The 57671-nt window shown below is 70.6% G+C and carries 47 protein-coding genes and 1 pseudogene (1 of these 48 running past the window's edge); 34 read left to right on the forward strand and 14 right to left on the reverse strand.

The window, feature by feature from the left end; genetic code table 11:
• The 4 genes from ispD to ACGFY5_RS01625 form a co-directional block, all read left to right on the forward strand.
• Positions 1–643: the 3' portion of a 2-C-methyl-D-erythritol 4-phosphate cytidylyltransferase gene (gene ispD / locus ACGFY5_RS01610; protein WP_392716155.1), read on the forward strand. The gene continues 92 nt to the left of window position 1, outside the view; 643 of the gene's 735 nt are visible here — the last part of the coding sequence; the start codon falls outside the window, past its left edge; its stop codon occupies positions 641–643.
• Between the two features lie 104 nt (positions 644–747).
• Positions 748–1239 (forward strand): 2-C-methyl-D-erythritol 2,4-cyclodiphosphate synthase, encoded by a 492-nt coding sequence (ispF, locus tag ACGFY5_RS01615; RefSeq protein WP_392718607.1) that lies wholly within the window; start codon positions 748–750, stop codon positions 1237–1239.
• 81 nt (positions 1240–1320) lie between these two features.
• Complete coding sequence (locus ACGFY5_RS01620) at positions 1321–2601, forward strand: AAA family ATPase (RefSeq protein WP_392716157.1); 1281 nt, start codon at positions 1321–1323, stop codon at positions 2599–2601.
• Positions 2602–2766: 165 nt separating this feature from the next.
• A complete protein-coding gene (locus ACGFY5_RS01625; protein WP_392716159.1) occupies positions 2767–2982 on the forward strand; it encodes a hypothetical protein in 216 nt (71 codons plus the stop codon).
• A gap of 63 nt (positions 2983–3045) precedes the next feature.
• Here ACGFY5_RS01625 and ACGFY5_RS01630 read toward each other — a convergent pair whose 3' ends face one another.
• The 4 genes from ACGFY5_RS01630 to ACGFY5_RS01645 are packed head-to-tail and all read right to left on the reverse strand — an operon-like array spanning position 3046 to position 8845.
• Positions 3046–4317 carry an ABC transporter substrate-binding protein gene (locus ACGFY5_RS01630; RefSeq protein WP_392716161.1) on the reverse strand — a complete coding sequence of 424 codons (1272 nt, stop codon included), beginning with the start codon at positions 4315–4317 and terminating at the stop codon, positions 3046–3048.
• Between the two features lie 31 nt (positions 4318–4348).
• Positions 4349–7060: a family 78 glycoside hydrolase catalytic domain gene (locus ACGFY5_RS01635; RefSeq protein WP_392716163.1), complete on the reverse strand. Its 2712-nt coding sequence runs from the start codon at positions 7058–7060 to the stop codon at positions 4349–4351.
• A 2-nt stretch (positions 7061–7062) separates the two neighbouring features.
• Complete coding sequence (locus ACGFY5_RS01640; RefSeq protein WP_392716165.1) at positions 7063–7884, reverse strand: carbohydrate ABC transporter permease; 822 nt, start codon at positions 7882–7884, stop codon at positions 7063–7065.
• A gap of 13 nt (positions 7885–7897) precedes the next feature.
• A complete protein-coding gene (locus ACGFY5_RS01645) occupies positions 7898–8845 on the reverse strand; it encodes a carbohydrate ABC transporter permease (protein WP_392716167.1) in 948 nt (315 codons plus the stop codon).
• A 163-nt stretch (positions 8846–9008) separates the two neighbouring features.
• Between ACGFY5_RS01645 and ACGFY5_RS01650 the strand changes: the two genes are divergently transcribed.
• The 3 genes from ACGFY5_RS01650 to ACGFY5_RS01660 are packed head-to-tail and all read left to right on the forward strand — an operon-like array spanning position 9009 to position 14883.
• Positions 9009–9941, forward strand: coding sequence for a helix-turn-helix domain-containing protein (locus tag ACGFY5_RS01650; RefSeq protein ID WP_392716169.1), 933 nt, complete (start codon positions 9009–9011; stop codon positions 9939–9941).
• A 51-nt stretch (positions 9942–9992) separates the two neighbouring features.
• Positions 9993–13745: an ABC transporter ATP-binding protein gene (locus ACGFY5_RS01655; RefSeq protein ID WP_392716171.1), complete on the forward strand. Its 3753-nt coding sequence runs from the start codon at positions 9993–9995 to the stop codon at positions 13743–13745.
• Positions 13746–13761: 16 nt separating this feature from the next.
• Entirely contained in the window at positions 13762–14883 is a 1122-nt protein-coding gene (locus ACGFY5_RS01660; protein ID WP_392716173.1) for a M20 family metallopeptidase, read from the forward strand.
• On the opposite strand, the gene hisC is transcribed toward ACGFY5_RS01660, so the two are convergent.
• From hisC to ACGFY5_RS01690, 6 genes are all read right to left on the reverse strand, one after another.
• On the reverse strand, positions 14855–15946 hold the full coding sequence (hisC, locus tag ACGFY5_RS01665; protein WP_392716175.1) for a histidinol-phosphate transaminase: 1092 nt from the start codon (positions 15944–15946) through the stop codon (positions 14855–14857). The genes ACGFY5_RS01660 and hisC overlap by 29 nt on opposite strands.
• Positions 15943–17169 (reverse strand): RDD family protein, encoded by a 1227-nt coding sequence (locus ACGFY5_RS01670; protein ID WP_392716177.1) that lies wholly within the window; start codon positions 17167–17169, stop codon positions 15943–15945. The genes hisC and ACGFY5_RS01670 overlap by 4 nt, the downstream gene beginning before the upstream one ends.
• A gap of 9 nt (positions 17170–17178) precedes the next feature.
• Entirely contained in the window at positions 17179–17739 is a 561-nt protein-coding gene (locus ACGFY5_RS01675; protein WP_392716179.1) for an RDD family protein, read from the reverse strand.
• A gap of 344 nt (positions 17740–18083) precedes the next feature.
• Positions 18084–19505: a DUF1116 domain-containing protein gene (locus ACGFY5_RS01680; protein ID WP_392716181.1), complete on the reverse strand. Its 1422-nt coding sequence runs from the start codon at positions 19503–19505 to the stop codon at positions 18084–18086.
• A gap of 45 nt (positions 19506–19550) precedes the next feature.
• Positions 19551–21056: an FdrA family protein gene (locus ACGFY5_RS01685; RefSeq protein WP_392716183.1), complete on the reverse strand. Its 1506-nt coding sequence runs from the start codon at positions 21054–21056 to the stop codon at positions 19551–19553.
• Complete coding sequence (locus ACGFY5_RS01690; RefSeq protein ID WP_392716185.1) at positions 21053–21943, reverse strand: DUF2877 domain-containing protein; 891 nt, start codon at positions 21941–21943, stop codon at positions 21053–21055. The genes ACGFY5_RS01685 and ACGFY5_RS01690 overlap by 4 nt, the downstream gene beginning before the upstream one ends.
• Before the next feature lie 36 nt (positions 21944–21979).
• Here ACGFY5_RS01690 and ACGFY5_RS01695 point away from each other — a divergent pair, with 36 nt between their 5' ends.
• The 3 genes from ACGFY5_RS01695 to ACGFY5_RS01705 all read left to right on the forward strand — a co-directional run bounded on the left by ACGFY5_RS01695 (position 21980) and on the right by ACGFY5_RS01705 (position 24735).
• Positions 21980–23653, forward strand: coding sequence for a PucR family transcriptional regulator (locus tag ACGFY5_RS01695; protein WP_392716187.1), 1674 nt, complete (start codon positions 21980–21982; stop codon positions 23651–23653).
• 139 nt (positions 23654–23792) lie between these two features.
• Positions 23793–24194 (forward strand): hypothetical protein, encoded by a 402-nt coding sequence (locus ACGFY5_RS01700; RefSeq protein ID WP_392716189.1) that lies wholly within the window; start codon positions 23793–23795, stop codon positions 24192–24194.
• A gap of 85 nt (positions 24195–24279) precedes the next feature.
• On the forward strand, positions 24280–24735 hold the full coding sequence (locus ACGFY5_RS01705) for a helix-turn-helix domain-containing protein (protein WP_392716191.1): 456 nt from the start codon (positions 24280–24282) through the stop codon (positions 24733–24735).
• Here ACGFY5_RS01705 and ACGFY5_RS01710 read toward each other — a convergent pair.
• Together ACGFY5_RS01710 and ACGFY5_RS01715 are read right to left on the reverse strand one after the other, a co-directional pair.
• The gene (locus ACGFY5_RS01710) at positions 24732–25211 is read right to left on the reverse strand and encodes an OsmC family protein (RefSeq protein ID WP_392716193.1); all 480 of its coding nucleotides are present in this window, start codon (positions 25209–25211) and stop codon (positions 24732–24734) included. The genes ACGFY5_RS01705 and ACGFY5_RS01710 overlap by 4 nt on opposite strands.
• Positions 25165–26118, reverse strand: coding sequence for a DMT family transporter (locus ACGFY5_RS01715; RefSeq protein ID WP_392716195.1), 954 nt, complete (start codon positions 26116–26118; stop codon positions 25165–25167). Before ACGFY5_RS01715 ends, ACGFY5_RS01710 begins: the two co-directional genes overlap by 47 nt.
• Positions 26119–26381: 263 nt before the next feature.
• Between ACGFY5_RS01715 and ACGFY5_RS01720 the strand changes: the two genes are divergently transcribed.
• The 8 genes from ACGFY5_RS01720 to ACGFY5_RS01755 all read left to right on the forward strand — a co-directional run bounded on the left by ACGFY5_RS01720 (position 26382) and on the right by ACGFY5_RS01755 (position 35294).
• Positions 26382–27881: a uracil-xanthine permease family protein gene (locus ACGFY5_RS01720; protein ID WP_392716197.1), complete on the forward strand. Its 1500-nt coding sequence runs from the start codon at positions 26382–26384 to the stop codon at positions 27879–27881.
• Positions 27882–27945: 64 nt separating this feature from the next.
• Positions 27946–28830 carry an FAD binding domain-containing protein gene (locus ACGFY5_RS01725; protein ID WP_392716199.1) on the forward strand — a complete coding sequence of 295 codons (885 nt, stop codon included), beginning with the start codon at positions 27946–27948 and terminating at the stop codon, positions 28828–28830.
• Entirely contained in the window at positions 28827–29318 is a 492-nt protein-coding gene (locus tag ACGFY5_RS01730) for a (2Fe-2S)-binding protein (RefSeq protein WP_392716201.1), read from the forward strand. Before ACGFY5_RS01725 ends, ACGFY5_RS01730 begins: the two co-directional genes overlap by 4 nt.
• Positions 29318–31723 (forward strand): aerobic carbon-monoxide dehydrogenase large subunit, encoded by a 2406-nt coding sequence (gene cutA, locus ACGFY5_RS01735; RefSeq protein ID WP_392716203.1) that lies wholly within the window; start codon positions 29318–29320, stop codon positions 31721–31723. The genes ACGFY5_RS01730 and cutA overlap by 1 nt, the downstream gene beginning before the upstream one ends.
• Positions 31724–32461, forward strand: a complete 738-nt coding sequence (locus ACGFY5_RS01740; RefSeq protein ID WP_392716205.1) for a carbon monoxide dehydrogenase subunit G — start codon at positions 31724–31726, stop codon at positions 32459–32461.
• A gap of 9 nt (positions 32462–32470) precedes the next feature.
• The gene (locus ACGFY5_RS01745; RefSeq protein WP_392716207.1) at positions 32471–33829 is read left to right on the forward strand and encodes a cytosine deaminase; all 1359 of its coding nucleotides are present in this window, start codon (positions 32471–32473) and stop codon (positions 33827–33829) included.
• A 32-nt stretch (positions 33830–33861) separates the two neighbouring features.
• Positions 33862–34695, forward strand: coding sequence for an NAD(P)H-binding protein (locus ACGFY5_RS01750; protein WP_392716209.1), 834 nt, complete (start codon positions 33862–33864; stop codon positions 34693–34695).
• A 17-nt stretch (positions 34696–34712) separates the two neighbouring features.
• Positions 34713–35294 carry a TetR family transcriptional regulator gene (locus ACGFY5_RS01755; protein WP_392716211.1) on the forward strand — a complete coding sequence of 194 codons (582 nt, stop codon included), beginning with the start codon at positions 34713–34715 and terminating at the stop codon, positions 35292–35294.
• Between the two features lie 29 nt (positions 35295–35323).
• Here ACGFY5_RS01755 and ACGFY5_RS01760 read toward each other — a convergent pair whose 3' ends face one another.
• A complete protein-coding gene (locus tag ACGFY5_RS01760; RefSeq protein ID WP_392716213.1) occupies positions 35324–35764 on the reverse strand; it encodes a nitroreductase family deazaflavin-dependent oxidoreductase in 441 nt (146 codons plus the stop codon).
• Positions 35765–35845: 81 nt separating this feature from the next.
• Here ACGFY5_RS01760 and ACGFY5_RS01765 point away from each other — a divergent pair, with 81 nt between their 5' ends.
• The 6 genes from ACGFY5_RS01765 to ACGFY5_RS01790 all read left to right on the forward strand — a co-directional run bounded on the left by ACGFY5_RS01765 (position 35846) and on the right by ACGFY5_RS01790 (position 42634).
• Positions 35846–36346: an RNA polymerase sigma factor gene (locus ACGFY5_RS01765; protein WP_392716215.1), complete on the forward strand. Its 501-nt coding sequence runs from the start codon at positions 35846–35848 to the stop codon at positions 36344–36346.
• Positions 36343–37005 carry a VOC family protein gene (locus ACGFY5_RS01770; protein ID WP_392716217.1) on the forward strand — a complete coding sequence of 221 codons (663 nt, stop codon included), beginning with the start codon at positions 36343–36345 and terminating at the stop codon, positions 37003–37005. The genes ACGFY5_RS01765 and ACGFY5_RS01770 overlap by 4 nt, the downstream gene beginning before the upstream one ends.
• Before the next feature lie 6 nt (positions 37006–37011).
• A complete protein-coding gene (locus ACGFY5_RS01775) occupies positions 37012–37851 on the forward strand; it encodes an NAD-dependent protein deacetylase (protein ID WP_392718609.1) in 840 nt (279 codons plus the stop codon).
• A gap of 87 nt (positions 37852–37938) precedes the next feature.
• Entirely contained in the window at positions 37939–39975 is a 2037-nt protein-coding gene (locus ACGFY5_RS01780; protein WP_392716219.1) for a hydantoinase/oxoprolinase family protein, read from the forward strand.
• Positions 39972–41816 (forward strand): hydantoinase B/oxoprolinase family protein, encoded by a 1845-nt coding sequence (locus ACGFY5_RS01785; RefSeq protein ID WP_392716221.1) that lies wholly within the window; start codon positions 39972–39974, stop codon positions 41814–41816. The genes ACGFY5_RS01780 and ACGFY5_RS01785 overlap by 4 nt, the downstream gene beginning before the upstream one ends.
• Before the next feature lie 50 nt (positions 41817–41866).
• Positions 41867–42634 carry an SDR family oxidoreductase gene (locus ACGFY5_RS01790; RefSeq protein ID WP_392716223.1) on the forward strand — a complete coding sequence of 256 codons (768 nt, stop codon included), beginning with the start codon at positions 41867–41869 and terminating at the stop codon, positions 42632–42634.
• A gap of 108 nt (positions 42635–42742) precedes the next feature.
• Here ACGFY5_RS01790 and ACGFY5_RS01795 read toward each other — a convergent pair whose 3' ends face one another.
• Positions 42743–43177, reverse strand: coding sequence for a hypothetical protein (locus tag ACGFY5_RS01795; RefSeq protein ID WP_392716225.1), 435 nt, complete (start codon positions 43175–43177; stop codon positions 42743–42745).
• A 1382-nt stretch (positions 43178–44559) separates the two neighbouring features.
• Here ACGFY5_RS01795 and ACGFY5_RS01800 point away from each other — a divergent pair.
• The 10 genes and pseudogenes from ACGFY5_RS01800 (at position 44560) to ACGFY5_RS01845 (ending at position 57635) form a co-directional block, all read left to right on the forward strand.
• On the forward strand, positions 44560–45987 hold the full coding sequence (locus ACGFY5_RS01800) for a hypothetical protein (protein ID WP_392716227.1): 1428 nt from the start codon (positions 44560–44562) through the stop codon (positions 45985–45987).
• A 47-nt stretch (positions 45988–46034) separates the two neighbouring features.
• Positions 46035–47362: pseudogene (locus ACGFY5_RS01805) on the forward strand (diaminobutyrate--2-oxoglutarate transaminase family protein).
• Positions 47363–47484: 122 nt separating this feature from the next.
• Positions 47485–49158, forward strand: a complete 1674-nt coding sequence (locus ACGFY5_RS01810; protein WP_392716229.1) for an IucA/IucC family protein — start codon at positions 47485–47487, stop codon at positions 49156–49158.
• Positions 49155–50405, forward strand: a complete 1251-nt coding sequence (locus ACGFY5_RS01815; protein WP_392716231.1) for a glutamine synthetase family protein — start codon at positions 49155–49157, stop codon at positions 50403–50405. Before ACGFY5_RS01810 ends, ACGFY5_RS01815 begins: the two co-directional genes overlap by 4 nt.
• Positions 50386–52011: a pyridoxal phosphate-dependent decarboxylase family protein gene (locus ACGFY5_RS01820; protein WP_392716233.1), complete on the forward strand. Its 1626-nt coding sequence runs from the start codon at positions 50386–50388 to the stop codon at positions 52009–52011. The genes ACGFY5_RS01815 and ACGFY5_RS01820 overlap by 20 nt, the downstream gene beginning before the upstream one ends.
• Positions 52008–53765, forward strand: coding sequence for an IucA/IucC family protein (locus ACGFY5_RS01825; RefSeq protein WP_392716235.1), 1758 nt, complete (start codon positions 52008–52010; stop codon positions 53763–53765). Before ACGFY5_RS01820 ends, ACGFY5_RS01825 begins: the two co-directional genes overlap by 4 nt.
• Entirely contained in the window at positions 53762–55054 is a 1293-nt protein-coding gene (locus tag ACGFY5_RS01830) for a lysine N(6)-hydroxylase/L-ornithine N(5)-oxygenase family protein (protein ID WP_392716237.1), read from the forward strand. The genes ACGFY5_RS01825 and ACGFY5_RS01830 overlap by 4 nt, the downstream gene beginning before the upstream one ends.
• A gap of 9 nt (positions 55055–55063) precedes the next feature.
• Positions 55064–56233 (forward strand): CaiB/BaiF CoA transferase family protein, encoded by a 1170-nt coding sequence (locus ACGFY5_RS01835; protein ID WP_392716238.1) that lies wholly within the window; start codon positions 55064–55066, stop codon positions 56231–56233.
• A gap of 4 nt (positions 56234–56237) precedes the next feature.
• Entirely contained in the window at positions 56238–56909 is a 672-nt protein-coding gene (locus ACGFY5_RS01840; RefSeq protein ID WP_392716240.1) for a hypothetical protein, read from the forward strand.
• A 33-nt stretch (positions 56910–56942) separates the two neighbouring features.
• Positions 56943–57635, forward strand: coding sequence for a hypothetical protein (locus tag ACGFY5_RS01845; protein WP_392716242.1), 693 nt, complete (start codon positions 56943–56945; stop codon positions 57633–57635).
• Positions 57636–57671 lie beyond the last annotated feature (36 nt).

Genomic DNA, 57671 nt, shown 5'->3' on the forward strand with positions numbered 1-57671 from the left:
GCACCTCGGCGGGGAACCGCTGGTGGTGCACGCCGTGCGGCGGCTGGCCGCGGCGGACAGCGTGGCGGCCGTCGTCGTCGCCGCTCCGCCGGGCGCTACGAAAACCGTGCGCGACCTGCTCGCTCCGGTGGTGCTCACGGCCGAACTGGTGGTCGTCGAGGGTGCCGGTACCCGGCAGGCGTCGGTGGCCGCCGCGTTGGCTGCTGCCCCTCTTCATTGCGACGTCGTGCTGGTGCACGATGCCGCGCGGGCACTCGCGCCACCGGAACTCGCCGACGCGGTCGCCGCAGCGGTGCGTGCCGGGCATCCGGCCGTCGTTCCGGTGCTGCCGGTCGTCGACACCGTTCGTCAGCTCGGCGAGGACGGCACCGCCTCGTCCACGATCGACCGCGAGCGGCTCCGGCTGGTGCAGACGCCGCAGGGATTCGCCCGCTCGGTGCTCGCCGAGGCGCACGCGGCCTGCGAGGAGTTCCCAGAAAGGCTGGCACCGACCGACGACGCCGGGCTGGTCGAGCGGCTCGGCTTGCCGGTGCACACCGTGCCGGGGCACTCGTCGGCGTTGAAGGTGACGCGCCCGTTCGATCTCGTCGTCGCTGCCGCCGTGCTCGCCGCGGAGAGCGGCGTGGCAGGCTCGCGGGTGTGACGACCACACCTGAGCCACTGCCCGCACTCCCAGAGATCCCGGACACCGTGCAGTTGGGGTCCGAGCTCCCTGCGCCGATCAGCCCCGCTCCGCTGGGCGCTCCGGTGCTCGTCGACGAGCCGGCGCCGAAGTTGCCCCGCGTCGGCATCGGCAACGACGTGCACGCCTACGACGAGAGTCGGGAGTGCTGGGTGGCGGGCCTGCAGTGGGCTGACCAGCCCGGGCTCGCCGGGCACTCCGACGGTGACGTCGCCGCGCACGCCGCGTGCGACGCGTTGCTCTCCGCCGCCGGCCTCGGTGACCTCGGTACCAACTTCGGCACCGATCGGCCGGAGTGGGCCGGTGCGTCCGGGGTCGCGCTGCTCACCGAGACCGCGTCCCGGGTCCGCGCCGCGGGCTTCGTGGTGGGAAACGTCGCGATCCAGCTGATCGGAGAGTCGCCGCGGATCGGCACCCGCCGGGCCGAGGCCGAGCGGACGCTCGCGATGGCGATCGGTGGCCCGGTGTCGATCTCCGCAACCACGACCGACGGTCTGGGCTTCACCGGCCGCGGCGAGGGTCTGGCCGCCACCGCGGTGGCTCTCGTGCTCATGTGAGCATCAGCTGTTCGGGTGGAACTGATGTGAGCTGTGCACCGTCAGGGAACGACGCATAGCGAAGGCCGATACTCTTCGCGCATGCGACCGGCAGAGGAGGATCCGCTCCTGGCCAGCCTGCTGGCTGCGGTCGACGCAGCCGCGGGCGACATCCCGTTGCGTCTGCACGTCGCCGGTCTCCTGCTCGACCGCGGGCGCGCGGCCGAGGCGCTCGAGCACTGCTCGACCGTGCTGCGGTCCGACCCCGCCAACGAAGAGGCGATCGCGCTGCTGCGTCGCGCATCCGCCGAGCTCGGCGCCACCCGCCCGGGCAGCCGGGTGGCGGCTGACCGGCCGAGCGCGGATCCGGCGATGGTGGGCCGCTCCGGCTTCGACTGGGACGCTGCCGAGGCCCAGGTGGGGGACCTACCCGACGTCGGCCGGGTGGACGACGGGCTGCCCGATCCGGTCGGCGAGGGTGACGTCGACGGGGTCGTCTTCACTGATCTGTCGCTGGCCGACGTCGCGGGCGCGTCCGACGCGAAGGAGCGGATCGAGCGGGCGATCGCCCCGATCCGCAGTCCCGAACTGGCCCGGGCGTTCGGCAAGCGCACCACCGGCGGTCTGCTGCTCTACGGCCCGCCTGGGTGCGGCAAGGCGTTCGTCGCGCGGGCCATCGCCGGTGAGCTGCGCGCGAACTTCTACCGGGTGGGCCGCGCCGACCTGCTCGACCGGCCCGCGCCGACGGCGGAGTTGCTGGCGTCCAATCCGGCGGCCGAACGGCGGATGCACGCGGTGTTCGCCACCGCCCGCCGCAACGCGCCGTGCGTGCTGTTCCTCGACGACATCGACGGTATCGGCCCTAAGCGCTCGCGGCTGCAGAATCCGAGCACGCTGCGGGCGGTCGTCAACCAGCTGCTGTTCGAGCTCGATTCGCTGGCCCGCGCCGACTCCGGTGTGTTCGTGCTTGCCTCCACCACCCGGCCGTGGGACCTCGATCCGGCGCTGCGCCGCGCGGGGCGGCTCGACCGGATGGTGCTGATCGCGCCACCGGACAGCACGGCGCGGACCGCGATACTGCGGTTCCAGCTGCGTGACCGGATGGTCGCCGACTTCGACCTCGCGGAGGTCGCCGAAGCGGCGGCCGGGTATTCCGCCGCCGACCTGCGCCGGGTGGTCGAGAGCGCGGCCGACTCGGCGCTGTCGGACTCGCTGCGGCGCGGGCAGGCGCGCCCGATCGAGCAGGCCGACCTCACCGCGGCGATCAAGCGGGTACGGCCGAGCGTCGGAACCTGGCTGGACCTGGCCCGTGCTGCCGCCGGCCCGTCCGACGGCAGCTACGAGGATCTGCACCTATACCTGAGAACCCACCGTCGCCGTTAGCGCGATGGCGGACCGGTTTATGGACGTGACCGGCGGAATGGTGGGCGACCGGGAATGGCCCCGGTGAACGGAAGTCGAATGCGCACGTCACGCGAGTTAGAGGCGTTGTTTGGGTAGGAATAAGGTAGGAATGGGTGATCGAGTCGAGAGAAAGGAGTGATCTACATGTCGCTTGCAGTGGCGGCCGAGGCGTTGTTCGTCAGTCCGCTGCAGCCCTCCGAGCGCCCGACGCCCGCAGAGGTGGAAGCAGCGATCGACGTCAGTCTGCGGAGCTTCGGTGGCCCTACCGGCTGCGCTTGCTGGCTCGCGGCCGAATACGGCGAGCACCCGGAAGTGGCGGCGGAGCGGATGCGCTGGGCGCTGGAGCTCACCACCCACTGACCATCGGGACGGAATAAACGGCGGGACGACCCCTCGGGGCCGCCCCGCCTTGTTGTTGCCGGTCTAACCCTTGTACGCCTCGTCCATGCGGGTCAGGACCTGGTCCGGGGTCGCCTTACCCGAGAACATGTCCTGGATCGCTGCGAAGTGCACGTTCTGCACCTTCGGGTTCGGCCAGAGCTGGTCCATGAATGGAACCGTCTTGCCGGCCTTCTGCGCGTCGACCAGCGGCTGCAGGGCCGGGTCGGCGGTGAACTGGTCGTTCGGAATACCCGGCAGGTTGCCGGTTTCCTTCGCGTAGATGTTGATCGCCGCGGGCGTGCCCAGGAAGTCGATGAACTTGAGCGCGAGGTCCTCGTTCTTCGTCTTCGCGTTCACCGCGTACGAGCCGCCTGCCGCACCCGGCAGCCAGGTGTCGGCCGCGTTGTCGGTCGCCGGCACCGCGAACATGCCGAACTCGGTACCGCTCGGGGCCTCGGACTGAAGCTGGTTGAGGCCTGACGTCACGTGGATCATGCCGACCGACTTGCCGGACGCGACCTGCGAGATCGCGTTCTCGATCGACGTGCCGAGCGGGTTGGCCGAGAAGCAGCCCTTCTTGTTCATCTCCAGGTACTGGTCCAGCGTGGTCTTCCACGCCGAGTCCGCGAACGTGGCCTTGCCGTCGGTCATCTGCTGGGCGAAGTCCGGCGTCTTGCCGTAGACCAGCGTCGCGGCCAGCGCGTAGTCGGCCAGCTGCGTGACCCAGTTCGTCTGATTGCCCAGGGCGAACAGCGCCTTGCCCTTCGACTTGGCGGTGGCGCAGAGCGTCAGCATCTCCGACCAGGTCTTCGGCTCGGTGCCGCCGATGTCGGCCAGTGCCTGCTTGTTGTAGAGCGCGCCGATGCCGGCGAACGTCAGCGGCACCACGTAGGTCTTGTCGTCGACCACGGTGACCGGCTTGATCCCGTCCGGGATGTCCTTGACCCACGGGCGGTCGGACAGGTCCTGGATGTAGCCGGTCGGGGCCAGCACCTCGATCGCGCCCGGGTTGCCGTTGCCGGGCCACGCGAAGAAGACGTCCGGAGCGGTACCGCTGGCCAGCTGCGTCCGCAGCGTGCCCTGGTACTGGTCGGTGTCGGCGAACGAGGTCGTCACGTCGACGTTCGGGTTGCTCTTCTTGAACTCGGCGATGAGTGCCTCGACGCCGACGCGGTCGGTCGCGACGGACGCGATCCGCAGCGTGTCACCGCCGCCGCTGCTCTCGTTGGCCGCGTTGGTGCCACCGGAGCACGCTGCGGTGAGCGCAAGACTCGCCGCGATCACTGCGGTCGCGAGAATCCGCTTTCTGGACATCGATGTCCTCCCGGGAGGGGGTTTCGGGGGTTTATCGGGATGCGGTGAATCGGTAGGTGCCGGAGCCGAGCCGCACGCGCAGCCCGCCCTCGGCGGGCTCGCCGCCGAGCGTCGCCGAGCCGTCGGCCTGCACGGACTCGCCGCCGGACGTGGCCTGGCCGTCGGCCGGCGCGGACTCACCGGGGGCGAGTTCACGGACGGAAGACGGGTCGGAGGTCGGTACGACCAGGTCGGCCGTTGCGCCCGGCGGAACTTCCACGTCGACGACGACCTGGTCGCCGTCGAGGCGCCAGCCGGACGCCACCCGGCCGCGGACCGTTTCCTGGCTCGCCCTGGCCCAGGTCAACCGGCCGCCGACCGCCGGACGCAGGTCGAGCTCGCGGTAGCCGACCGAGTCCGGGGTCTGGCCGATGCCGGCGACGCCGCCGTAGAGCCAGTCGCCGATCGAGCCCAGGCTGTAGTGGTTGAACGAGTTCATCTCGGCCGCCTGGAATCCACGGTCGGTGGTCCAGCCGTCCCAGCGCTCCCAGATCGTGGTGGCGCCGTGGGCGATCGAGTACCCCCAGGACGGGTAGGTGTCCTGGTGCAGCAGTGCGTACGCGAGGTCCGCCCGCCCGTACTTCGTGAGCACCGGACAGAGCAGTGCGACACCGACGAAGCCGGTGGTCAGGTGGTGGTCGCGCTTCTCGACGTCGGCCGCGAGCCGCTGGACCGCTTTGTCCACCGACGTCGGTGGCAGCAGATCGAACGCGAGCGCGAGCAGGTAGCCGGTCTGGGTGTCGCCCTGGACCCGGCCCTCGTCCTCGACGAACTCCCGCTGGAACGCGTCCCGGATGCGACCGTGCAGGTCCTCGTACGCTGTCGCGTCCCGGCCGAGGGCGCGTGCCGCGGCGGCGACCAGCGCGACGCTCTGCGCGAAGTACGCGGTGGCCAGCAGGTCGCGCGGGGTCTCCGCGTCGACCTGGAGCCAGTCGCCGTAGTTGTTGCCGGTGCGGTGACGCCAGATCAGGTCCGCGTTGTGGCGGTGGACGTGCTCGATCCAGGCCACCATCGAGTCGTACGAGCGCTCGAGCGTCCGCACGTCGCCGTAGGTCCGGTAGAGCAGCCACGGAATGATGACGCCACCGTCGCCCCAGGCCGGTGCGCCCTCGATGAGCATCGAAACCCTCGGGGAGACGTCCGGGAACGCGCCGCCGGACGTCGCGCCGGCCTGCACGTCGGTCAGCCAGCGGGCGAAGAACGCCTGTACATCGGCGTTGCGTGTCGCGGTCGGCGCGAAGATCTGCGCGTCGGCGAGCCAGCCGAGCCGTTCGTCGCGCTGCGGACAGTCGGTCGGCACCGACACCCAGTTGCCGCGCTGACCCCAGCGAATGTTGCCGTACAGCTTGTTGACGAGCTCGTCGGACGACGAGAACTCGCCGGTGAAGTCGACGTCGCTGTGCAGCACCCGCCCGACGACGTCTTTCCCGGCCAGGAGGCCCGGGTATCCGGTGACCTCGACGTACCGGAACCCGTGGAACGTGAACTGCGGCTCGAAGACCTCTGTGTCGCGCCCGGCAGCCAGGTAGATGTCGGTCGCCTCGGCGGTACGCAGGTTCTCCAGGTACAGCTCACCGTCGGTCAGCACCTCGGCGTGGCGCAGCACTATCCGCTGGCCCGGCTTCGCGCCGCGGATCGTCAGACGCACCCGGCCGACCATGTTCTGGCCGAAGTCGACGAGGTGGCGGCCGTCGCCGACCGCCGTCACCGAGACGGCGGCCAGGTCCTCGGTGACCCGCACCGGCTCGTCCGGCTCGGCCACGAGCGACCCGGGTACCGCGTCGGCGACGATCACCGGCGTCCAGTCACCGGCGTCGTAGCCCGCCGCGTCCCATCCGGTCAGGGTCCGGGATCCGTCCTCGTACTGGCCCATCAGCTGGTCGGCGTAGCGGATCGCGCCCGGCCGTTCGACCCAGTCGGCGTCGGTGGCGACGGTGCGGGTGGAGCCGTCGGCGAACTCCAGGTGCAGCTGCGCGAGGAACTGCGGAGCGTCGCCGTAGTGCTGGGCCTGGTGCCTGCTGTCGAACCCGATGAACCCGGCGTACCAGCCGTCGACGAGGACCGCGCCGAGCACGTTCTCGCCCTCGATGAGGGCGTCCGTGACGTCGTAGGTCTGGTACAGCAGCCGGGTGCGGTACTCGGTCCAGCCGGGTGCGAGCTCCTGGGTGCCGACCTTCGCACCGTTCAGGCGCGGTTCGTAGACGCCACGGGCGGTGGCGTACAGGCGCGCCCGGACCGGCTTGCGGTCCAGCTCGAACGACCGGCGCAGGTGCGGCGGTGCGGGCAGGTGCCGCACCCGGTCGGTCAGGTCGTCGACGACCGGCGGGTCGAACGGCGGGTGGACGTTCGGGTCGCGGGCGATCCAGACGCCTTCCCACTCGTCCGGGTGGAGCAGCGCGGTCTCGAACCACGACTCGGCGGTGCCGGCTTCGGCGCCGTCGGCGTCCCAGACCGTGACGCGCCAGTCGTAGCGGGTGCGCGACTGCAGCGTCGGGCCGTCGTACGCGATGCCGCTGTTCTCCGGGCTGTCGACCCGGCCCGTGTCCCACGCGGTGACACCGTTGGCGGTGACCTCGAGGCGGTAGGCGGTCTGCAGGTCGCCGTTGCGGTCGGACCGCAAGCGCCAGGACAGTAACGGGGTTCGCTCGTCGACGCCCAGCGGCGTGGAACGGCCGTCAGTACTCAGTGCGTACGGGGTCAGCATGTTCAACCCTTCAGCCCTCCGGCGAAGCCCTTGATGATGTGGCGTTGCATGGCGAAATAGACGACGAGGATCGGGATCGACCCGATGACCAGGCCGGCGAAGACCAGCTCCCACTGGGAGCTGTACTGGCCCAGGAAGCCGAAGATCGCGACCGGGATCGTCTGCTGGGTGCTGCCGCTCAGGTAGAGCAGCGGCGTGAGGAAGTCGTTCCAGACCAGCACCGCGTTGAGGATCACGACCGTGCCGGTGATCGGCCGCAGCAGCGGGAAGACGACGCTGCGGAACGCCTGGAACGGAGAGGCGCCGTCCAGCAGCGCGGCTTCCTCGTAGTCTTTGGGCAGCGCACGCAGGAAACCGACGTACAGGAACGTCGCGAACGGCACCTGCAGACCGCTGTAGAACAGCACCAGCGCCCACGGCGTCCCGAGCAGGTGCAGGTCGCGGATCGTCTGGTAGAGCGGCAGCAGCGCGAGCTGGAACGGCAGCAGCAGACCGAGCATGACCAGCAGGAACGTGGCGCGTGACCAGGCGGCGGTCGACCGGGCCAGCGCGTAGGCCGCGAGCGACGAGACCAGCACGATGATCACGACGCTCGCGATCGTCACCAGCGCGCTGTTGAGGATCGCCCCGCCGAGACCCGCCTGCTGCCAGGCGTCGGCATAGTTCTGACCGGTGGGTGACGTCGTGAGGCTGGCCGCGGACGCGGTGTCCCGCGGGTCGCGCAGCGACAGGTTGACCAGCACGTAGAGCGGGAACGCGAACGCGACGGTGACGGCCAGCATGACGAACTCGAGGGCGAACGTCCGCCAGGTGTAGGTCCTCATGAGACTGTGCCCTTCATGAAGTCGCGGCCTCCTGCCTGCGGAGCAGCCCGTACTGGCCGCTGGAGATGATCGCGACGAAGATCGTCAGGACGATCGCGAGCGCGATGCTGTACGCGAACTCGCCGAACTGGAACGCGTCCTTGTAGATCAGCGTGGAGAGCGTCTCGCTGGAGTGGCCCGGGCCGCCGCCGGTCATCACCCAGACCTGGTCGAACAGCTTGAGTCCACCGATGATCGACAGCATCAGGTTGATCGTCGTGGCCGGTGCGAGCAGCGGGAACACCACGTGCCGGAAGCGGCGGACCGGGCCGGCGCCGTCGATGTCGGCGGCCTCGTAGACGTCCTGCGGGATGCCCTGCAGGCCGGCCAGGAAGATCACCATCGAGTAGCCGGCGAACTGCCAGACGACCACGCCGACGACCGACCAGATCGCGACGTTCGGGTCGCCGAGCCAGTCCTGCTTGAGGCTGCTGAGGCCGAACGTGTCCAGCGCCCAGTTCACGGCGCCGTCCGGCGCGAGCAGGTTCTTCCACAGCGCGCCGACGACGACCGGCGTCATGACCGCGGGGGCGAACAGGAAGACCCGCAGGACGTTGCGGCTCTTGATCCGAGAGTTGACGCCGAGCGCCAGCAGCAGGCCGACCGCGTTCTGGATGATCGTGATCGCCACCGCGACCAGCAGCGTCTGCCAGACGGCGGAGCGGGCGTCCGCGTCGTCGAAGATCGCTGTGAAGTTGTCGAGGCCGATCCAGGCGCGGTCCGGGCTCAGCCCGTCCCAGTCGGTGAACGCGAGCATCGCGCCGCGTCCGCTCGGGACCAGGACGACGAATGCGTAGAGCGCCAGCGCCGGGACCAGGAAGAGCCAGAGCCGGCTCCCTTGGCGCTTCTTCGTCGTCCGGACGGACGGCGGATCGGCGGCGGGCGCCTGCTTCGCGGGCCGGGTGCGCGTGTGCGCGGGCATGGCCTCACCTCCGGGACGGCTGTGTCGGGTGATGAATTGAAACGGTTCATCGCCCGGTCTTGGCCAGGAAGCATGCGCTACGTCACAGGGGCGTCGATAGCCTTCGATGCGCCCCGGGTAGCACGAAATTAACTTCCGCGTCTTCGCGCGGTAGCGTCGGAACATGCGGACCGACCCGGTGGGAGAAGGCAAGGGCGGCCTTCTCTACCTGCGCGAAGGCGCCCAGGCGCGCGCCCTTCGCTACCTTCACACCACGGTACAGAAGACGCATACGCATAGTTTTTTCGAGCTGGCGTTCGTCCTCGGCGGGGAAGGTGTCCACGTGACGCCGGCCGGTCGGGATCCACTGCGCCGGGGCGACGTGGTGGTGCTGCGGCCGGGGGTGTGGCACAGCTACGAGGAGTGCCGCGACTTACGGCTCTACAACCTGTGCTTCGGCGCGGAGATCCTCAATCGGGAACTGGCGTGGTGCCGGGAGGACCCCGGGATGGGGTACCTGCTGTGGACCGGGCCGATGGCGATGCAGCGACGCGGAGTGCTCAACGCACAGTTATCCGACTCCCGGCTCGCCGAGTGCGCCGACCACCTGGATGCGCTGGCCGAGCTGGGGTCCGAGTCGACGTTGACGCACCGCGGCGACATGCTGGCGCGGTTGACGTTGTCGCTCAGCGTCGTTGCGCGTGCCGCCCGCGAGGGTGAACCGGCCGGCCCGACGCACGGCGCGGTGCTCAACGCGATGCGCCTGCTGGAGGAGCGTCCGGCGGACCCGTGGACGCTCGCCGAGCTGGCCGACGAGCTGCACCTGACGTCGGGCTACCTGGTGCGCCTGTTCAAGTCCGCGACCGGCCTGCCGCCGATGGCCTACCTGGCCCGGCACCGCGTCGAGAAGGCCGCTGAGCTGCTGCTCGACACCGACGAGCCGGTGACGCAGATCGGCCGGTCGGTGGGGTGGCCCGACCAGAACTACTTCGCGCGGCGGTTCAAGGCGCACTTCGGGGTGACGGCGACCGACTACCGGCGGCAGTTCGCCAAGAATCGGGCGCAGCTGCGGAACAAGTCGGCCGCCGACTTCGCCGGCCAGAGCCTCGCGGGGTAGCCGCGACCTGCGGCTCGGCAGATTGTCGGAGGAGCGAAGTAATCTCCGAATGTGTCGACCGCCCCCACTCCCGGATGGATCCGCCGTCTCTTCGCCGCTAGTTGGAGCCGCCACCCCGGTCTCGTCGTAGGGGTCATCGCCGCATCGCTGGGCGCCACCCTCGTGGAAGGCGTCGTACCCCTGTTGACCAGGGAGGCCATCGATGACGCGGTGGCCGGTCGGGTCAATCGGGTCACGCTGATCACGGTGATTCTGGCCGGTCTGGGGCTGGTGCGCTTCGGCGCGATCTTCCTACGCCGCTACACCGCCGGAAAGCTTTCGCTCGACGTGCAGCACGACCTGCGAAACGCTGTGTTCGCCACGCTGCAAAAGTTCGACGGGCCCCGGCAGGACTCTCTGCGCACCGGCCAGGTGGTCTCGCGTGCGATCTCCGACCTGCAGCTCGTGCAGGGCATCCTGGCGTTCGTCCCGTTCTCGCTCGGCATGGTGCTGCTGTTCGTCATCGCGGTCGTCGCGATGTTCTCGCTCTCGGTGCCGCTGACGCTGGTCTCGCTCGCGGTCACCCCCGCCGTCGCCTGGGCCGCCGGCCGCAGCCGCCAGCGCCTGTTCCCGGCCACCTGGTCGGCGCAGCAGCGCGCCGGAGAGGTCGCCGAGCGGGTCGAGGAAGCGGTTACCGGCGTCCGGGTCGTGAAGGGCTTCGCGCAGGAGGCCCGCGAGATCGCCGAGCTGGAGACGTCTGCGCGCCGGCTGTTCGCCGACCGGATGCGCGCGGCCCGCATCAACGCGGTGCTCACACCGACGCTCGCCGCGCTGCCGCAGCTAGGGCAGGTCGCGGTGCTCGCGCTCGGTGGCTGGCTCGCGCTCACCGACCGCATCACGATCGGTACGTTCGTCGCGTTCGCGGCCTACCTGGCCACGCTGGCCGGCGCCACCCGGGTGCTGTCCGGGCTGCTCACCCAGGGCCAGTTGGCCCGCGCCGGCGTGGAGCGCGTCTACGACGTGATCGAGAGCGAGCCCGGCGTCGTCGACCCCGCTGACCCCGAGCCGCTGCCCGACGGGCCGCTCCCGATCGGCCTCGACCACGTCGTCTTCGGCTACTCCGAGGGCGACACGGCGATCGACGACCTCACGCTGGAGGTGCGCGCGGGCGAGACGCTCGCGCTGGTCGGTCCGCCCGGTTCCGGGAAGAGCACTGTCGCGCAGCTGATCGGGCGCTACTACGACACCCGCTCCGGCGCGGTGACGCTGGGCGGCATCGACGTCCGGCGCCTACGGCTGGCCGACCTGCGCGGGGCGCTGGGCGTCGTCTTCGAAGAAGCGTTCCTGTTCTCCGACACGGTGCGGGCGAACATCGCCTACGGCCGGCCCGACGCCACCGACGCCGAGGTGGAGGCCGTCGCGCGTGCCGTCGAGGCGCACGGGTTCATCAGCGCGCTGCCCGACGGCTACGGCACGCTCGTCGGTGAGCGCGGCCTGACGCTCTCCGGCGGTCAGCGCCAGCGGATCGCGCTCGCCCGCGCGCTGCTCACCGACCCCCGCGTCCTCCTGCTCGACGACGCGACGTCCGCTGTCGACAACGTCACCGAGGCCGCGATCCACGCGACGTTGCGCGAGGTCACCGCCGACCGCACGACGATCCTCATCGCCCACCGGCGGTCGACGCTCGCGCTGGCCGACCGGGTGGCCGTGCTCGACGGCGGTCGCCTCGTGGACGTCGGCACCCAGGCCGAGCTCACCGAGCGGAGCCCGCTGTTCCGGTCGCTGCTGGCCGGTCCGGAGGACGGCCCCGAGGCGGACCCGGTCGGCGATCAGGGCGCCGCCCCCGATCCGGACGCTACGGGCATCACCCCGGAGCTCTGGCCCGCGGTCGAGAACGCCACGGACCCGCTCGTCGCCGCCCGCGAACCCGCCAGCGGTGGCCGGGCGTCGATCGGGCTGCACGGCGACCAGGGCGGCATGCCCGCCACGCCCGAGCTGCTCGAGCAGGTGCGGGCGTTGCCACCGGCCGACGAGGTGCCGGAACTGCCGGGCGTCGACCCGCGCGCCCCCGACCCGCGGTTCCGGCTCGGCCTGCTGCTCCGGCCGGTGCGCTGGCTGCTGTGGGCCACCGTCGCCCTGATCGCTGTCGACGCGCTGGCCACCGTCGCGTTCCCGCTGCTGGCACAGCACGCGATCGACGCCGGTGTGGTCGGGAACTCCCGTGCCCAGCTGGCCGTCGCGGGCCTGCTCGGCGTCGTCGTGGTCCTCGTCGACTGGGTGGCGGTCCGCACCCAGACCGTCACCGCGTCGAAGGCCGGTGAGCAGGTGCTCTACCTGCTGCGGATCCGCAGCTTCGCGCACCTGCAGCGACTCGGGCTCGACTACTACGAGCGCGAGCTGGCCGGGCGCATCATGACGCGGATGACCACCGACGTCGACGCGCTCTCGACGTTCCTGCAGACCGGCCTGGCAACCGCCGTGGTCAGCGTCCTCACGATCGTCGGCGTCACCGGTGCGCTGTTGATCGTCGACGCCGGGCTGGCGCTGGTCGCGCTGGCGGTCCTGCCGATCGTGGTGATCACGACGCTGATCTTCCGGCGGCTCTCCGCGGTGGCCTACGAACAGGCGCGGGAACGCGTCAGCATCGTGAACGCCGACTTCCAGGAGAACGTCGCCGGCCTGCGCGTCTCGCAGGCCTACGTGCGGGAGGAGCGGTCGGCGGCCGACTTCGCCGGCCGCAGCGACGCCTACCGGCGGTCCCGGATGCGTGCTCAGACCTACATCGCGACGTTCTTCCCGTTCATCGGGCTGCTGTCCGACCTGGCGCAGGCGGCCGTGCTCGCGGTCGGCGCGCACCGCATCGCCGACGGCGATGTCACGCCCGGCATCCTGACCGCGTTCCTGCTCTATCTCGGCCTGTTCTTCCAGCCGATCCAGCAGCTCTCCCAGGTTTTCGACGGCTACCAGCAGGCCCGCATCGGCCTGGGCCGCATCGGCGACCTGCTGCGCACCCCGACGTCGGTCAGCGACACCGACGACCCGGAGCCGGTGCCCGCGCACCTGTCGGGGCGCATCGAACTGCGCGACGCCCGGTTCCGCTACGCCAACGCCGACACCGAGGCGCTGCGGGGCGTCTCGATGACGATCGAGCCGGGGGAAACCGTCGCGCTGGTCGGGGAGACCGGCGCCGGCAAGTCCACGGTGCTGAAGCTGCTCGCGCGCTTCTACGACGTCACCGACGGCGCGGTGCTGGTCGACGACGTGGACGTGCGCCGGTTCCGGCTGGCCGACTACCGCGCCCGGCTGGGCGTCGTCCCGCAGGAAGCGCACCTGTTCACCGGTGACGTGGCATCGAACATCAGCTACGGCCGCCCGAGCAGCCCTCCGGCGTCCGTCGAGCAGGCTGCCCGCGCGGTCGGTGCGATCGGGATGGTCGGTGCGATCCGTGACGGATTCCGTCATTCGGTTTCCGAGCGTGGCGGCGGGCTGTCCGCGGGGCAGCGGCAGCTGGTGTCGCTGGCCCGCGCCGAGCTCGTCGATCCCGACGTCCTACTGCTCGACGAGGCGACGGCCGCGCTCGATCCGGCCAGCGAGGCCGTGGTGCTGGCGGCGGGTGACGCGTTGTCGCGGCGCCGAACGACGGTCGTGATCGCCCACCGGCTCGCGACCGCCGCACGCGCCGACCGTATCGTCGTGCTCGTCGACGGCCGGATCGCCGAGCAGGGCACGCATGCCGACCTGATCGCCGTCGACGGGGTGTACGCGCGGCTCTGGGCCCGGGACGGTGCCGCGAAGCACGACGAAGAGGTACAGGCCATGGCCTAGGAGGTTCGGAGTTTTGTTGGAGCGGGACGAGCTCGAGGCCGATCCGGGCGCCGTGAAATCGTTGCTGGCGATCCTGGAACGACTGGTGGAGCTGCCCACGGTGTCCGGGAACCTGATCGCGTGCGAGGAAGGCCTCGACTTCATTGGGGAGTACCTCTCCGAGCGCGGGATGCTGGTTCGCCGGTTCGACCAGGACGGCTTCGGAGCGCTGGTGGCCACCGTGCGTCCGACGCTGTCGCCCGCGGTCATGCTCACCGCTCATCTGGACGTCGTCCCGGGCCCCGAGCACCTGTTCACGCTGAAGCGTGACGGCGGCCGGGCCGTCGGGCGCGGTGTGTTCGACATGAAGGGCGCGATCGCGGCCTACCTGGTGCTGATCGACGAGCTCGGAGCCGATCTGCAGCGCTACGACCTCGGTGTGATGATCACGACCGACGAGGAGACCCGCGACCTCGGCGTGAAGCTGCTGCTCCAGGACGAGGGCTACCGGCCGCGCGTGGCGGTGCTGCCGGACGGCGGCGACAACTGGCAGCTCGAAGAAGTGGCAAAGGGCGCCTGGCGGGTGCGCGTGAGCACGTACGGCGTGCCGGTGCACGGGTCACGGCCGTGGACCGGCGAGAGCGCCTCGATGAAGCTCCTGGATCTGCTCGCCGACATCCGGCGGCGGTTCCCGATCGATGACCCGCATGTCGACACGCTCAACATCAGCTTCCTGCGGGCGGGCACCGCACCCAACCAGCTGCCCGACCAGGCCGAAGCGGTGCTCGACATCCGGGTGATGGGGCCGTCGGAGCTCGCCGCGGTGGAGCGTGACGTCGCGGAGATCTGCCGCCGACACAGCGCCGACCTGGAGCTGCTCGTGCTGTTCCCGCCGGTGAAGCACGACCTCACCGACCCGCTGCTCGCGGAGTTCGCGCGCAGCGTCGAGCGGGTCACCGGAGTGACGTGCGGGAGCTGTCTCTCGTTCGGGTCGAGTGACGCGGCGCAGTACGCCGCGGTCGGCGTACCGTGCGCTGTCACCCGCCCGATCGGCGGCGGCCACCACGGCGACGAGGAATGGGTGGACACCGCCTCGCTCGCGCAGTTGGTGCCGGTACTGCGCGACTACGTCAGGCGAGTAGCTCGCGAGCCGCACTGAGGAACATGTCGTTCTCGGCCGGCGTACCGATCGTCACGCGCACGCCGTCCCCGGCGAACGGCCGCACGATGACGCCACGCTTCTCGCAGTTCGTCGCGAAGTCCAGCGCGTCGTCACCGAGCGGCAGCCAGACGAAGTTGGCCTGGGTGTCCGGCACGTCGGGCCGGAGTTCCCGCACGGCGGCGTGCACCCGGGAGCGCTCGGCCACCACGACGTCGACCCGCCGCTTCATCTCGTCCTCGGCGTCCAGGGCGGCCAGCGCCGCCGCCTGAGCGACATGGTTCACCGAGAACGGCGTGACGACCTTGCGGACGGCCTCGGCCACCTGCGGGTCGGCGGCCAGCCAGCCGACCCGGATGCCGGCCAGGCCCCAGGCCTTCGACATCGTCCGCAGCACGACGACGTTCGGGCGGTTGCGTGCGACGTCGAGCCCGTCGGGGACCTCGGGGTCGCGGACGAACTCCCGGTACGCCTCGTCGATGACGACCAGGACGTCCGGGCCGACCCGGTCGAGGAACCGCTCCAGATCGTCCCGGCGCACCGCCGGTCCGGTCGGGTTGTTCGGCGTGCAGACGATCGCGACCCGCGTCCGGTCGGTGACCGCGTCGACCATCGCGTCCAGGTCGTGGGCGTGGTTCTCCAGGTTCGCGACCCGGACGCTGGTCGCGCCGCACGAGGTCGCGATGATCGGGTAGGCCTCGAACGAGCGCCAGGAGTAGAGCACCTCGTCGCCCGGCAGCACCGCGGCGCGCACGATGTGCTCGGCCAGCGCGACCGAGCCGCAGCCGGAGACCAGGCGGTCCGGGGCGACCCCGTAGCGCTCGCCGAGTCGGTTGCGCAGCGCGACGACGGCAGGGTCGGGGTAGCGGTGGGTCTGCGCCACCGCCTCCGCGACCGCCTCGACGACGCCCGGCAGCGGGCCGAACGGCACCTCGTTGCTGGCCAGCTTCACCGCCTCCGGGATGCCGACCTCGCGTGCGACGTCGCTCGGGTTACGGCCGGCCACGTAGCGGGGGATCGTGTCCAGGTCGGCGCGGGTCAGCGGCATCTTCAGGCTCCTCATCGATCGGACTTCTCGGCCTTGGCCTCGGTCTTCGCCGGGACCGGCACCGCGGCGGACCGGACGACGATCGAGGTCACGGCCTTGTCGTGCAGGCACTGCCGGCCCGGGCGGTCCCAGAGGCACCACAGCAGGTCGGCGATCTGCAGCGGGAGGCCGCACAGGAAGCTCACCGCCGGGCTCGGCAGCATCAGGATCAGCCAGCGCCGGATCGACTGGCCGAAGGTCAACGACTTGTCGTCGACGACGCGGATGACCCGGATGCCGACGATGCGCTTGCCGAGCGTCTGGCCGCTGTTGGCGGTGGCGGGCACCTCGTAGGCGAACCAGAGGCCGATCGTCAGGACGAAGATGATCCAGTTCAGGCGGCTGGCCTCTGCCGAGAGGGTCTCCTGGCCGACCAGGATGTCGTTGATGTTCGGCCCGATCTCCTCGGCGAACTGCAGGTAGAAGTAGCCGTTGACGATCAGGCACAGCAGGAACACCGCGACGACGTCGATCACGCGGGCGAGCACGCGCAGGCCGAGCGGCGCGAGCTTCGTGGTGTCGATCGGCATCGTGGTGGTGGTGCCGGGGATGCGGATGTGACCCGGTGGCAGCGGGGGGAGCTGCACCGGCGGCTGCCCCCACCGAGGCTTCCCCGACGCGCCGGGCGCGCCGCCCTGCCCAGCGGGCCAGCCGGGCTGCCCCTGCGCGCCGGGCGCGCCCGGGCCAGGCGCACCGTAGCCGGGCGCACCGGGGCCCGTGGCGCCGGGGCCCGTGGTGCCGGGGCCCGTGGTGCCGGGGCCCGTGGTGCCGGGGCCCGTGGTGCCGGGGCCCGTGGTGCCGGGGCCCGTGGTGCCGGGGCCCGTAGCGCCGGACACCGGTGCGCCCGAGACCGGTGCGCCGGGGCCCGGAGTGTTGGGGCCCGGAGTGGGGGTTTTGGGTGGGTTGCCCCAGGTCGGGGCCTTTGGGCGGGCCGGACCTGTTTCGGGTGTGCCCGTATCGGAGGCGCCCGAGCCGGAGCCGCCGGACGACGGTGGTGTCCAGCCGGGTGTCCAGCCGGTCTGGGGCGTCGGCGCGGTTGGCGCAGTCGGGGCGGGGGGAGGGGGTGGCTCGACGGCGGGAGGGCCTGGCGGTGGCGTGGCGCTCACGGGCAGCGGGGCACCGAGCCACTGCTCGCCGTCCCAGTACCGCTGCGTGTCCGGATCCGCCGGGTCGGGATACCAACCGGGGATCGGGGTCACCGGATCACCTCACCCATCTGCTGCTTCCACCACGATCGTCTTCGCGTACTTGTCGTGCGCGCACTGCTTGTTGGGCTTGTCCCAGAGCAGCCACAGGTTGTCCAAGAGTACGTAGATGCCGATCAGCGCTCCCAGGAAGGGGATGCTGCCCAACACCGCCACGCCGTCGGACGCCAGCCAGCGCCTACGTGCCTGCGGCGCCGTCATCCCGGCGCCGTCCAGACCTACCACCCGGATCCCGCGCCACCGCTTGCCGAGCGTCTGCCCACCATGTCTGACCTGGTACTTCACCGCGTACCAATAGGTGAGCGCCAGGGTCGCTGCGATAGCCAGCACGTACCCGACGAACGCCACGAACATCCAGAGCAGGACGCCGCCCTCCGACGCACCGTTGCCTTCGCTGCTCGCCAGCGACAGGAACAGCGGGATGCCGAACAACACAATGAAAAACAGCGCCACGGGGACGAAAAGGATCAGCCCGTCCAGGATTCGGGCGACCCAGCGGTTGACGGATGACGCCAACGGCCTCGGCGGTGCCGACGGAGCCGGGTAGCCGACCTGCGGGTTCATGCCCGCCATCCTGCCGTACCCCGTTCGAGCCTCATCGACCAGCACGAACGGTTCAACGCAGAGCCGCCGCTCCGCGTGCCGGGGGCAATGGCACGGGAGCGGCGGCTAGAAGTGCGAGGGCCGCCGTGGGGTCCGAACTCCGGCGGTGCGGGGGTACCGCAGGAGGGGCAGCGACCCTCGCACTCGAGACATCGGCCCAGGTCAACGACGCCCCAGACATTTCGGACGCCGCCACCTACCCGCACCCCGGCCACTCCCGGCGCGACGCTCCGAAAGTTGCAGCGGCCTCCGCAACGGCCTCCGCGACGGCCGCCGCCACGGCCCCGCGGCCGCCGCGAGACGACTCAGGAAAGCGGGGGAGCGGCCTCCGCGAGCGCGTCCAGCGCACCTTCGAAGCACTCCATCGGGGGCGTCACCAACCCCGCCCCCACCTGCCCCACACCCGCGACCCGCCCCGCCATGCCCGTGTTGATCTGGGGAAGCACGCCGGAACGAACCACCTTCGTCACGTCGATGCCGGTCGCCGCACCGCGGAAGTCGAGGATCGGCAGCGCGTACGCGGCGTTCTCGCCGGTCGTGATGCCGTACATCTCCCGGCTCGTGCGCAGCGCGTCCGTCACCGTCCCGCCGACGAACCGGACGATCGCCGGCGCGCTCGCCATCGCGAACCCGCCGATGCCCGCAGTCTCGGTGATCGCCGAGTCGCCGATGTCGGGGTTCGCGTCATCGGGCCCGTACGAGCCGAGGAACAGCCCCTGCGGCGTGTTCGCGGGCCCGGTGAACCACTGGTCACCCGTACCCGACACCTGGATCCCGAAGTCCGTGCCGTTGCGCGCCATCGTCGTGACGACCGTCGACCCGGGGATCCCGGACGCCGCCGCGGTCTGCAGCTTGCACGCCGGCATCACCAGGTTCAGGAAGAAGTGGTCGTTGCCGCCGACGAACCGGGCCACGTCAGCCACGTCCGACGACGCGACACCGGCGTCGATCATCGCGGGCATCAGGTCACGGAGCAGCATGAGCGTGCCTGCGCGGTTCCGGTTGTGGCCCTCGTCGCCCATCTGGACCATCTGCGCGATGATCCCCTTCACGTCGACCGGTCCGTGCTCCCGCACCGCGGCCTGCAGCGCCGGGCCGAGCACCGACGACATCCACCGCAGCCGGTCGATCACCTCCGGCCCGTAGGCGCCGTACCGCAGCACCTTGCCCAGGCCCTCGTTCAGCGAGCACCACGACGTCCGGTCGTGTGCCTCGTCACGCAGGACGAACACCCACATCGACGGCGAGACCACGCCTGCCATCGGGCCCACGCCGCCGTCGGAGTGGCACGGCGCCCACTCCACGGAACCGCCGGACAGGAGGTTCGAGGCCTCCTCGGGGGAGGCGGCCAGCCCTTCGAACAACGCGGCACCCATCAGCGCGCCACGAAGAGGTCCGGACGCCCGCTCCCACGTGATCGGGGGCCCGGCGTGCCGGAACTGGCCCGCCTGCAGGCCGACGACCTCCGATGCCGGCCGGACGTCGACGAGCGACGCGCCCGCCGCCAGCATGCGGTCGAGCGCCGACGCGTTCGCGGCGACCCGCCGACGGTCGGCCATCACCCGCGCCAGCGCGTCCACCGACCCGACGGGCGGCTGCCAGGCCACCGGCGTCACGGCCGCGGCCTGCGCGGTCAGCGCCTCGGTGAACAGGTCCACGCCGGCGGTGACGATCGACGGCTCATCGGTCAGCAAAGAACTCAATGAACTCTTTTCCACCTCATTCACCCCCGGAAGGCTGAGCGATCTCGGCAAGGGTCGGTCGAAAAGAATTCATTCGGTCACCTCGGAGGGCTGCAGGATCGCTACCGCCTCGCGGGCGGCTTCGGCGTTGGACAGGAACACCCGGGCGCCGACTCCACGCAGCTCGGCAGCCTGGCGGGACAGCCCCTGCGGGTCGCCGGACGTCCCGACCAGCGCGACGACGACCTCGAACGGCCGGTCGGCGGTGATCAGCGCGGACGCGATCGCCGGTGCCAGCTCGCTCGCCGGGTCCGGGTGCGCGCCGTGCCCGAGAACGATGTCGAGCAGCACGACCCGGCACGCCGGATCCGCCGCCTCCACCGCCAGCCGGTCCAGGCGCAGCGTCCCGTCGATCATCGGGTGCGGACGCCCGGCGGTCAGCGCGTCGTCGCCGAAGTCGATCATCGCGTGGCCGTCGGTCTTCAAGTCGCCACCCAACGCCCAGGCCGGGTCGAGCGGGATGTTCGACGCGATCGGACCGAGTGCGGCGGACGCGATCACCATCGCCTCGTCGCAGAGCGTCCCGCCGCTGAACAGGCCGCGCAGTGCGCCCGACCCGGTGCTGAACGGGGCGACCAGGTCGCGCGGCTCGTCGGACGGCAGCCAGTTCGGCCAGGACGCTGGCGCGTTCGATCCGAGCACCTCGCTGACGACCGCGGTCAGATCCGGGCGGCCGTTGCCCAGCAGCCCGAACACCACTGGCTTCGAGAGCGTTTCCGCGTGGGCCCGGACGGCGTCGGCCACCTCGGGGGCGGGTGGCTTCGAGATCACCAGGATCGTCTCGGTCGCCGGGTCGGCGTCGAGTGCGTCGAGCGCGGCGAGCGTCGAACGGCCGCCCACAGCGGCGGACAGGTCGCGTCCACCGACACCCAGGCAGTGCGAAACACCCACGCCCGCGGCGTCCAGCAGCGCCAGCACCTGCTGCGCACCGGTTCCCGACGCCGCCACGATCCCGATCGGACCCGGCCGTACCACGTTCGCAAAACCCAGGCCAACGCCGCCGACGACAGCGGTGCCGCAGTCCGGACCCATCACCAGCAGGCCGCGTTCGGCGGCCAGGTCCTTCAGCGCGATCTCCTGCTCGACCGGCACGTTGTCGCTGAAGACCAGCACCGAGGCGCCGGCGTCCAGCGCGTCCACCGCGTCGGCGAACGCGTAGCGCCCAGGTGTGGAGATCAGCGCCAGGTTCGCTCCCGCGGTGGTCACGGCTGCGCCGACGGTGCGCGGAGGCGGCAGTGTGGCGTCCGTGCTCGCCTGCGGGGTCTTCGCCGCGAGCGCCGACTCCAGCGCGGTCAGCGCCGCGTCCCGCGTCGTCTCGTCGGCCGCGGCGATCGCGACGACCATGTCGCCGGCGGACGCGTCGTCCGGCAGCGCGAAGCCCATCCCCTCGATGAGCTCGAGGTTGAGTTCGGTGCCCATCGCGACCATCGCGCTGGACACCCCGTCGAGGCCGCTCACGGCCTGACTTACCTGGAGCAGCTGGACCGAGTCGCGGTACGTGCCGCGCCGCAGCTCGATGTGGTGCAAAGCGGTCACTTCACCAATCCTTTCGGTCCGGTCAGAACTTTCAAGCCCATGCGGACGCCGTGCAGCAGGCCACCGCCGGAGGAGTGACCCACGCGCAGCAGAGCCTCGACGGCGGAGTCGAGCCGGTCGAGCGGGTCGGTGAGCACTGCGGCGAGTTCGGGGATGCATTCGCCGCGGGTGGCGTGCGTGAGGAGGGCGGCGGACACGGCGGTCGTGGCCCCCGGTCGGGACGCCAGCTCCTCGGCAACCATCGAGCCCATTACCCTCCCCGCTTCGTGGTCCGCCAACGTCACGAGAATCCCCGCCAGGATGTCGTCCCCCAGCGGGGTCAACCCCTCCCCACGCCCGAGCAGCGCGCGCACTCCCGTGCCGAGATCGCCCCCGGCGAGACCGCTCCCCAGCGCCGCGGCTACGCCGAGATGGCCCCCGGCGAGGCCGGGCTCGAGCGCCGCAGCCGCAGCGAGCACGTCGGCCGGTGGCGCGAGCGGCGCAGCCGTGTCGGCGGTGCGGGACGCGTCGGTCGGCGCTGTGTGCTCGACCCATGCGCCGATGGTTCGCCGCCTGTCGTCGATCTGAAGAAGGGGCACCTGCGGGCGGGACGCGCGCCACCAGCGGGCGACGGCGACGGCGGAGTCGGTGAACTCGACGCGGCCCTCGCCGAGGCGGGCGGGCGAACCGACCGTAACCGTCGGAACCGGGACACCGGGGCCGAGCAGGACCGCGCACGGAACCCGCACCGCATCGGCGGCGGCGACGCAGAGCGCGGGGACGTCCGGATCGCCGGTGGTGACGTACAGGGCGCGCGAGAGCGAGGCGGTGACCGTGACGATTCGGACCGGCCCATTCAAAACGTGCGCCAGTGACGCTGACGCAGCTCCAGGCAGGGCCCCTTCCACGTGGCTGACCGTAAGACCGCGTCTACGGTGGTCGGCATGGGAAGAATTGCCAAGGATGGCCGGGGTCCTTCGGCCAATTTGACGGCTTCTCCGGTCGGGTTGCCAGTGCGTGACGTGCTCGAGGCGAGCACGTTGACCGGCGCCCGCGTGCTGGCCGGCGAGGGCGGGCTGGACCGTGTCGTCCAGCGGCTCAACGTCATGGAAGTACCGGACATCCTTCCCTGGGTGAAGCCGCACGAGCTGCTGCTCACCACCGGTTACCCGCTGCAGCACAGCACGATCGAGTTGATCGACCTGGTCCGCGAACTCGACGAGCGAGGGCTGGCCGCGTTGGCGGTCAAACTGCACCGCTACCTCGACGAACTCCCGGCCGACGTGCTCGCCGAAGCCGACCGGCGCAACTTCCCGATCGTCGAGGTGGCCGAGTCCGTCGGTTTCGACGACATCCTCAACGAGGTGCTCAGCGCGCTGCTGCACCGGCAGGCTTCGGTGCTGGCCCGCTCCGACGAGGTGCACCGGGCGCTGGTGAGCGTCGTCCTCGAAGGCGGTGGGCTCGACGACCTCGCGGCCGAGCTGACCCGCATCCTCGGCGGGCCGGTGATCGTCACGACGCCCGACGGACGGGTGAACGCCCGCGCCGGTGACGCCGACGACCTGCAGAAAACCGGCTGCTTCGACCCGACCGGCCGGTTCCGCGTGGACGACGAACCGACCGGCGTCCGCCCGCACGAAGGCGGTTTCCACACCACGGTGCCGATAGTGGCCGGGCGGATCGACCACGGCCGGATCGTCGCGTTCTCCGACGTGCCGCTCGACGCCGCCGACGTCTACTCGCTCGAGCGAGCTGCCACCGTGGCCGCGCTCGCTGTCACCAAACAGCTCGCCATCGACGCCGTGGAAGGCAAGTACCGGGCGGACTTCCTGCGGGATCTGCTCACCGGGCGGGTCGAGGACGTGCCGGCCGCTGTCGCCCACGCGCGCACGCTGGGGTGGGACGTGGAGCGGCCGCTGGTGGCGGTGGTCGCCGAGCTGGACCCGGTCACGACGCCGACCGGCGCTGCCCCGGAGCTGCGGCCGGTGCAGGAGCGGTTCGCGACGGCCTGGCAGTCGGTCGTGCGCTGGCGGGATCCTCGCGCACCGGTGGTGAACTTCAACCGGGAGGTCGTGGTCCTGCTGGGGCTGCCGGCCGGCGGCGGGGGCGCGGACGCCGTCGAGCGGGCTGTGAACGAGCTGGTGCGTCAGGTCGTCGGTGACGGCGGTGGCGGGCGGCGGTCGTTCTCGCTGGGGATCTCCCGGCCGGCGTCGCAGCCCTCCGAGCTGCCGCGGGCCTACGAGCAGGCCCGCAAGGCCGTGCGGATCGGTCGTCGGCTGCACGGCGACGGAGCCCGGGCCAGTTTCGACCGGCTCGGCGTGCACCGGCTGCTGTCGCTGATCCCCGACACGTCGGAGCTGCGTGGGTTCGTGGAGGAGGTGCTCGGGGAGTTGGCGGCGGACACGCCCGAGAACGCGGACCTGCGGCGGACGCTGGCGGTGTTGTTGGAGACGAACTGCACGGTGGCCGAGGCGGCGCGACGGCTGCATTTTCACTACAACACGTTGCGGTACCGGATCACGAAGCTGGAGAAGCTCGTGGGTCCGTTCACTGACGACGCGGCGCTGCGGCTCGATCTCGCGTTGGCGTTGCGGGTGCTGGAGATTCGCGGGCTGTAGGCGTCCCGTTCTCTGCGTGTCCCAGCAGGTCAGGGTCGTTTCTTACGGGACGCGTCCCAGGTGGGGCGGGACTTGTTGTGGCGGTGCGGTGGGCGGGTGAGCCTCTTCGGTGTTGTCTCACCGATGAGGAGAAAGTCGCATGTCTTTACGCACGGGGGTTGGCAGTGGCTGGACCAAGCGTGTCCTGGTGGCCGCTGCCGTGATCGGGTCGGTGCTCGCCGGCTCGTTCGCGGTGGGGTCGCCGGCGCAGGCCAGTTCGAAATGGGGTTGTGAGTACCCGCGGGTCTGCTTCTATCTGACCGCTCAGAATTTCCTCGACGACAAACCGACGGCGGCGTTCCGGGACGTGACGTCCGGCTACCAGAATCTCGGGGCGCGGAGTCGGGGTGCGTTCCTGGTGTTCAACAGCCGGAACGACGACGGGGCGCTGCTGCACTTCTCGAACGGGCGGACGTACTGCCTGGCGCCCAATGCCTCGGTGTTCGGGCAGGACATCGGCACCGTGGACAAGATCCGGATCTCCTGGTCGCCGTCCTGCTGATGTCCCGTTCCGGCGGGCGTGCTGCCCGGTCGGACCGGCCGGGTGGTGCATAGCTTTGGCTGGTCCCATCGGAAACACTTTTTCGATGGGACCAGCCGCTGAATCGGCCGGTGTGGCCGTTTATCTGCGTGGGTTGAAGGCGCTGTCGAACCAGAGTTACAAGGCGCTCGCGCGCCGGGCGGGCGTGGGGAGTTCGACGCTCCACCGCTATTGCTCGGGGGAGCAGTTCCCGATCGATTACCGGACCGTGCGGTCGTTTGCCGCTGCGTGCGGAGCTGATGCGGACGAGTTGCGCTGTCTGGAGCGCCTCTGGTCAGCGGATCCGCGGAACCCGGCCACAGCGGCGGGCCGAGCGTCTCCGAAGACGGCGGAGGGGTCGGCGGTCGCGGGGGCCGCCGACACCACCCCGCCGCGGGGACGGCGCGAAGTCCGGGTCGTCGCGGCGGGGATCGGGGGTGCGGTCGTTCTCGTGGCTACCGCGATCGCGATGCGTTCCCGCGTTCGGCTCCGGGTCGAATACCGGGGCCGCGGGAGGTCCTAGTCCTCCACCACCACGGTCGGCTCGTGCGACACCGGGAAGTTGACCGAACTCGCGATGAAGCAGCGCGCGTTCGCGTCGCGGTGCAGACGCGTCGCCAACTCGACCTTGTCCGCGCTGCTGCGCGCCAGCGTCACGTACGGTTTGAGCACCACCTCGGTGAACCGCCCCCCACCGCCGGGCGTCTGCGTCATCGAACCGGTCGGAGCGTCGGTGTAGTCGACGACCACCACGCCGGATTCGACGCACACGTGCAGGTAGGACATGAGGTGGCAAGCGGAGAGCGCCGCGACGAGCAACTGTTCGGGATTCCAGCGATCGGTTTCGCCACGGAACGCCGGATCGGACGATCCGTACAGCGGTGGGCGGCCCTCCGCGACGATCTCGTGCGATCGGCTGTACGCCCGATAGGCGCTGGTGCCCGTTCCCTGGTTACCCGTCCAGGTCAGTGCCAGCTCGTAGCCGTGAACCGCTACCACCTGATGCTCTCTCCTCTGTCGTCAACTGCGGCGTCCTGGTGAGTGCCACTCCGGCCAACACGATCGCAGTTCCGACGATCGTCGACGGAGTGATTTTTTCGCCGAGCACCAGCCACCCGAGCACCGCCGCGACGATCGGAAGCAGGTAGAGCACCACCGACGCCGCCGGCCCGACGTCGGCCACCTGACGGATGTTGAGCACGGTGGCGAGGCCGGTGCAGAACGCGCCGAGCGCGATCGTCGCGACGATGACCGCCGGCCCGAGGTGAACGGCCTCCAGCGAGTGCGGTCCGGCCACCGGCAGCGCGATCAACGCGAGCCCGGTGCCGGCCACCAGCTGCCCGGCGGCCAGCGCGATCGGCGGTCGCTCGAGGCGCGACATGTAGCGGTCGATGTAGACGTAACTGGCGCCGTAGCTGGCCGCTGCCGTCAGCCCGAGCATCGTCGGCACCGCGGGCAGCCCTTCTCCGGGCGGCCACGTGCCGATGACCATCAGCGTGCCGACCAGCCCCGCGAGCAGGCCGCCGAGATAGCGCCCGCGGACGGGACCCACACCGCCGAGGCAGACGCCGATCGCCAGCGTCCAGAGCGGTGTCGTCGCGTTCAGCATGCCGCCGACGTGCGAGTCGATGGACCGCACCGCGTAGGCGAACAGCAGCAGCGGGATCACGTTGCCGATCGCCGCGACCACGGCCAGGTGCATCCACACCCGCGGCTCGGTGGGGATCCGGATGCCCCGGATCCGGCAGACGGCGAGCAGCAGCGCGGAGCCCAAGGCGAGCCGGACCACGGTGAGTACCCCCGGCGGGAGGCCCTCCAGCGCGATGGCGGCCCAGAGAAAACTCGACCCCCACAGCACTGCGAGCACTCCCAGCCGGACGATCGCAGCGCGTCCGGTGATCCCCATAGTGCTACTGACGCTAGGTGCCGGTCGAAGTTCAGGTTGATACGCCTGTGACTAGCTGCGAATCGCCCGAGCGTCGCTCAGTCGGGTGTCGTTAATGTTGCGGTCACATCACGCGGGCGACATTCACTGACGAATCGACCTACCCCTCGGCAGGTTCCGCCAACCGGTCGGTGCTTAGTCAGTGGTGTCTTGACCATGAGACCCAGGTCACCAGACCCGGATATTCGTCGCTATTACCGGGGCGGCGGAAAAGGGGTTCGGTCATGGCATTCAGGTGGAGTGTCGTTCACGGGGGCAAGGCACCGCCGCCCGGCGGGGTGGTCCGGCCGGAGGAACGTCTCTCCTGGCCGCGGACCATCGGCCTGGGCGCGCAGCACGTCGTCGCGATGTTCGGTGCGACGTTCGTGTTCCCGCTGATCATGGGTCTGAACGCGCAGCTGGCGATCATGCTGAGCGGTGTCGCGACGATCATCTTCCTGCTGATCGTCAGCGGGAAGGTACCTAGCTACCTGGGTACGTCGGCAGCGTTCGTCGGCGGTGTCGCGGCGATCCGCGCGCAGGGCGGCGACTCGGCCGAGGTGACCGGTGCGATCCTCGTCGCCGGCGTGGTGCTCGCGCTGGTCGGCGTCCTGATCCACTTCGTGGGCTCGCGCGCGATCTACTCGGTGCTGCCGCCGGTCGTCACCGGCGCTGTCGTCATGCTGATCGGCTTCAACCTGGCGCCGGTCGTGGCCGGTACGTACTGGCCGCAGGACCAGTGGATCGCGCTGATCACGATGCTGTTCGTGATCGTCGTCGCGGTCGGTGTGCGGGGTTTCCTCGGCCGGATCGCGATCTTCCTCGCGCTGGTGTTCGGGTACGTCCTGTCGTGGGTGTTCGACCGGATCTTCGGCCAGATCACGTCGTACAGTGCGTCCGCCGGTGAGGTCACGACCCACTGGCGCGTCGACTGGTCCCAGCCCGGCGGCGTCAAGGATGCCGACTGGCTCGGCTTTCCGGCGCAGACCACGATTGCCGCGGACGGCAAAGAGGTCGTCGGCTGGCACTTCCCCTCGTTCACCGTGACGGCGATCCTGCTGGTGCTCCCCGCCGTCATCGCGCTGATCGCGGAGAACGCCGGTCACGTCAAGGCCGTCGCGGAGATGACCGGCGACGACCTCGACCCGATGATGGGCCGCGCGATCGCCGCCGACGGCGTCGGCACCGTCGTCGCGTCGACGTTCGGTGGTTCGCCCACCACCACGTACGCGGAGAACATCGGCGTCATGGCGGCCACCCGCGTCTACTCGACCGCCGCCTACTACGTGGCCGCGATCGTGGCGATCCTGTTCGGGTTCTCGCCGAAGTTCGGCGCGGTCGTCTCGGCCACGCCGGGCGGTGTGCTCGGCGGTATCACGGTCGTGCTCTACGGCATGATCGGCCTGCTCGGCGCGAAGATCTGGCGGGAGAACCGGGTCGACTTCGCGAACCCGATCAACCTGGTCCCGGCCGCCGCAGGCATCATCATCGGTGTCGGAAACGTCAGCCTGGTGTTCACCGACGACTTCTCGCTCTCCGGCATCGCGCTCGGGACGATCGTGGCCGTGGTCGGTTTCCACATCGCGAAGGCGATCGCTCCGCCGCACCTGAAGGAGCTCTGGCTCGCCGAGCGGCGGCCCACTCCGACTCCGGAGGACGAGGGCGCGACCGAGACCGCGGCCGGGAAGGACGCGGGAGGCGCGGTGCTGATCGTCGACGAACCCGGCGCCTACAAGGAGCCGTAGGAACACTGATCTCCCGGCGGCCCCGTAGCGGTCGCCGGGAGACCGAGCGAGGGACTATCGCGGTATGAAACCATCGGCGTTCGAGTACCACCGTCCCGAAACGCTGGAAGAAGCCCTCGGCGTCCTGGCCGAGTTGGGGGCCGACGGGAAGGTGCTGGCCGGTGGCCAGAGCCTGGTTCCGATGCTCAACATGCGCCTCGCGGCGCCGCGTCACCTCGTGGACGTCAACCGGCTCCGTGAGCTGGCGCGGATCGACGTGACGACCGATGCCGTCACGGTCGGGGCGATCGCCCGGCACGCCGAAATCGAGCGGGACCCCGAGGCCGAACGCGCGCTCCCGCTGCTCCGGCAGGCACTGATACACGTGGCGCACCCGACCATCCGCAACCGCGGCACGACCGTCGGCAGCATCGTCCACGCCGACCCCGCCGGTGAGATGCCGTCCGTGCTCGCTCTGCTCGGCGGTTCCGTCCAGCTCGCGTCGACGTCCGGGAACCGCGTGGTTCCGGTCGACGACTTCTTCCTCGCGCCGCTCGAGTCGGCCACCCAGCCGGGTGAACTCGCGACCAGCGTGACGTTCCCGATCCCGCCGCGCCACACCGGTAGCGCCTGGCTGGAGGTGTCCCGCCGGCACGGCGACTACGCGATGTGCGGCCTGGGTGCACTGATCACGCTCGACGAGGACCTGCGGATCGCGTCGGCTCGCGGCACCTACGTCTCGATGGGCCCGACGCCCGTGACCGTGGACTTCACCGAAGTTGTCGGAGGGCGTTCCTACGATGCCGCTGACTGGGCCGCCGCCGGGAAGTACGCGGGCTCGGTCGTCGAGCCGGAGGAAGACATCCACGCCACCGCTGAGTACCGGCGTCACCTCGCCGAAGTGCTCACCGGCCGGGCGTTGAAGGCAGCCGCCGCGCATGCGGTGGCCAGAACGGAGGTAGCCGCATGACCGAGCGCTTGCGCGAGCACGAGGTGACCTTCACGGTCAACGGGGTTCCCCGCACCGCCTCCGTGCCCGCACGTCGGTTGCTCGCGGACGCCCTCCGCCACGACCTGGGACTCACCGGCACGCACCTCGGGTGCGAGCACGGCGTCTGCGGCTCCTGCACGGTGCTGGTCGACGGTCGTCCGATGCGCTCCTGCCTGCTGTTCGCGGTGAGCGTCGACGGTGCCGAGATCACCACCGTCGAGGGCTGCCGCGCCCCCGACGGCGGCCTCGGCCCGGTGCAGCAGGCGTTCGTCGACTGTCACGGCCTGCAGTGCGGGTTCTGCACGCCGGGCTTCGTCACGACGATCACGGCCTATCTTCGCGAGAATCCGGAACCGACGGAGGGCGAAGCGCGCGAGGCGATCGGCGGCAACCTCTGCCGCTGCACCGGCTACCAGAACATCGTGAAGTCGGTGCTGCGCGCGGCCGAGCTCCAGAAGGAGTCCTGATGGCGACCCGTGCGTTCGGGGTCCCGATGACCCGCCGTGAAGACCCCCGTCTGGTGTCCGGCAACGGTCGTTATCTCGACGATCTGGGCGAGGGTGCGCTCGCCGTGGCGTTCGTCCGCTCCCCGCACGCCCACGCGCGCATCGTCGACGTGGACGTCACCGAGGCTCTCGAGGTCGAGGGTCTGGTCGCGATCTACACGTACGAAGACCTGGCCGAGGACCCGAACCCGCGGGTGTCCGAACCGCTCCCGCTGCTGATCCCGCACCCCGCACTGCACGCCCCGCGGGTGAACACGCCGCTGGCCAGCGGCATCGCGCGGCACGTCGGCGAGGCCGTCGTCATGGTCGTGGCCACGGATCGGTACCTCGCGGAGGACGCGTGCGAGCGGATCGTCGTCGAGTACGAGGTGCTGCCGGCGGTCGTCGGCATCCCCGCCTCGATCGAGGCCGCGCATCAGGTGCACGACGACGTGTCCGACAACGTGTCGGCGCACCTCGTGCAGGAGGTCGGCGACGCTCCGGCGGCGATCGCGGCGGCGCCCCACACTTTGAGTCTGGACCTCGACATCGAGCGCTCGGCGTCGATGCCGATGGAGGGCAAGGGCGTCTACGCGCGCTGGGACGCCGACGACCGGTCCCTGCGCGTCTACACGTCCACCCAGGCCTCGACGTCGGTCCGGTTCGCGCTGGCCGCGAAGCTGGATCTGCCGGTCGACCGGATCGACGTCATCGCGCCCGACGTCGGCGGCGGGTTCGGCGTCAAGATCGTCCATCCCTGGCCGGAGGAAGTGCTGATCCCGTGGGCCGCGGTGAAGCTCAACCGCGAGGTCAAGTGGGTCGAGGACCGGCGGGAGCACTTCATCAGCTCCACGCACGAGCGGGGCCAGCTGCAGAAGGTCACCGTCGGCTTCGACGACGAGGGCCACGTGCTCGGCCTGGACGTCGAGTTCTGGCACGACAACGGCGCCTACACGCCCTACGGGATCATCGTCCCGATCGTCACGTCGACGCAGTTGCTCGGGCCGTACAAGCCGGGTGCCTACCGCGTCGAGTTCCGCTCGATGTACACGAACACGGTCACGGTGACGCCGTACCGCGGCGCCGGGCGTCCGCAGGGTGTGTTCGCGATGGAACGCACGATGGACGCGATCGCGTCGTACCTGGGGCTGGACCGGGCGGTGGTGCGCTCGCGGAACTTCATCCAGGTCGAAGACATGCCGTACGACCACCACCTGACGTTCCAGGACGGGCGGCCGCTGATCTACGACTCCGGCGACTATCCGACGTCGCTGGAGAAGATCAAGGCACTGGTCGGCTGGGACGAGTTCGAGGCGATTCGTTCCGCCGCGCAGGCCGAGGGGCGGACGGTCGGCATCGGGCTCGCGTGTTACGTCGAGGGCACCGGCCCCGGCCCGTACGAGGGTGCGTTCGTCCGGGTCGAGACCACCGGCAAGGTCGTCGTCGCCACCGGCCTCACCACGCAGGGCCAGGGCCACGAGACCGTGTTCGCGCAGATCGCCGCCGAGGAGCTCGGCGTGCCGGTCGACGACGTGTCGGTCACCACCGGCGACACCCGGCGCTTCAAGTACGCGGTCGGCACGTTCGCGTCCCGGGCCGCGGTGATGAGCGGCAACGCGGTCGCTCTGACGGCTCGGAAGGTGCGGGCCAAGGCTCTTCGCATCGCCGGAGAGGCCTTGGAGGCCGATCCGAAGGACCTCGAAATCGTCGACGGGGTCGTCCAGATCAAAGGGGTGCCCGACGGCGGAATTCCGCTGCGCACGGTGGCGGTGCTCTCCAACCCGCTGCGGTACGCGTTCGACGAGGAGGCCAAGCGGGCCACGCAGTTCGCCGGCACCTCCGACATGAGCAAACCGCCGATCGACGAGGACGACGAGCCCGGGCTGGAGGCCACCGACTACTACTCGCCGATCCGATCGACGTTCGCCAGCGGGATGCACGCGGCGGTCGTCGAGACCGACCCGGAGACCGCGGAGATCAAGATCCTGCGGTACTGCGTGGTGCACGACTGCGGCACGTTGATCAACCCGCGCATCGTCGAGGGCCAGATCCACGGCGGTGTCGCGCAGGGCGTCGGTGGCGCCCTGTACGAGCGGATCGTCTACGACGAGAACGGTCAGCCGCTCAACGCGTCGTACATGGACTTTTTGATCCCGTACGCGTCCGAGGTGCCGACGGTCGAGACCGACCACCTCGAGACGCCCTCACCGCTCAATCCGCTCGGGGTGAAGGGTGCCGGTGAAGCCGGTGTCATCCCCTCCGCGGCGCTGTTCGCATCGGCGATCTCGGACGCGGAGGGATTCTTCGTGACCCGGATGCCGATTTCGCCCTCGGAACTGTGGGCGCTCCGTGAACAGCAGGCTCTTGCGTTGGAAGGAACCAAATAGATGAAGGTCAACGGCAAGGCGACGCTGAACGCTCCGGTCGAGCGGGTGTACGCGGCGCTGAACGATCCGGCCGTGCTGGTGCGGACGATTCCGGGGTGCCAGCAGCTGGAGCAGGTCGGTGACGACGCGTACCGGATGACGGTGACCGCGGGGGTGGCGTCGATCAAGGGCTCGTACGTCGGCGACGTGCGGCTGACCGACCAGCAGGAGCCGACGTCGTTCGTGCTGCGGGCGAAGGGGGCGGGTGCGCCCGGCACGGTGTCGGCGGACGTGCTCGTGACGCTGGAACAGGGTGATTCCGGTACGACGCTGCTGTCCTACGCCGCTGATGCGGTGGTCGGTGGGGCGGTCGGGGGTGTGGGGCAGCGGGTGCTGTCGGGGGTTGCGAAGAAGACCGCCGGCGAGTTCTTCGCCGCCGTGGATTCCCTGCTGAACGCCCCGGTCTCGGCCGAGGCCGCGGGCGAGGTGCCGGGCGCCGGCCAGGTGGTGGCGGTCGCGGCGCCAGGCGGTGCCGGGGACGGCAGCGCGGCGAGTGCCGGGGACAGTAGCGCGGCGAGTGCCGGCGTGACGGCTGGCGCGGGTGCGGGGCCGCGGGTGTTCACGGCTCCGGCCAAGGCGGCGCCGGCGGGTGGCGCCGACCTGCTCGCGGGTGGGTTCTTCCAGGGTGCGATCTTCGGTGCGGGCATCGCGCTGATCGGCGTCATCGTGGGCGGTGTGATCGGCCGCCGCCGCTCCTAGGGCGTCGGCATGGACCTCGTCGTCACCGACGCACGCTTACGCGACGGCCGCGTCGTCGACCTGACGGTCGACGCCGGCCGCCTACGCGTCCTCCCCCGCGGCACAGCCCTCCACACCCCCGCCGCGAACGGCACCCCCGCCGCGCCTGCTGCGAACGGCGCGCCTGCCGCGAACGCCGCGCCTGCCGCGAACGGCGCGCCTGCCGCGAACGGCGCGCCTGCCGCGAACGGCGCGGACGGCGTGCCCGGCGCCAGCGGCGCGGTGCGGGTGATTGCGGCTGAGGGGCGGCTCGTCACCGAGTCTGCGGTGGACTGCCATCTGCACCTGGACAAGGTGCACACGTTGGACCGGGTCGGCGACGGGGCGCTGTCGGCCTACACCGCCGACGGGATGGCCGGCGCGATGACGTCGATCGAACTGGCCAGCGCGGTGAAGAAGAACTACCGGCGCGAGGACGCCCTACCCCACATCCGGCGCGCGCTCACCGAAGCCGTACGGCACGGCACCCTCCACATCCAGGCGTTCGTCGACGTAGACACCGCCGCCGGCCTCGAAGGCTTCGCCGCCGTGAGCGCCGCCAAAGCCGAATTCGCCGACATTCTCAACGTCGAAATCGTGGCTTTTCCACAGGACGGGGTCCTGCGCGACCCGGGCGCGGCCGAACTCTGCGAGGAGGCGCTCCGACTGGGCGCCGACGTCGTCGGCGGCATCCCCTGGATCGAGCACACCGACACCGACGCGCGCAGGCACGTCGAATGGGCGTGCGCCCTGGCCGCACGAACAGGCAAACGCGTAGCGATGCTCACCGACGACGCCGGCGACCCGAACCTACGCACAACCGAGATGCTCGCCTCCGCGATGCTGGTGCACGGCCTCGAAGGCCGGGGCGTCGCGTGTCACGCCCGTGCCCTCGCGCTGTACCCGCAGCCGTCGCTCCTGCGCCTCGCCGGGCTCGCGCGCCGGGCCGGGCTCGGGTTCGTCAGCGACCCGCAGACCGGCCCGTTGCACCTGCCCGTCGCGCTGTTCCGCGAACTGAACCTCCCGGTTGCCCTCGGCCAGGACGACATCGAGGACGCCTATTACCCGTTCGGTCGCGCGAACCTCTGGGAGGTGGCGTTCCTGGCCGCGCACCTGCTCGAGTTCCGCACCGCGAAAGCGCAGCAGGTTCTGCTCGACCTGGTCACCACCGATGCGGCGAGGGTTCTCGGCGTCCGCGACCACCGCATCGCCGACGGAGCCCCGGCGAACTTCGTCGTGCACGACGCCGAGCGGATCGTCGACGTGTTGCGGCGTCATGCTGCGCCGCGGTGGGTGGTCGCCCGTGGGCGGGTGGTGGCCGAGACCACCATCACTTCCGCGATAATGTAACTCGGTAACGAATTTTACCGAGGGAGATTCTTATGTCAGTACTTGTCACCGGAGCCACGGGTCGCGTCGGAAGTCTTCTCGTCGACAACCTCGTCGACGCCGGGGTTCCGGTTCGTGCACTGGTACGCCAGGCCGCCTCGCTGCCGCCGAACGTCGAGGTCGTCACCGGTGACCTCACCGTGCCGGAATCCCTGGACACCGCGCTGGAGGACGTCAGCGCCGTGTTCCTCGTCTGGACCGCCCCACCGGCGACGGTCCCAGCAGTGATCGAGCGCCTTGCCGCACACACCCGGCGGGTCGTGTTCCTCTCCTCGCCGTACCGCACCCCGCACCCGTTCTTCCAACAGCCCAATCCCATGGCGACGCTCCACGCCGACATCGAGCGACTGATCGCCGATTCCGGACTCGAGTCGACGTTCATCCGGCCCGGCATGTTCGCGTCGAACGCGCTGGCCTGGTGGGCGCCCGCAATCCGAGCGGGAGAACCGGTCCGCTGGCCCTACGGCGCGGCCGAGACCGCCCCGGTCGACGACCGCGACATCGCTGCCGTCGCGGCGCAGGCCCTCCGGCACGGCGGGGGCGACCACGTCCTGACCGGCCCCGAGTCGCTGAGCCAGGCCGAGCAGGTGCGCATCATCGGCGACGTCCTGGGCCGGAAGATCGAGTTCGAGGAGCTCACGCCCGACGAGTTCCGCCGCGAAACGGCCGGCACCTGGCCCGCCCCGGCCGTGGACATGCTGCTCGCCGCCTGGGGCGCGACGATGGGGAAGCCCGCGTTCGTCTCCTCGGGGGTGGAAGATGTCCTCGGCTCACCCCCGCGGACGTTCCGGCAGAGCGTCACCGACCAGAGCAGTTCCTTTCACTGAGAGCCGAGGGGCGAGTCGTGAGCGGGCTCCGCGAACGCAAGCGTCAGCGCACGCACGACACGATCTCCGCCACGGCGATCCGGATGTTCCTGGACCGAGGGTTCGACGCGGTGTCGGTGGCGGACGTCGCCGACGCGGCGGAGGTGTCGAAGCCGACGCTGTTCCGGTACTTCCCGACCAAGGAAGACCTCGTCCTGCACCGCATCGGCGACCACCTCGGCGAGGCGGCACGGATCGTCCAGGGCTCCCCGGAACCGGTCGACGCTCTTCGTCGGCGGTTCCTCGAGGGGTTGGCGGAGCGCGACCCGGTGACCGGGCTCAACGACGTCCCGGAGGTGCTGGCGTACCACCGCCTGGTGTTCGAGACCCCGGCGCTGGCGGCGCGAGTCGCTGCTTTCGTAGCTTCGGACGAGGAGGCGCTCGCCGCGGCGCTGGGCGACGGGCTCGTCGCCGAACTGCGCGCGGCGCAGATCCTGGCGGTGCAGCGGGTGCTCGCGCGGAACAACTGGCGGGAACTCATGGCCGGACGCACCGCCGCGGACCTCTACCCCGAAGCCGTGGTCGCTGCCGAGGCCGGATTCGCCCTGCTACAGCCCTAGCCTGCTGCGGCCAGGGCTGTAGCAGCAGCTCAGCCCTCGATCGGCGTGAGCACGAACAGCGGGATCTTGCGGTCGGTCTTCTTCTGGTACTCGGCGTAGTCGGGCCACACCGCGACCGAGCGCTTCCACCAGGTCTCGTACTCGTCGCCGTCGACCTGACGCGCCTCGTAGTCCTTCACCACGGCGCCGTCACGCAGCTCGACGTGCGAGTTCTTGACCAGGTTGTAGAACCAGACAGGGTTCTCCGGCGCTCCACCCTTCGACGCCACGACGGCGTACTCACCCTCGTGCTCCACCCGCATGAGCGGGGTCTTGCGCAGCTTGCCGCTCTTCGCGCCGACCGAGGTCAGCAGGATGATCGGCACTCCCCGCAACTCGTTGGCTTCGGTGCCGTTGCTCGCTTCGAACGTTTCGGCCTGCTTGCGCGCCCAATCGGACGGGCTCGGCTCGTATTCACCGGTAAGTGGCATGGTTCTCCCAACTCAAGGCCAGGCTGAAACTATTTCAAGACTCCTCCGTCGGAGTTTCCGAGCCCCGGACGATGAAACAGTGTGAGCAGCGAACCGGAGTACGCCGACCGCAGCGCAGCGCTGCTGGCGCTGTACGACCGCGCGCTCCCCGACGTCTACGGGTACCTGCGGGCCCGGTGCGGTAGCACCGCGCTGGCCGAGGACCTCACCGGCGAGACGTTCCTCGCGGCGGTGGCAGCGGTTCGCCAGGGCACCAGCCCCACCGCGGCCTGGCTGGTCACCGTCGCGCGGAACAAACTCGTCGACCATTGGCGCCGGGAAGCCCGTGAGCAACGCTCGCTGCAGGTGTTCGAGCGTCCCGACGATCCGTGGGACGCGCGGCTCGACGTACTCCGGGCCCGTGAGGTGCTGCAGCGACTCGGGCCGGCGAACCGGGCAGCGCTCACGCTGAGATATGTGGACGACCTGTCGGTCCCGGAGGTCGCACGCCTGCTGGGGCGCACCCGGCACGCCACCGAAGCGCTGATCGTCCGCGCGAGAGCCGCGTTCCGCGTCGCCTACGAGGAGGGGGAGCAGCAATGACTGATCCGCTGGACGCCCTTCGCGACCCGGGCGAGCCCCAGTCCCCGGACCCGACGTTCGCCGCCGCGTTCCGGCTGCGGCTGCAGCAGGCGCTCGACCGCCCGCAGCCGCGCCGTTCCGGCCGGCCCGCGGAGCTGGCTCCGGTCGACATGCCGGCCGATCCCGCCGAGGAAGGCTGGCTCGAGGACATCGTGCGATTCGCCGTCGACCAATTCGAGGAGGACCTGATGGCCACGCCCACCACCACACCGATCCGCATCGAGCAGTTCAGCCCGTACCTGGCGGTCGAAGACGGCCGTGGCGCGATCGACTTCTACGTCGAAGCGTTCGGCGCCGAGCTGGTCGGCGAGCCGATCATCATGCCCGACGGCAAGCTCGGCCACGCCACGCTGCAGATCGGCCCGCTCCGGCTGTTCCTCGCCGAGGAGTTCCCGGAGATGGGGTTGATCGCTCCGCCGCGGGCGGGCGGCGTGAGCGTCACGCTGCACCTCTCGCTGGTGTCGAACGACGAGGTCGACGCCGTCGCGCGGCGCGCCGTCGCCGCCGGCGCCGAGGTGGAACGTGAGGTCGCGGCCGGCCCGTACGGCTACGCGGGCGTGGTCGTCGACCCGGCCGGTCACCGCTGGTTCCTCCTCCACGAGCCGGAAGTCCGAGCCTGAGGCACCATTGGGACCGTGACGCTCACGGTCCCCGACCTCACCACGCTCGTCCGTGAGGGCAACGTCGTCGTACTCAGCGGCGCCGGCCTCTCCACGGAGTCCGGCATCCCCGACTACCGTGGCCCGTCCGGCGCCTTCAAGCGCAACCACACCCCGATGACCTACCAGGCCTTCACGCGGGACGTCGTCGCGCGACGTCGGTACTGGGCACGCAGTTTCCTCGGCTGGCGGATGATCTCGCGGGCCGAGCCCAACGACGGCCACCGCGCGGTGGCGGCCCTGCAGGGCCAGGGCTTCGTCGGCGACATCATCACCCAGAACGTCGACGGTCTCCACCAGGCCGGCGGCGCCGACGGCGTCATCGAGCTGCACGGCTCGCTCGACCACGTGATCTGCCTCGACTGCGGGGAGAAGAGCCCCCGGCTCGAGCTCGACGATCGCCTCCGCGCCGCGAACGACGGGTTCGGGCACGACTTCGACCCCGACACCGTCAACCCGGACGGCGACGTCGATCTCCCCGAGGAGCACCTCGACCGGTTCACCGTCGTCGACTGCATCGACTGCGGCGGCACCCTCAAGCCGGACGTCGTCTTCTTCGGTGAAAGCGTCCCGAAGGACCGGGTGAGCCGCTGCCAGGCAGCGGTCGCCGGCGCGGGTCTGCTGCTTGTCCTCGGGTCCTCGCTGACGGTGTACTCCGGGCGTCGATTCGTCGTCCAGGCGACCCAGGCCGGCATCCCGGTGGCGATCGTCAACCAGGGGCCCACCCGAGGTGACGAGCACGCGCTGATCCGCGTCGACGCCCCACTCGGCCCGACCCTCACCGCGCTGGCAGCGGCCACCACGTAAGCGCCCGCCGCCTTAGCAAGACTTGACGACGAACCTGGCGGAACCTGCCCGTTGAATTCGGGTGAAGAGTCCAGTCAGGGAGGGCGCATGGCGCGACGGCTGCGGATCGGCATCGACACCGGTGGCACGTTCACCGATGTGGTCGCGATCGACGAGGAGAGCGGTCGCCTCGTCACGACGAAAACTCCGTCGACCCCGAGCGACCCCGCCGAAGGCTTCCTGGACGGCGTCCGGAAAGTGCTTTCGCTCGTCGAGGGCGACACCGACGTGACAGCGTTCGTGCACGGCACCACCGTCGCCACGAATCAGTTGCTCGAAGGGAAAGTCGGCCGCCTCGGCTTCATCACCACCGAGGGTTTCGGGTTCCTGCTCGAGATCGCCCGGCAGAGCGTGCCGGACGGCTACGGCAACTCATACTTCTGGGTGAAGCCGCCGCGGATCGTGCCCGCCGACCTGGTGAAGACCGTCGGTGGCCGGCTCGACCACACCGGCGCCGAGATCCGTCCGTTCGACGAAGCCGAGGCGCGCCAGGTCGCACGGTGGTTCCGCGATCAGGGCGTCGACACGCTCGGCGTCTGCTTCCTTCATGCCTATGCGGACGCCAGTCACGAGCGTCGGATGCGTGAGGTCCTGGCGGAGGAGCACCCGAACGCGATCGTGTCGTTGTCGAGCGACGTGCTGCGGGAGTACCGCGAGTACGAGCGCGCGATGACCACGCTGGTCGACGCGGCCGTGAAGCCCCGGGTCGGCGCGTACGTGCGGGGGATTTCCGCGCGCCTCCCGGAGGGCGTGCCGTTCTACGTCATGAAGTCCAACGGCGGCGTGCTCTCGGCCGAGGAGGTCGTCCACCAGCCGATCACCACGGTGCTGTCCGGTCCGGCGGCCGGTGCGCTCGGAGCCGCGCTGGTGGCCGGTGCGGCGGGGTTCGAGCGCGTGCTCACGTGCGACGGCGGTGGCACGTCGACCGACGTCAGCGTGGTTCTGGGCGGTGAGCCGACGCTGACGACGGAGGGCACCGTCGGCGCGTACCCGTCAAAAATCCCGATGATCGACGTCGTGACGGTCGGCGCCGGCGGGGGCTCGGTGGCGTGGCTGTCGCGCGAAGGTTCACTGAAGGTGGGGCCGCGATCAGCGGGAGCCGACCCCGGGCCGCTCTGCTACGGCCGCGGTGGCACCGAGCCGACGGTGACCGACGCGCACGTCGTGCTGGGCCGCATCCCTCCGCACCTGCTCGGCGGCGAGGTTCCGCTGGACGTCTCGGCGGCTGCCACCGGGCTTTCGAAGCTGGGCGACTCGCTCGAGCTGGACCTGCCGTCGGTCGCGGCCGGCGTGCTGGAGATTTCGGCCTGGAACCAGGCCAACGCGCTGCGCCAGGTCACTGTGAAGCGCGGGTTGGACGTCCGTGACTTCACGCTCGTGACGTTCGGCGGGTCCGGGTCGCTGCTGCTGTGCCGGCTGGTCGACATCCTCGGATGCGCGTCGGTGCTGGTGCCGCGCGATCCGGGCAACCTGTCGGCGTTCGGCCTGCTCACCGTCGACGTCAAAAACGATTACGTGCAGACGCTGGTGGCGCGGCACTCTGCTCTGGAGCCTTCCCGGGTCGCGTCTGCTTTTGCGGCGCTGGAAGCGCAGGCCGCCGTCGCGCTCGACGGCGAAGGCTTCTCGCGCGCCGAGCAGCAGTACGTGCGCACCGCTGACCTGCGGTACTACGGGCAGGCCTTCGAGGTGCGAGTGCCCGTGTCCGGGCTGGACCTGGACGCCGCCCGAGACGCGTTCCACGACGCGCACGAGCAGACCTACGGCTACAGCTTCCGGGACAAGCCGGAGCAGCAGGTGGAGTGGGTGAACCTGCGGGTGACCGGCGTGGGGCCGATCCGTCGGCCGGAGCTGGTGTCGCTGGAGCCCGGCGGTCCGCCGGTCGCTTCGGGCACTCGGCTGGTTTGGTTCGACGCGGACTACCAGGAGACTCCGATTTACTGGCGCCCCGATTTGTCGCCGGGGAACACGATCATCGGTCCCGCGATCATCGAGGAGTACGGCTCCACAGTGCCTCTCCACCCCGGCTTCCGTGCGGAAGTCGACAGCTTCGGCAACCTGATCATCACGAAGGAGGGTGTCGCGTGAGCCCCGTCGACCCGATCGTGTTGGAGATCGTCGAGGGCACACTCGCGGCGATCGAGCTCGAGGTGGAGACCGCCATCGGGCGCACCGCCCGCTCGCCCATGATCCGCGACGCGCACGACTTCCGCGCCGGCATCCACGACCGCAAGCTGCGCAAACTCACCGGCCGCTCGTACTCGGCGCTGGTACAGCCGGTCGCTCGCGACTACCCGCTTTCCTCGATGCGCCCCGGTGACGTCTTCTTCCACAACGACGTCTACCTGTCCGAGGGCGGGATCGGGCACCTGCCGGACCTGTGCGTCACGGTGCCGGTCTTCCACGACGGCTCCGTCGTCGCTTTCGTGCAGGCCTTCGGCCACCACGACGACATCGGCGGTGCGGTGCCGGGCTCCATGCCTTCGGCCGCCACCAGCGTGTTCGAAGAGGGCCTGATGGTCCCGCCGATCCGCCTCTGGGACGCCGGTGTGCCGAACGAGGCCGCGCTGAAGATCATGACCCGCAACTCGCGAATGCCCGACTCGCTCGCCGCCGATCTCGACGCCGAGTGCTCGGCGTGCCTCATGGGAGCGCGGCGGCTCGGGGAGTTGTTCGCGCGGTACGGGCGGGAAACCGTCGAAGCATGCTTCGACGCGATCCTGGCGAACACGACACGGGTGTTCCAGCAGGAACTGCTCTCGAAGATTCCCGACGGCTCGTACGTCTGGGAGGACTACGCCGAGCACGACGGTGTCGACGAGCCCAAGTTGCACGCCCAGCGGATCACGCTCACCAAGGTCTCGGCCGGTGACGGCGTCACCGACGGCAAGCTGATTCTCGACTTCACGGGCACGTCGCCCCAGGCCAAGGGCCCGATCAACCACTGCGCGAACTACTCGGACGGCAACTTCCTGGCCAAATGGCTGGCGCCGATCCTGCGCAACCTCGCCGACTCCCCGGAGCGGATGGCGGAACTCGACGTCAACGAGGGCGTCATCCCGCTCATCGAGATGAAGTTCCCGCCGCCAGGCACGTTGCTGACGCCGATCTTCCCGGCCCCGACGAACGCGCGGACGTTCGTCATCCTGCGGCTTCTGGGTGTGCTGGCGGGGGTCGTGGCGAAGGCCGTGGACGGTCGCATGCCCGCTGACCAGGAGACGATCCGGTACACGGGGGTCTACGGGACCGACGCTCTCGGGGATCCGTACCTGATGCGTGAAGTGCTCGGGGGCGGTTCGGGCGGGCGGTACTACGCCGACGGCGAGGACACGATCCACGTCGTTCCGGACTCACGGAACATCCCGGTCGAGTTCGCCGAGGCGCGGTGGCCGTTCGTGGTGGAGTCGCTCGGGCTCGCTGTGGACTCCGGCGGTGCCGGGCGGTACCGCGGTGGCCTGGGATACGAGAAGCGGGTGCGGATGCTGCGCGACGCGTCGTTCATGTCGATCGCGGACCGGTCGCTGCTGGCGTGCTGGGGTGTGCGCGGAGGTAAGGCCGGGCGGCCGTTCGAGGTCGTCATCGATCCGGGTGGTCCTCGTGAGCGGGTCGTGGACGCGCTGGCCGACGCCGAGCCGGTGCGCGCCGGCGAGGTGATCCGGATCCGCACCACCGGCGGTGGCGGGTGGGGCGACCCGCTGGAGCGCCCGTACGACGAGGTCGCGCGCGACCTGGCGTGGGGCAAGGTGTCGGTGGCCGGGGCTTCGGCGGATTACGGGGTCGTACTGGCTTCCGACGGCTCGATCGACGTCGCCGCGTCCGACGCCCTCCGCGCCTCCCGCGCCTCGACCCCCGAAGCCTTCTTCGACCGAGGCCCAGGCTTCCCCGCCTTGGCCGACGGCCGCACCCACGCAGACGTAGACGTGCTCTGATCAGCTGGCCGGGTCGGCGAGCGTGGCCGACGAGGCCGGAGTGGAGGATCGTGGTGATCGCTGTCACCGGGGCGGCCGGGAAGACGGGGCGGGCGGTGTTGGCGGCGCTGGCCGCTCGGGGTGTGGAAACCCGGGCGCTGGTGCGCCCGGGTCAGGTGGTTGAGGCCACCGAAACGGTGCACGTTGATCTGGCCGACGCCAGTCAAGTCGCCACCGCACTCGACGGCGTCTCGGCGGTGTACGTGATCGCGCCGAACGTGCATCCGTCCGAGCCGTCGCTCGTGGCCAACGTGCTCGCGGCCGACGTGCCGCGAGTGGTCTACCACTCGGTGCTGCACCCAGCGATCGAAGCGATGCCGCATCACTGGGCCAAGGCACGGAGCGAGGAGTTGCTGCTCGCGTCGTCCGCGGACTGGACGATCCTGCAGCCGTGCGCCTACGCGCAGAACCTCCAGCCGGCTCCTGTGCTGCAGGTGCCGTACTCGGTCGACGCCCGGTTCGCGTTCGTCGACCTGCTGGACGTCGCGTTCGTCGCGGCCCGCGTGCTGACCGAGTCGGGCCACTCGTACGCGACCTACCAACTCGCGGGCCCGGAGCTGCTGTCGGTGTCCGACGTGGCCGCGCTGCTCGGCGCGCGGGCCGAACGCGTGGACCCAAACGACTGGTACCTCGACACCCCGCTGCGCGGCTACGCCCGCGACGCCCTGGGCGCGATGTTCCTGTACTACGACGCCCACGGCTTGCCGGGCAATGCCAGCACCCTAGCGACCCTGCTGGCCCGCGAACCCACCCGAATGTCCGAAGTCCTGGCCCGCTAGGCCCAGCCCGGCGCAGCGGGTAGCGGGGCGGCTGTCCGCCCCTCGGGGCCGCTGAGGGGTGAACGCTTTGGCGGGTCATAGGCCCCCAAGGTGTTCACGCCCCGGGGCCTAACGGAGGCGGGACAGGCCATCCCAGCCTTTAGGGGCGGCGTCGAGGAGTTGTTTCGGGCGACGTTCGCCCTCGTTCTTCACGAGGTCGGCGAAGCACGGGCAGTGCGTGAGGTCCTTGTCGTGCGCGTGGCACAGTCGCATGCCAGCGAGCTGCACAGCGCGCGCCACCGGCCGCACTTGGGACTCGCCGAGAATCGGCAACCTCTTCACGACTTCGCGCACCATCATCTGCTCGAGCCAGGGTCGCCCGAGCCAGACCCACACCTGCGCGGCGAGCTTGCCCGCCGCGTCGTGCAGGCGGGCGGGCGACTCCAAGGCCTGGCGCGCGACCGTCGCGACGAGCGCGCAGTTCTCCTTGCGCCAGGCGTCGCGGAGCTGGTTCCATCCGGCCTCGCCGAGGTACGGCACGGCGAGCACGTCGACCGCCTCCATCGCCCCGTTGTTGATCGCCGACGCACACCGAGCCGCCGCCCGATCCAACCGTGGATCCCGAGCCTCCCCTTCGGCCCCGCCGCCAGCCGCCCGCTCCTGCCCAGCCGCAGTCCCGCCCCCGCCCCCGCCCCGACCGCCAACCGAAGACTCAGCGCCAGCCTCCCCACCCCCCGGCCGCCTATCCCCGTCCGCGTCCGCCGCCTCCGCATCCGCGCCCGCCGCATCCGCACTGGCTGCGGCCGCGCTGGCCGCATCCGCGCTCGCGGCATCCGCATCCGCGCTCGCGGCATCCGCGCCCGTGCTCGCGCCCGCTGCGTCCGCGTCCGCTGCGTCCGCATCCGCGCCCGCCGCATCTGCGCTGGCCGCATCCGCATTGGCCGCGGCCGCGCTGGACGCGGCCGCGCCCCCTGCGGCGGATGTCGCCGCAGGGGGCGCGGCTGTGGTGGCCGCGTCGGTGTCGGTCACCGGCGTGGCGGCTGTGTCCGCGCCTGCTGGTGATGTCGGTGGGTTCTGGGTGGGGGAGGCGTCAGGGGGCGGAGGCGAGTTGTCGGGGGTGGGCGGGGGAGGTTGCTTGCGGAGGCGGGGTGGGCGTGGTGGAGGCGTGATTTGTGGTGGTGCGTCGGCGGGCGGTGTCACTCTGCGCGGACGGGTGTTCTTCCGCGGTGTGGTGGCCGGACGCCTCGGCGCCGATGCTCCCGGGCGCCGCGCGGCCCGCGAAGGCCCACGTCGGCCACCCCGCGTCTCCCCTTCGCGAGCTTCCTCGTCCGACCCGCTCCCGGTACTCGCCGAAGTCTCCGTCTCCGCAGCGGGCTGCTCCGGTGCGGCATCTCCCTTGCCCTCGGCCGCAGGCTCCTCGCCAGCCGCAGGGACGCCCTCGATCACGGGCTCTGCGCCAGCGACGGATTCTGGCTTGGTGGCGCGTTCGCGCTTGGCCGCGCGCTTGCCGCCGACGGCAGGTTCCGCACCGGACTTGGTCTCGGTGCTAGAGGCGGCTTCTGCGCCAGCCGCAGCCTCGCTGCGGGTTGCGGGCTGGCTGCCGGCTGCGGGTTCTGCGTCGGCCGCAGGCGCGGGCCGAGTTGTGGGCTCGCTGCGGAGCGCAGCCTCTGTGCCGGTCGCGGGTTTTGGCTTCGGAGTGCGGTTGCGCGTAGGAGCTGGCTGGGATTGGTGTAGCTGGCAGTGGTCGCCGGGGTGGGCCACGCGGTTTCGGCACGGCTGCCCCGAACGGGTGGGGGCGCCGCAGCGCGGCACGGCCTCGTTACTCCTGCTCACTTCACCATCCTGACTCACCGATGCTCGCCATGCGGACCACCTCAGGCGTGAGACGTCCGAACTGTCTTTGTTCGCGTAGCCTGCCGTCGGACCCCAAGGATGAAAGGACAACGGTGGAACTGCCCCGTTCGTTCGAGGGCGCGGACGCACTGCCGGTCGACGCGGTGCCCCCTGCGGTGCGGGCTGCCGCGCTCGCCTCGCGGAACTCCGGCGAACCGGTCGGGGGCTATCTCTACGATCTCGCGGCTGCGAAAGAACGTGCCGAGAGCCTGGTTCGAGCGCTCCCGAGCCGGGTCAAGGTCTTCTACGCGGTCAAAGCCAACTCCTTCCCCCCGCTCCTCGCAGCACTCGCCGAAATCCTCCACGGCTTCGAGGTCGCCTCGGTCTCCGAAGCCAACCTCGCCATCGCCGCCACCCGAAAAGCCGCGACGCACAGCGCCGCCGCCGCGCACGGAGCCGCTCCGCATGGAGCCGCTCCGCATGGAGCCGCTCCGCATGGAGCCGCTCCGCACGGCGCCGCTCCGCACGGCGCCGCCGCGCACGGCGCCGCCGTCGTTGAAGCGCCACCCGTCGGCCCCAGTGCGACAGGCGGTCGCATGGTGGTCAGCGGGCCGGGGAAGAATTCGGCGATGCTCGCCGGGCTGCTCGCCCTCGAGCACCCTCTCACCATCAACGTCGAGAGCCTGCTCGAACTCCACCGCCTCTCCCGCGCCGCGGTCGCGACCGGACGCCACGCCCCGGGCCGAGAGGTCCCCGTCGCACTCCGCGTCAATCCCGAACGCTCCCCGGTCAGGATCGACCACGCCCACGGCCTCACGATGGGCGGACTCCCCAGTCCGTTCGGCATCCCGGAACCTGAGATCCCGGCGGCCATTCGCGCTGTCGGTTCGCTGCCTGGCGTCGATTTCGTGGGTTTTCACCTGCATGCGGTGAGCGGGAACATGGACGCGGACCTGCACGCGGAGTACGTCCGCGGAGCGGTCGACTGGGCCGTTCGCACCGCGGACGAGCACGGCCTGCACCTGCGGACGATCGACGTCGGCGGTGGGCTCGGCATCCCGTTCGAACCGGGCCCCGAGTTCGACATAACCGCTTTCGGTGCGGCCCTGGAACCCCCCGAGGGAGTGGAACTCGTCCTCGAACCCGGCCGCTGGATGGCCGGGCCGATCGGCTGGTACGCCACCGAGGTCGTCGACGTGAAGCGCGCGTACGGGGAAGCGTTCGTCGTCGTCCGGGGCGGGATCAACCACTTCCAGCTCCCGACGTCGTGGGAGATCCGGCACAACTTCGCGGTCGTGCCGATCGACGACTGGCCGGTCGGTCTGCCCCGCCCGGTGGTCGAACGGGAGCGGGTCACCGTGTGCGGCGAACTCTGCACTCCTGAGGACGTGCTCGCCCGCGATGTCACCGTGGAGCGCGTCCGCGCCGGGGACCTGCTGATCTTTCCCAACGCCGGTGCTTACGGCTTCGAGTTCGCGATGCCGGCCTTTCTCGGTCAGCCACCGGCGTGGCGTACCGCCCTGATCAGACCTCGAGGTTAGGCTTACCTAAGTCCAACGTGGTCACTACTTCAGGGAAGTCCCCTCACATGACCGTGCTCAGCAGGGTCGACAGCACCGGCATCCTCAACCGGCAGGCCGCTCGCGAGTCCTCCGCACGCACGTACGCGAGACACTTCCCGATCGTCCCGGTGCGCGCCGAAGGCATGACGATCCACGGCGCCGACGGACGGACCTATCTGGACTGTCTGTCCGGGGCAGGCACGCTGGCGCTGGGGCACAACCACCCGGTCGTCGTCGACGCGATGCGCCGCACGATCGACGCCGGCCGCCCGCTGCACACGCTCGACCTCGCGACACCCGAGAAAGACGCGTTCACCACCGAACTCTTCGCCACCCTCCCGGCGCGATTCGCCGAGAAGGCGAAAATCCAGTTCTGCGGCCCCGCCGGTACCGACGCGGTCGAGGCGGCGCTCAAGCTCACCCAGATCGCCACCTGTCGAGGCGGCGTCGCGGCGTTCACCGGCGCGTACCACGGGATGACGCTGGCGGCGCTCACCGCGTCGGGCGCGACCACCGGCAAGAGCGCACCCGCGCTCGACGTCACCCGGCTGCCGTTCCCGTACGCCTACCGCTGCCCGCTCGGGCTCGGCGGGGACTTCGGCGCCCACGCGACCGCCTCCTACGTGGAGCGCCTGTTCGACGACCCCAACAGCGGCGTGCTGATACCCGCGGCGATGCTGCTGGAGGTCGTGCAGGGCGAGGGCGGTGTGATCCCTGCTCCGGACGACTGGCTCCGTCGCATGCGTGCGGTGACGCAGGCTCACGGCGTCCCCTGATCGTGGACGAGGTGCAGACGGGTGTCGGCCGGACGGGGACGATGTGGGCGCACGAACGGGCGGGCATCGTTCCTGATGTTCTGATCGCCTCCAAGGCGATCGGCGGCGGCCAGCCGCTCGCGGTGGTGCTCTACCGCGACGACCTCGACGTCTGGGCGCCGGGCGCGCACGCCGGCACGTTCCGCGGCAACACGCTGGCGATGGCGGCCGGGGCGGCGACGCTGCGGTTCGTCCGTGAGAACGCCCTGCAGAAGAATGCCGAGCAGATCGGCGAACGGCTAAAAACCGGCCTGAAGGCCCTCGATCACCCCGCGATCGGCGACATCCGTGGTCGCGGGCTGATGCTCGGCGTCGAACTCGTGGAATCCGACGCGGAACCCGACCACCTCGGCGCGCGACCCGCGGCATCCGAGCTGGCCGGACGCGTGCGCGCAGAGTGTCTGCGGCGCGGTCTGCTCGTTGAACTGGGTGGTCGGCACGACGCGGTGCTGCGCCTCCTGCCCCCGCTCGTCATCACCGAGAAGCAGGCTGACTCCGTCCTCGAACGGCTCGCCGACGCCTTGAGCGCCTGCGCGTGACTGTTCTCACCCCTTGCCAGATCCGGGTAGGCGCGGGGGAGTGTAGAAAGTGGTGCCGCGCTGCTCGCAACATGCGTTGACCTGCGACGCGGCAGATCCAACCAGCACAGGAGTTCCCCGCCATGAATCCGTCCGCCTGGCGCGAGGCCGGGCTTGTCCTGCTCACCCGCGCGCTCGCCGAACTGTCCTACGAGGACATGCTCCGGCCCGAGCCGCTCGGCGACCGCCGCTACCGGGCCGTGTTCGGCGACGTCGAGTACACGTTCACCGCCGACCGCGGCGCGTTCGAGAGCTGGCAGATCGACGCCGACTCGGTGCGGCGCAACGGCGAGCCGGCCGACGACCCGATGGAGTTTCTCGTCGACGCCCGGGACGCGCTGGGCCTGGACGGTCCGACCACCGCGGAGGCGCTGCGCGAGCTCGTCGCGACCTGGTCGGCCGACGCGCTGCTCCGGCAGAACCTGCCGACCGCGAAGGAGCTCGCCGACGCGTCCTACGTGGACCTCGAAGCGGCGCAGGCCGGGCACCCCGCGATGGTGCTGAACAAGGGTCGGCTCGGGTTCACCGCGTCGGACGCCGAGGCGTACGCACCCGAGGCGGGGAGAACGCTGCGCCTCACGTGGATAGCGGTGCATCCGTCGCTGGCGAGCGCGCACGGAGTGTCCCTCGACGACGAGCTCGATCCCGCAACAAGACGTGCGTTCAGGGCTCCGGAAGGCTACGTCTGGCTTCCGGTGCACCCTTTTCATCTCGACGCCTGCGTCCGCACGTTGTTCGCGCCGTACCTGGCCGACGGGCGGATCGTGATCCTGGGCGAAGCCCCCGACCGGTACCGGGTGCTCGCCTCGGTGCGCACGCTGGTGAACGTCGACCATCCGGAGAAGCGCAACGTCAAGGTGCCGCTGCTGATCCGGAACACGCTGGTGTGGCGCGGGCTGCCCGCCGGCCCGACCGCGGGCGCGCCTGCGGTGTCGTCGTGGCTGCACGCGCTGCGAGCATCGGATCCCTTTTTGAAGGAGCACGTCGACCTGCTCGGCGAAGTCGCGTCGGTGGCGGTGCGGCACCCGCTGTTCGACCGCGTCCCGGACGCGCCGTACCGCTACCACGAGCTGCTCGCGGCGGTGTGGCGCGAGCCGGTGCAGACGTACCTGCGCGACGGGGAGAAGGCCCGGTCGTTGGCGTCGCTGCTGGTGACCGGCTCGGACGGAGTTCCGCTCGTCGCCGAGTTGACCAACCGTTCCGGGCTTCCCGCCGCAGTCTGGATCCGGAAGCTCATCGACGTCGTACTTGCTGCGCCGCTCCACGCATTGCACACTCACGACCTGGCGTTCTGCCCGCACGGGGAGAACACGGTCGTGGTGTTCGGCCCCGACGACGTCCCCGTGCGAACGATGCTCAAGGACTTCGCCGAGGACGTGAACCTGCTGCCCGGGCGCTCCTACGAGGGCCTGCCGGACGAGGCCGACCGACTGCTCCCGCGCTGGCCGGAGAAGGAACTGGCGCACTCGATCGTCACCGCCGTGTTCGCGGGGGTGTTCCGGCCGCTCGCGGTGCTCGTCGACGTACCGGAGTTCTGGACGCTGGTCCGCGAGTCGGTGGACGCCTATTTCGACGACCGGCCCGAGCTCGCGGAACGGCGGGAGGCCTACGGGCTGACCGCGCCCGAGGTCGAACGCATCTGCCTCAACCGGGAGCAACTCACCGGCGGCGGGTTCCACGACCGGGCCGAGAAGGAGGAGTTCGAGATCGTGCACGGCACGGTCCCGAACCCGCTGGTGCGCGAGGCGGGACGGTGACCGCTCTGGCCGACGCGGCGGAGGTCGTGCTCGCTCTGCCGGATCTGTACGGGCGGTTGCAGGGCACCCGGCTCGCCGGAGATTTCTTCCGTTCGCAGGTCGCGGAGGTCGGTTACGGCGCCTGCGACTATCTGCTCTCGGCCGACGTCGAGATGCGCGCCGCCGCTGGTTACCGCGGGGACTACGGCGACTTCGTGCTGCGCCCCGATCTGGGCACTGCCCGCCCGTTGCCGTGGCGTGAGCGCACCGCGCTGGTGCTCGCGGACGCCGTCGACGTTTCCGGGGCCCCGATTCCGGTGGCGCCGCGTCAAATTCTGCGGACGCAACTCGAGCGGCTCGCGGCGCGGGGGCTCACGGCGCTCGTGGGTACCGAGCTGGAGTTCCTCGTGTTTTCGGAGTCCTATCGCGAGGCCTTCGAAGGGGAATACCGCGGTCTGCGTACGGCGTCGCGGTTCAACACCGACTACGCGCTCACCGGGCTCGGGGAACTCGACGACCTCGTCGGTGCGCTGCTGCGGAACATGACCGAGGCGGGGTTGCGGGTCGAGTCCGCTCGGGGCGAGGTGCATCCCGGGCAGTACGAAATCGTTTTCCGGTACGGGGAGGCGATGGAAGCCTGCGACGGGCACGTCTTCTACAAAACTGGTGCGAAGCAGATCGCGGAGCGGGCCGGGCGGGCGATCACGTTCATGCCCAAGTTCGACTCGGGTGAGGGCAATTCGTGCCACGTGCACTTCTCGCTGCATGGTGCGGATGGGCCGGTGTTCGAGGAGCACTTCCTGGCGGGGGTGCTGGCGTGTGCGCCAGCGTTCACGTTGCTCTGCGCGCCAACGATAAATGCCTTCAAAAGACTTTCTCCGGACGCTTTCGCGCCGACCGCGGCGGCATGGGGTACCGACGATCGCACGCGGGCGGTGCGGGTGATCGGGACGGGGGCGTCGCGGCGGTTCGAGCACCGGATCGCCGGGGGTGATGCGAATCCGTACCTCGTGGTGGCGGGAATCGTAGCCGCTGGGTTGTACGGGCTCGAGCACGAGTTGCCGTTGCCGCCGGCCGGGGGTGACGGGGTGCCGTTGCCCCGAACGCTCGAGTCCGCGGCGGCGGAGTGGCGGGGGAGTGCGGTGGCTCGCGGGGCGTTCGGTGACGAGGTCGTCGAGCACCTCGCGTCGGCCGCGGACGCCGAACTGACCGCGTTCGCCGCTGTCACCACGGACTGGGAGCGTCAGCGTGGCTTCGAACGCCTCTGAAAACGACCGCGCCGCGACGCGCGGCACCGCTGCACCGCGCGGCACCGCTGCACCGCGCAGTACCGCGCAGCGCGGCGACAGCGACGGCGATGACGGCACGGCGCTCGCGGGTGGGGCCGACGGCCCTGCCGTGTTGGCGCGACTGCTCGAGCCCGTGCTCGAGGCCCTCGCCGCAGGCGCCCGCGACCGCGGCGGCCCGGCCCCGGCCGGCGCGCCGCGCGCACTCGACGCCGCATGGCGCGCCGTTTTCGAGGACGACCGCGCGCGTTCTGCCAGGAAACCGTCGGCCCCCGACCCCTTGGACTCGACCGCTTCCTGGCAATCCGCGGATGCCGCTGGAGGCGGGGTCGGGGCGCTTGCGGAGATCGTGCGGGCGTTTGCGGGTGGGTCGGTGGAGCCGGCGGATCCGCGGTGTGCGGCTCACCTGCACTGCCCGCCGCTCGCGGTCGCGGTGGCCGCCGATCTGGCCGCCTCGGCGCTCAACCCCTCGCTGGACTCCTGGGACCAGGCCCCGATCGGCACGTCGCTCGAACCGGCCGTCATCGCCGAGCTGGCCGACCTCGCCGGCTACCCCTCCACCGCGGACGGCGTCGTAACCACCGGCGGCTCCGAATCCAACCTCCTCGGCCTCCTCCTCGCCCGCGAACACGCGATACCCGGCGCGACCCGCAACGGGCTCCCGCCCGGGCGTTACCGCATCTACGGCTCAGAAGTCACGCACTTCTCGATCCACCGCGCAGCGGGCCTGCTGGGCTTCGGCGAGGACGCCTTCTTCCCCGTGAGAACCGGCCGAGACCACCGCCTCGACCCGGACGCCTTGGACGACGCCCTGAGCACATCGGACCACACCCCGATAGCAATCGTCGCCACCGCAGGCACCACCGACCTCGGCGCCATCGACCCCCTCCCCGAGATCGCCGAGGTCGCGAAAAAACACAAAGTCTGGCTCCACGTCGACGCCGCCTACGGAGGCGGGGCACTGTTCAGCCGAACGCTCGCACCGAAGCTGAAAGGCCTGAATTACGCCGACTCCATCGGCTTGGACCTGCACAAACTCGGCTGGCAACCGGTAGCCGCCGGCATCTTCATCACGGCGAACAAAACCAACCTCGCCACCCTCGCGCGACGAGCCGAATACCTCAATCCCGCCGACGACGAGGACGCCGGCTACACCAGCCTCCTCGGCCGCTCCCTGCGCACGACCCGCCGTCCGGACGCCCTCAAGATCGCGGTCACGCTCCGGGCCCTCGGCCGCGACGGGCTCGGCGCCCTCGTCGACCGCTGCGCCGCCCTCGCGTCGCACGCCAGAACGTCGATCGAAAAAGAACCAGCACTGGAGCTGTACCAGCCACCGGTGCTGACCACCGTCGTGTTTCGCTTTCGCGGAGCGAATCAAGTGCACAGCAAAGCGACCGACGAGATCAACGCCCGGCTCCGCCGGGCACTCCTGGCCGCAGGCGCGGCCGTTCTAGGTCGCACCGAGATCAACGGTCGCGTGTGGCTGAAGCTCACACTCCTCAATCCGGACGCCACGAATGCCGACGTCGACGCTCTGCTCGCCGCGGTGGTGAGCGCGGGTACCGAAGAGCTGGAGGCCGCCCGATGACCGAACCCGACATTCTCAACCGGTTGCTCGGTGCGGCGTCCGATCGGAGCCGCACCACTGGCACCGGCCGCACCGGTGCTTCCACGGTGGACGGTGTCGCCAACACGCTCGCCGTGCAGGCGCTTCTCCGCTGCTGGGTGCGCGAGGCCCGCATCCCGGTGCCGGCAACGGGCGAGCGGCTGGAGATCCCGCTCGCGGTGAGCGGCGTCCGGCTCGTCACCGATCTGCGGTACCGCTCGGCGACCGGCTGGCACCGCTTCTCACCCGTCTGCTTCGCCACCGGCAGCCCCGTGGACGCCACGCTCCTGGCGGCACTCCTGGCCACCGAGGCCAGAGGCTCGTCGGCCGACCTCGTCGAGCAGGTCATCGACTCGACGCGTCGCCTCGACCGCTACCTGCGCGGGCGGGCCGCCACACCCAACGGCGATCCGATGGCGCCGTTCCTCGTCGCCGAGCAGGCTCTGGTGGCCGGGCATCCGCTGCACCCGACGCCGAAGAGCAGACCGGGCCTGTCCGACGTCGACGAACTCGGCGCCGCCCCCGAGCTGCGCGGCACGGCCCCCCTGCACTGGTTCGCGGTGGACCGCGAACTGGTCCGCCACGGCTCGGCCACCGACGTGTCAGCGCTCGACCAGCTCGCCGCGCTGGCCCCCCACGGCGTGCGGGCACCGGCCGGAACCGCACTGATCCCCGCCCACTTTCGCCAGGCGAGCGCGCTACTCGCCCGAGCCGACGTCCAGGACCTGATCGCCGACCGGCGGCTGCACGACCTGGGCTCGGCTGGTCCGAGCTGGGCCGCCACGTCCTCGGTCCGGACGCTGTACCGGGCGGACGCCAACCGGATGCTCAAGTTCTCGCTGGGCGTCCGGATCACGAATTCACGACGGGAGCACCTCGTACCGGAACTGATCCGCGGAGCGGAGATGTACCGGCTGGTCGACGCCGGGCTCGGCGAGCTGCTCGCGGCCGCGTATCCGCGGTTCCGCATTCTCGGCGACCCGGCCTGGGCCGCGGTGCCGCTGCCGACCGAGGACCCCAACGGGCAGGTCGCACTCGCGGTGAGCCTGCGCGACAACCCGTTCGGCCCGGACTCCCGGGTGGAGTGCGTCGCCGGGCTGGTGGCCGAGCGTCCCGACCTCGCCGACTCCCGGTCCGGCCTGGCCGTGCTGATCGAGAACCTTGCGATCGCCACCGGACGTCCGGTCGCGGCGGTGGCCGCGGAGTGGCTGCGGCGGTTCGTCGACGAGGTGATCGCGCCGGTGGCGTGGCTGCACGGCGTCCACGGACTGGGTTTGGAGGCGCACCAGCAGAACACGCTGGTCACCCTCGACCCGGCCGGCTGGCCGGTCGGCGGCTGGTACCGCGACAACCAGGGCTACTACCTGTCCCCGAGCCGCGCCGGGACGCTGCACGCGCTGCTGCCGGACCTCGGCAGGCACAGCGACGCCACGAACCCCGACGACGTCATCGACGAGCGCGTCACGTACTACGTCGGGGTCAACAACCTGTTGGGGCTGGTCGGCGCGATCGGGTCGTCGGGTCTCGCCGACGAGACCGCCGTGCTGCGTGCGGCCCGCGGCGCGCTCGAACCGCACCGCGTCGGCTTCGTCAACCCGTTGCTGGACGCGCCCGAGCTCCCGTGCAAGGCCAACCTGCTCACCCGCATCGCCGGGCTCGACGAGCTGGTGGGGCCGGTGGAGACCCAGTCCGTGTACGTCCGGATCCCCAATCCCCTCTGGGAGGTACGAAGGTGACTGAGCCGTACGACGTCCTGGGCATCGGGATCGGGCCGTTCAACCTGTCGCTGGCCGCGCTCGCCGATCCGCTGCCCGACGTCTCCGCAGTGTTCTTCGACGGCAGGCCGGGGTTCTCGTGGCACCCCGGCATGCTGATCGAGGGTGCGACGCTGCAGGTGCCGTTCCTGGCCGATCTGGTGACGCTCGTCGACCCGACGAGCCGCTGGTCGTTCCTCTCCTACCTGCAGCAGCGCGACCGGCTCTTCCCGTTCTACTTCGCCGAGCGGTTCCACGTCCCGCGGCTCGAGTACGACGACTACCTGCGGTGGGTCGCCGAGTCGCTGCCGTCCTGCCGGTTCGGCCGCCAGGTCGAGTCGGTCTCCTGGGACGCCACCGAGCAGCTGTTCGTCGCCGAGGTCTACGACGTGCTCACCGCCCAGACGACGCTGGTCCGGGCCCGGAACGCCGTGGTGGGCGTCGGTACCGAGCCCGTCGTTCCGGGTCCGTTGCGTCCGCTGCTCGGCAAAGAGGTGTTCCACTCCTCGGAGTTCCTCGACCGGCAGGAGTCGCTGCGCGGGGCGCAGGACATCACGGTGCTCGGGTCCGGGCAGTCCGGCGCCGAAGTGTTCCTCGACCTGCTGCGTCACCAGCGCGACGGCGGCTACCGGCTGCGCTGGCTGACCCAGGCGCCGGCGTTCGCGCCGATGGAGTACTCCAAGCTCGGGCTCGAGCACTTCACGCCCGACTACACCCGCTACTTCCGGCAACTGCCGGAGGACGTCCGGGATGCGCTCGTGCCCGCGCAGTGGCAGCTGTACAAGGCGATCGACGCGGAGACGATCGACGCGATCCACTCCGAGCTGTACGAGCGCACGGTGGCGGGCGGCTCCGTGCCGCTGACGATGTCGCCGAACGTCGAGGTCGTTGGAGCCTCCCGGGGTCCGGACGGGATCACGCTCGAGTGCCGTGAGCTGCTGCAGGAGCGGGAGATCTCGGTGCGCACGGACCGGGTGGTCGCGGCCACCGGGTACTCGACCCGGCAGCCGGTGTTCCTCGCGCCACTGGAGTCGGTGATCCACCGGGACGCCGCCGGGCGGTTCCGGATCGATTCCGACTACCGCGTGGAGCTGGACCCCGGCGTCACCGGCGGGATCTACGTCCAGAACGCGGAGCTGCACACGCACGGCGTCGGGACGCCTGATCTGGGCCTGGGGGCCCACCGGGCCGCCACCATCCTGAACGCCCTGAGCGGGGAGGAGCCCTACCGCCTGCCGACCCGTACGGCGTTCACGAAGTTCGGCGTTTAGCCTGGATCGATGGGATCGAACGGGCCGCTGGACGGCGTACTGGTAGTGGATCTGTCCCGAGCGCTGGCCGGGCCGCACGCGGCCATGATGCTGGGTGACCTCGGCGCGCGGGTGATCAAGATCGAGAACCCGTCGGGTGGTGACGACACCCGCTCGTGGGGGCCGCCGTTTGTCGGGCCCGACGATTCGATCTCGACGTACTTCCTGTCCTGCAACCGGAACAAGGAGTCGGTGGCGCTCGACCTGAAGTCTCCGGACGGGGCGGACGTCCTGCGGCGGCTCGTCGAGCGGGCCGACGTGCTCGTGGAGAACTTCCGGCCGGGCGTGCTCGACCGGCTCGGCTTCAGCGTCGAGCGGCTGCACGAACTCAATCCCCGGTTGGTGATTCTGAGCATCACCGGGTTCGGGCACGACGGACCCGAGGGCCAGCGCTCCGGCTACGACCAGATCGCCCAGGGTGAGGCCGGTCTGATGTCGCTCACCGGGCCGTCCGCCGACGATCCGACGCGCGTCGGCGTGCCGATCGGCGACCTGCTCGCCGGGATGTACGGGGCGTACGGCGTCGTCGCGGCGCTGCACGAGCGCAACGAGACCGGCCGCGGAAAGGTCGTGCGCACGAGCCTGCTGGCGGCGATCGTCGGTGTGCACGCATTCCAGGGGACGCGGTACACGGTGGCTCACGAGGTGCCGCACGCGTCGGGTAACCACCACCCGTCGATCGCGCCGTACGGCTTGTTCCACTGTGCGGACGGCTCGCTGCAGATCTCGGTGGGCAGCGAGGCACTGTGGCGGCGGTTCATCGCGGCGTTCCCGTCCCTGGACCGGCCTGAGTTCGCCACCAACCCGCAGCGGGTCCGGGCGCGGGACGAGGTGGTTTCCGCCGTCGATGCGGTCTTCGCGCACTATCCCTTGGCTGAATTGCTGCCCATGCTGGCCGAGATCGGCGTCCCCGCCGGTGAGGTGCGGACCCTCGACCGCGTTTACGACTGGGACCAGACCCGTTCGCAGGGCCTGCTGGTCGACGTCGATCACTCGGTGCTCGGCTCGATCACGCTGCCCGGCCCGCCGCTGCGGTTCGACTCGAACCAGTTCGCGGGTGGGCGCGCGGTCAACGAAGCGCCGCCGACTCTCGGACAGCACACCGATGCGGTTCTCGCGTGGCTGGACGGGAAAGAGTAGGAGCATGCGACGCGCCGGGCTCGGGCTGCTGATCCTGTTACTCGTTGCGGCCTGCACCCGGCCCGCCGACGGCCGGTTCGTGCAGCCCAGCTCTCTCGCGTTACCGCTGGGCGACCGGTCTTCGGCGTCTCTTTCCGTGGTCAGCGGCGCACAGAAGATCGGTGTGAAGGTCGCCGACCTCGGTGACGATCTGTTGCGCGTCAAGGTTCGCGACGGGCAGGCCCCGGTGCTGACGCACGACGGCGACGACGTCAGCGTGCGGTTCGGCGGCGGCTCGCTCGAAGTGACGCTCACCAGCCGGGTCACCTGGTCCTCCGTGGCGCTGGCCGGCGGCGCGAGCGGCGTCAGTGTGGACCTGCGCGGTGCCCGCCTCCAGCGGCTGGACGTCACCGCGGGGCTCGACACCGCCTACGTCTGGCTGCCCGCGCCGTCCGGTGCGGTCACCGCGTCGCTGTCCAGCGCGTCCCGCGCGACGGTGTACGTGCCGCCGAACGTCGCGACGCGAGTGTCGACGCGGAGCGGCGCCGGAACAGTCGACATCGACGGTGTCGTCACGTCCGGCGTCGGAGCGGGTCGGGTCTGGACGCCGAGCGATTGGGCAGGTGAGAACGACCGCTATGACGTCGTGGTGCAGGGCGGAGTGGGCGAACTGATCCTGGCGCGGGCGCGCCGTTAGTGGCTCGGCGTAAGCCCCCGTAGATTCTCCCGCATGTCGAACGCCTTCTCGAACGAGGATGTCGCCGCCGCGGCCGAAGTTCTGGCCGAGTCCATCCGACGGCACGCCGCAGTCATGGTCGACGCTGATGCGCCGGTCCGGGACGCTCTGGCTGCAATTGAGGGGCTCCGCACCTCGGCCCGTCGCTACGAAGAGGTCATCTTCGGAACCTCCGGCTGGGGCCCGGTCTTCGCCGATCTCGACGAAGACGACTTCGACGAGGACGACGACGAGCACGACCAGCTGCACGAGGAAATCGTCACCAGCGGTGCGCCGCCGATGACCGTCACCGTCCGGGCCCGGTACGACTACCAGATCGCCGACCCCGACGCGCTGCTCCAGGCCGGACAGCTGGCCCGGATCCGGTCGTGGGACGGCGACCCGCACGGAGCCGAACCGGTCGCCGGCGTCGGCGAAGCCATCTACGAGCTCTTCCACCTGGCCGGCTCGACGTTTCCGGCGCTCGAGGTGCCGGAACTCGCGCCGGGCAGCGGGTTCATGACCGTGCACCACACCGCGGCGCCACTTCAGCCCGACGACATCGTCGGGCCCGGTGTCGATCTGGAAGAGCTGTTGATCAGTGAGGAAGAGGACGAGCTCCTGTACGACCTCGCGGAACCCCGTTACGCGACCAGGGAGGAAGCCGAGGAGGCCAGCCGTCGCCTGGAAACCGACGACGGCGTGTGAGATCCGTCTTCCTGTAACGATTCCGGTAAGTATTTC

This window comes from Cryptosporangium sp. NPDC048952, from assembly GCF_043197895.1.
Taxonomy (GTDB): Bacteria; Actinomycetota; Actinomycetes; order Mycobacteriales; family Cryptosporangiaceae; genus Cryptosporangium.

Excerpts from the sequence above, each read along its gene's own strand:
- ACGFY5_RS01625 (WP_392716159.1), top strand. The coding sequence starts at position 2,767 with ATGTCGCTTGCAGTGGCGGCCGAGGCGTTGTTCGTCAGTCCGCTGCAG.
- ACGFY5_RS01620 (WP_392716157.1), top strand. The coding sequence starts at position 1,321 with ATGCGACCGGCAGAGGAGGATCCGCTCCTGGCCAGCCTGCTGGCTGCG.
- ACGFY5_RS01740 (WP_392716205.1), top strand. The coding sequence starts at position 31,724 with ATGAAGGTCAACGGCAAGGCGACGCTGAACGCTCCGGTCGAGCGGGTG.
- ACGFY5_RS01675 (WP_392716179.1), bottom strand. The coding sequence starts at position 17,739 with ATGAACCCGCAGGTCGGCTACCCGGCTCCGTCGGCACCGCCGAGGCCG.
- ACGFY5_RS01745 (WP_392716207.1), top strand. The coding sequence starts at position 32,471 with ATGGACCTCGTCGTCACCGACGCACGCTTACGCGACGGCCGCGTCGTC.
- ACGFY5_RS01750 (WP_392716209.1), top strand. The coding sequence starts at position 33,862 with ATGTCAGTACTTGTCACCGGAGCCACGGGTCGCGTCGGAAGTCTTCTC.
- ACGFY5_RS01700 (WP_392716189.1), top strand. The coding sequence starts at position 23,793 with ATGTCTTTACGCACGGGGGTTGGCAGTGGCTGGACCAAGCGTGTCCTG.
- ACGFY5_RS01715 (WP_392716195.1), bottom strand. The coding sequence starts at position 26,118 with ATGGGGATCACCGGACGCGCTGCGATCGTCCGGCTGGGAGTGCTCGCA.
- cutA (WP_392716203.1), top strand. The coding sequence starts at position 29,318 with ATGGCGACCCGTGCGTTCGGGGTCCCGATGACCCGCCGTGAAGACCCC.
- ACGFY5_RS01725 (WP_392716199.1), top strand. The coding sequence starts at position 27,946 with ATGAAACCATCGGCGTTCGAGTACCACCGTCCCGAAACGCTGGAAGAA.
- ACGFY5_RS01695 (WP_392716187.1), top strand. The coding sequence starts at position 21,980 with ATGGGAAGAATTGCCAAGGATGGCCGGGGTCCTTCGGCCAATTTGACG.
- ACGFY5_RS01730 (WP_392716201.1), top strand. The coding sequence starts at position 28,827 with ATGACCGAGCGCTTGCGCGAGCACGAGGTGACCTTCACGGTCAACGGG.
- ACGFY5_RS01825 (WP_392716235.1), top strand. The coding sequence starts at position 52,008 with ATGACCGAACCCGACATTCTCAACCGGTTGCTCGGTGCGGCGTCCGAT.
- ACGFY5_RS01795 (WP_392716225.1), bottom strand. The coding sequence starts at position 43,177 with ATGGAGGCGGTCGACGTGCTCGCCGTGCCGTACCTCGGCGAGGCCGGA.
- hisC (WP_392716175.1), bottom strand. The coding sequence starts at position 15,946 with ATGAGGAGCCTGAAGATGCCGCTGACCCGCGCCGACCTGGACACGATC.
- ACGFY5_RS01640 (WP_392716165.1), bottom strand. The coding sequence starts at position 7,884 with ATGAGGACCTACACCTGGCGGACGTTCGCCCTCGAGTTCGTCATGCTG.
- ACGFY5_RS01760 (WP_392716213.1), bottom strand. The coding sequence starts at position 35,764 with ATGCCACTTACCGGTGAATACGAGCCGAGCCCGTCCGATTGGGCGCGC.
- ACGFY5_RS01635 (WP_392716163.1), bottom strand. The coding sequence starts at position 7,060 with ATGCTGACCCCGTACGCACTGAGTACTGACGGCCGTTCCACGCCGCTG.
- ACGFY5_RS01705 (WP_392716191.1), top strand. The coding sequence starts at position 24,280 with ATGGGACCAGCCGCTGAATCGGCCGGTGTGGCCGTTTATCTGCGTGGG.
- ACGFY5_RS01840 (WP_392716240.1), top strand. The coding sequence starts at position 56,238 with ATGCGACGCGCCGGGCTCGGGCTGCTGATCCTGTTACTCGTTGCGGCC.
- ACGFY5_RS01810 (WP_392716229.1), top strand. The coding sequence starts at position 47,485 with ATGAATCCGTCCGCCTGGCGCGAGGCCGGGCTTGTCCTGCTCACCCGC.
- ACGFY5_RS01780 (WP_392716219.1), top strand. The coding sequence starts at position 37,939 with ATGGCGCGACGGCTGCGGATCGGCATCGACACCGGTGGCACGTTCACC.
- ACGFY5_RS01650 (WP_392716169.1), top strand. The coding sequence starts at position 9,009 with ATGCGGACCGACCCGGTGGGAGAAGGCAAGGGCGGCCTTCTCTACCTG.
- ACGFY5_RS01630 (WP_392716161.1), bottom strand. The coding sequence starts at position 4,317 with ATGTCCAGAAAGCGGATTCTCGCGACCGCAGTGATCGCGGCGAGTCTT.
- ACGFY5_RS01720 (WP_392716197.1), top strand. The coding sequence starts at position 26,382 with ATGGCATTCAGGTGGAGTGTCGTTCACGGGGGCAAGGCACCGCCGCCC.
- ACGFY5_RS01845 (WP_392716242.1), top strand. The coding sequence starts at position 56,943 with ATGTCGAACGCCTTCTCGAACGAGGATGTCGCCGCCGCGGCCGAAGTT.
- ACGFY5_RS01835 (WP_392716238.1), top strand. The coding sequence starts at position 55,064 with ATGGGATCGAACGGGCCGCTGGACGGCGTACTGGTAGTGGATCTGTCC.
- ACGFY5_RS01770 (WP_392716217.1), top strand. The coding sequence starts at position 36,343 with ATGACTGATCCGCTGGACGCCCTTCGCGACCCGGGCGAGCCCCAGTCC.
- ACGFY5_RS01645 (WP_392716167.1), bottom strand. The coding sequence starts at position 8,845 with ATGCCCGCGCACACGCGCACCCGGCCCGCGAAGCAGGCGCCCGCCGCC.